The sequence below is a fragment of the Arthrobacter sp. TMN-49 genome, assembly GCF_054511095.1.
In genome coordinates this window covers 1-57,040 of record NZ_JBTNDH010000007.1, presented here as the reverse complement: position 1 = coordinate 57,040, position 57,040 = coordinate 1, and the positions used below count along the sequence as shown (strand labels likewise).

Sequence of the window (57,040 nt, the reverse complement as noted above, 5' to 3'; positions counted from 1 at the left end):
ATGGCGTTGATGAAACGGTCAATCTCACCCAAGTCCTCGGACTCGGTGGGCTCCACCATCAGCGTGCCAGCCACCGGGAAGGACATGGTCGGGGCGTGGAAGCCGTAGTCGATCAGTCGCTTGGCCACATCGTCAACTGTGACACCGGAATCTGCTGTGATGCCGCGCAGGTCCAGGATGCACTCGTGCGCCACCAAATCGTGGGCGCCCGTGTACAGCACCGGGTAGTGGTCGCCCAGGCGGCGGGCAATATAGTTCGCGGACAGGATCGCCGTCTGGGTGGCCAGGCGCAAGCCGTCCGGACCCATCATGCGAATGTAGGCCCAGGAGATGGGCAGGATCGACGCCGAACCGTACGGTGCGCTGGATACCAGACCCACCGAGGAGTCAACACCCAACTCACGGGCCGGCAGGTGCTTGGCCAGGTGTGCGCCCACGGCAACGGGCCCCACGCCGGGACCTCCACCGCCGTGCGGGATGCAGAACGTCTTGTGCAGGTTCAGGTGGGAAACGTCGGCACCAAACTTGCCCGGCTGGGCGAGGCCAACCAGAGCGTTAAGGTTAGCGCCGTCAACGTAAACCTGGCCTCCGGCGTCGTGAATCATGGCGCAGATGGTGCTGATCTCCGTCTCAAACACGCCATGGGTTGACGGGTAGGTGACCATGATGGCCGCCAGATCGTTCTCGTGGATGCTGATCTGGCGTTTGAGGTCATCGATGTCAATGTTGCCGAAACCGTCGGTGGCCACGGGCACAACCTTCAACCCGGCCATGACGGCCGACGCTGCGTTGGTGCCGTGGGCCGAGGTGGGGATCAGCACAATGTCACGGTCCGGGTTGCCGTTTTCCACGTGGTAGGCGCGGATGGCCATGAGGCCGGCGAACTCGCCCTGCGAGCCGGCGTTGGGCTGCACGGAGACGGCGTCATAACCGGTGATCTCGGCCAGCCAGGATTCCAGCTGCGTGGCCATTTCTACGATGCCGACGGTGTCGGAGGCGGGGGCAAACGGGTGCAGATTGGAAAACTCGGGCCAGCTGACGGCCGCCATCTCGGCCGTGGCGTTGAGCTTCATGGTGCACGAGCCCAGCGGGATCATGCCCCGGTCCAGCGCGTAGTCGGCGTCGGAAAGCTTGCGCAGGTAACGCAGCATCTGCGTCTCGGAGTTGTGCGCATGGAACACCTGGTTGCCCAGGTACTCCGTGGCCCGGGCGGGTGTTGGCAGGACGACGCCGGGCGCATCGGCAGTCTGGTCCGGCACCGTGGTGCCGAAAAGGCCCGCCAACGCCGCAATGTCGGCCTCGGTGGTGGTCTCATCCACGGCGATCTGCACGTGGTCGTGGTCAAGCTGGCGGAGCAGGTAGCCGGCCCTGTGGGCGGCGGCAACCAGCTCAGCTGCCGCGTGGCCGCTCGGTGCGGCGATCTTGATCTTGACCGTGTCAAAGAAGTTGGCGTGGACAACAGTGTGGCCGGATGCGGTTGCCAGCTGGGCCACGGCCTGCGCCCTGGTGTTGACGCGGGTGGCGATCTTTCGCAACCCTGCCGGCCCGTGGTAAACGGCGTACATGCCCGCCATGACGGCCAACAAAACCTGTGCTGTACAGATGTTGGAGGTGGCCTTTTCGCGGCGGATGTGCTGCTCACGGGTCTGCAGGGCCAGACGGTAGGCCTGGTTGCCGGCAGCATCCTTGGACACGCCCACCAGACGGCCGGGCAGGGACCGCTCAAGTCCCTTGCGCACAGCCATGTAGCCTGCGTGCGGGCCGCCGAAGCCCATGGGGACGCCGAAACGCTGCGAGGTACCAACAGCCACATCGGCTCCGAGCGCTCCGGGGGATTCCAACAAGGTCAGTGCCAGCAGATCGGCGGCAACAGCCACCACGGCCTTGCGCGCCTTGGCGGCGGCAATGATGGGTGCAATCTCGCGGACCCGGCCCGAATCGCCCGGGTATTGCAGGAGCACGCCAAAGAACTCAACCGCAGGGAGTTCGGCGTCGAAATCGTGAACCAGCAGGGGCAGGCCCATGGCCTTGGCGCGCGTGGTCACCACGGCCAGCGTTTGCGGGAACATATCAGCGTCAACCAGCAAAACGGCGTCGTCCGGGGCGGTGCGGTTGCTGCGGCGCATCAGGGCCACAGCCTCGGCGGCCGCAGTTCCCTCATCCAGCATGGAGGCGTTGGCCGTGAGCATGCCGCTCAAATCCGACACGACTGTTTGGAAATTCAGCAGCGCTTCAAGGCGCCCCTGGGAGATTTCAGGCTGGTAGGGCGTGTAGGCCGTGTACCAGGCGGGACTTTCGAGCACGTTGCGCGCAATGACACCGGGCGTGTGCGTGCCGTAGTAACCCTGGCCAAGGAAGGAGGTGTTGAGCGTGTTTTTACCCGCCAGGGCCCGCAATTCCGCGAGCATGGCCTCCTCGGAGACGGCTGGCTGGAGCTTCATCGGCTCCGTGGTGTAAATAGATTTTGGCAGCGCGGCGGCCGAAAGCTCCTCTAAAGAACCAAATTCAAGGGCTGTCAACATATGATGAATGTGGGGCTGCGCAGTAACCCCAATGTGTCGATCGCTAAAGACGGCCGACACAAGGTGGTTTGTGTTCTGGCGCCCGGGCAAAATATCTGGGGTGTTTGTCAATGGGTTCTCCAAGTCGCGAACGTTCCACAGCTATTGTATGTGTCAGGGCTATTCGCAGCAGCACAAGTTTGAGTAAGCAACGCAAAGGGTAATGGTTCATCCGTGCAAGTAGTGAGTATCAGCAGCCTCAAGGGCGGGGTCGGCAAGACTTCTGTCACGCTCGGTTTGGCGTCGGCGGCATTAGCGGCCGGCATCCCCACCCTGGTGATTGACCTGGATCCGCATGCCGACGCCACCACAGGTCTGGGCGTTGCGGCGCGCGGGCAATTGGACATCGGCCAGCTCATCAAGACCTCCCGCAAGGCAGATCTGGGCGCAAATGTGGTGCCCAGTGGTTGGCTTGCCGCGCATAAGCACGACGGCGTGGCCACACCAACGCTTGACGTCGCCATGGGCTCGGCGTACAGCGGCGTCTACGACCGCCCCGATTTGGGCAAACGCGACCTCCGGCGCCTCGCCACTGTCCTGGCGAACGCTGACCGTGATGGCACGGCGCCGTACCAACTGGTGCTCATCGACTGCCCACCGTCGCTCAACGGCCTCACCCGCATGGCCTGGACAGCGAGCAGTCGCGTGCTCCTGGTGGCCGAGCCGGGCCTATTCTCCGTGGCAGGCACGCAGCGCACCTTGCGCGCCATTGAATTGTTCCGCACGGAATTTGCTCCGGCCCTGGTTCCGGCAGGCATTGTCGCCAACCGGGTCCGGACAGGCTCCAACGAACACGCCTACCGTTTGGGCGAGATGAAGACAATGTTTGGTGAGCTGCTGCTCTCGCCCACCATTCCTGAACAGGCAAATTGGCAACAGATTCAGGGCGCCGCCCACCCGGTCCACCAGTGGCCCGGCGACTCGGCGAGGAACGCCTCGGCACTGTTCGACCGCCTGCTGGACTCGGTGCTGAACCAAAGCGCCACCAGAAGCCGTCTCTACCGCGGCTAACTCCCATCCTCCCCAACTGACCCGCAGAAAACGCCGAAAATCGCGTCTAAAACGCATATTTTCGGCGTTTTCTGCGGTTCAGTTGGGGGCGGGGCCGGAAACTGTGGATAACTTAAACGGCGGCCGGGAAATATTGCGATGCTTGAACCATGTTCCATCCAGAAGGCTTTCCGCCAGAGTTGCTCGCCGGGCCGTTCAGTGTCCAACTGGCCAAGGCTCATGGTGTTGGCCCGGGCAGGCTCAAACACGCCGCCGTCATCAGACTCAGTCGGGGCATCAAGTCCATCACCGTCCAGGACTCGCCCCTAGCGCTGCTCACCGCACCCTACACGCAGGTCACAGGATACTCAGCAGCATCACACGCCACAGCGTTCATCATCTGGGAGCTCCCCGGTTTCCTGCCCGGCAGTGATGACAGCCAGATTCATATTTCCCGCCAAGCCCCTCACGACGAGCCTCGGCGCGCCGGCGTCCATGGTCACACCACCACCTTCCGCGACGACGAGGTGCTCTGCATTGAGGGCCTGTGGATCACCTCCCGGGTGCGCACCTGGCTGGATTGCTCACGGCGCATGTCCATTGAGGAACTGGTGGTTGTCGCGGACCATCTGCTCCGCATCCCCCGTGCCGAATTCGAGGATCGCAGCGAACCCTACGCCACTGTGGCCGAACTCCGGCAGATGGTGGAACGCCACAAGGGCACGCCCGGAATTCAGAAGGCCCGCCAGGCGTTGGCGTTGGCCCGTGTCGGCTCAGATTCGGCGCCGGAATCCAGACTGCGTATCGCCTTGGCGGCTGCGGGGCTGCCGGAGCCACTGATCAATGAGCCGGTGGCCCTGGCACATGGAAAGTCACGCACCCCTGACGCCCAGTTCCCCGAGTATTGCGTGGCCGTGGAGTACGACGGCGGCACCCACAGCGAGTCCGGGCAAGTCGGCCGCGACATTCGGCGCCAAGAGGACTTCCACGAAGCCGGGTGGATTGAGGTGCGCATCGGCAAGGAGCACATGCGTGACGATGCCAAGGCAGCAGTCCGCAGAGTCCGTGATGCGCTCTACAGCCGCGGCTGGCGTCCCAAACCAATCTGACCCGCAGAAAACGCCGTAAAATCGCGGATTTCCGCGATTTTACGGCGTTTTCTGCGGGTCAGTTGGAAAAGAAGCTAGGAGATTTTGCGGCTGGCTCGGCGCTTGCTGAGCTCGTCGTCGGCGTAGCCCTGCACGGGCGCATGCTCGCTGGGGAGGGCTGCGAGACTGCCTTCAACCTCACGCCACACACGGCCCACGGCAATGCCAAACACGCCCTGGCCGCCTTGGACAAGGTCAATGACCTCATCGGCGGAGGTGCACTCATACACCGATGCGCCGTCGCTCATCAACGTGATTTGGGCCAGGTCTTCGACGCCGCGCTCACGCAGGTGTTCAACCGCCGTACGAATCTGTTGCAGGGAGACGCCGGTGTCCAGCAGGCGCTTCACTACCTTGAGTACCAGGATGTCGCGGAAACCGTAGAGGCGCTGTGACCCAGAACCGGCGGCGCCACGCACGGCAGGTTCAACGAGTCCGGTACGGGCCCAGTAGTCAAGCTGCCGGTAGGTGATCCCGGCAGCCTTGCATGCTGTGGGGCCGCGGTAGCCTGCATGCTCGTCAAGAACTGGCAGATCTTCGGTGAACAGCAAGCCCTGCGCACCCGCCCTTGTGGCAGGGCTGGGGACAACGGCTGCCGTCAGCTCGCCGGCGTCACTCGTGGGACTCACGTTGATCCTCCTGTTTACAGTCCCCGAATGGATGGGTTGCCCGCCGTCGGCACAACACAAAGCACCCGGAATGAGACTTAAGGACTCTAACTTCCAGTGTGCCCGCACCAGCCGCGGCTTGCAATGGGGAACTCTATACTTTGACGTTAGAACGCTGTGGGAGCAAGGTCAAAGACGTTTGCACAACAATTTTTCCGTGTCGAAAGTTTCAGCCTCAGCTTTAAGGTTAGAGGTGCCGAGTGTTCCCCCTAGAACACGGGTATTATTGGCCGAAATCCTCGGGCTCAACATCGTTGAGGAATTCGCGAAACTGAAGAAGCTCACGTTCCTTGGCTTCATCGTCCACCTCCACCGATGCCGTCCCGTCCTCATCATGATCCCCAATGACGACACCGGCTTCATCGATCAGGCTCTCCACGGCCCAGATGGCGCATTGGGACCGTTGAGCGATGGCGATGGCGTCAGAAGCCCGTGAGCTGACGGTTGTACCGTCGTCAAAGACCAGCTCGGCGTAGAAGACGCCGTCCTCAACCTTGGTCAGATTGACCCGGACAATGCTGTGGCCCAAGGCCAGGACAACACCGCACAACAGGTCATGGGTCAGGGGCCGCGGCGGCACCACGCCCTGTTCGGCCATCGCGATGGCCGTGGCTTCGGCGGCACCAATCCAGATCGGGATGTGCCGTTCACCCAGCAGTTCGCGCAGCAGTACTAGGGGCTGATTTGAGGGCATTTCGATCCGCACCCCCACAATGGTGACCTCAATCATGGCGTCTCCATGTCTGCGATGCGGGCATGCACCAGGGCACTGTGCAGGCTCAAGCACAGCTCGGCGATTTCGCGCGCAGTTTCGGCCGCCCTAAGCGCAGACGTGCTGTCCTTGCGTGAGGATAAGGGCGCAACAGCGCGCTCCACCAAACCAAACTCCCTATCCGCTGCTGCCTGAAACGGGCGCAAATGCCGAGGCTCCAAGCCGTGGGCGGCCAATGCTGTGCACGCCTGGGCCACTTTAAGTGCGTGGTCATCAAAGGTGCCCTGGTGAGATTCCAGCAGCCCGTAGCTGAGCATGGTCTCGAACAGCTGCTCGCTGGCACCGGACTCCTTGAGCAGTTCCTCGGGACTAAACCGGCGCGATCTGCTCTTGAGCTCACGCGCCAGGTCCTCGGAAACCATGCGCGGCGTCACCGAGACACCGGGCGGAAGGTTTTGTGGTGTCAGGCCCGCATCCAAGTCATCGAGGTAGTCGCGGATAACCTTCAACGGCAGGTAGTGGTCGCGTTGGAGACCCAACACAAAACGCAGGCGTTCGACGTCGGATTCACGGAACTGCCTGTACCCGGCGGGGGTGCGCTGCGGGGTGATCAAACCCTTTTCCTCGTAAAAACGAATTTTCGATGCCGTCACCGACGGAAAGTCAGTGCACAGCAGCGCCAGAACATCGCCAATATTGAAAACGGCCGCAGCACCAGACCGCCGGTTGGTGGATTGCACATCCACCAACCGGCGTCCAGCACCTGCGCTCAAACTACCCACGTCGCCCCTAGGAGTCGGTTTCGCTGGCGCTGAAGTAGTACGTCAAGCGGAACTTGCCGATCTGGACTTCATTGCCGGTGCGCAGGCGGACAGCGTCAACCCTGTCGCCGTTGACGTAGGTGCCGTTGAGGCTGCCCGCGTCGCGAACTTCAAATCCGCCGTCGCACTTCATGAAATTCACGTGCCGGCGCGAAACCGTCACATCATCCAAAAAGATGTCAGCGTCGGGATGACGGCCTGCCGTGGTGACAGCACTGTCCAGCAGGAATCGGGCCCCTGCGTTGGGTCCCACATGCGCAATGAGCAGCGCAGAACCGGCGGGAAGCGAGTTCACAGCATTTTGCTCATCAGCTGCCAGCACCGGAACCGATGACGGCGCCGTCTGCACAGTGGGGAGCGCAATTGAGGTGGTGTCCGTGGCACCAGGCTGGTCCTGGGAGTCCGCCTGACTCGTCACCCCGGCGTCTTTACTCCTGTCAACCATTGGTACTCCTCCTTGCAGAAAATGATGGTGAGGATTCAGTTGAGTCCCCAGATACTACTAACGTATGAGCCGCCGCTGGGAATGGCCTGAACAGCGTCCCCCTGCACCATTTACGGTGCATGTTGCGCCGGACAAACGATCCTTATCCTCCTAGCCTACCTTTTCTTGGTACTGCGCCGCGCTGAGCAAAGTGCCATAGCTGGCGGCGTCGGAAAGGGTAATCTCGAGCAACCAGCCAGTGCCGTAGGGATCGGAGTTGATGAGCGCCGGATCTGTATCCAGGGCTTCGTTGCGGGCGCTGACAACACCGCTCAACGGCGCATAGATGTCACTGACGCTCTTGGTGGACTCGACCTCACCCACCACTGTGTCGGCGCTGACGTCGGTGCCGCTGTCGGGCACCTGGACGTAGACGACGTCGCCGAGCGCGTCCTGGGCGAAATCGGTGATGCCAACGCGCACAACACCGTCCGCTGAGGGTGCCGACACCCATTCGTGCTCTGCTGTGTAGGACAAGTCTGCGGGAATGTTGCTCATGGTGCGCACCTTTCAGGGTTCATCGCTGCCGGGCGAAGAATGCGAAGTATCAAAAAACGAGGAGATCACGGTCCGGGAGCTAGACTTTCTTTCCATAAACCGTAACCAGTCTTTAGTGTGTCAGCACTATTGACAAGTCGAAGGTACTTTCTAGCAATTATGGCTCGTATTTCATCCGCAGGTGGCAACAACTCTGCGATGATTTAGATATGACGGATTCCGCAGCACCGATTCCCGCCGGCGCCCCACAGGCTCCCCGGAACGTCCTCGGCGAGAAGACAGCCAAGTCACGGATGCCCCGGTGGTTGTCCCTGACCATTCTTGGCCTGGTCGCAGCCGCCGTGTTGGTGGTTGCCTATCTCATCGCCTCAGTCACCGTTCCCTTGTTGTGGGCAAACTCCATCAAGGACCAGGTGGGCGGCCAACTGGGCAACACCATTCCGCTGGGCATGTTTTACGGTTTCACGTTCACCTTCATCCCTGTTCTGGTCATGTGGCAGGCGCACCACAAGAAGATGAACATGTTGGTCAGAGTCTGCCTGGTGGCGCTGGGACTACTGCTCACAGTGCCGAATTTGCTCACCCTGGCGGTGCTCTACGGCACCACGGGAACGGCCGCCGATGCCCGGGCCATCTGGTCCAACGACGCCAACTGGTTCGGCACCTGGAGTCAGCTCTTCATGGTGATTGGTGTCCTCAGCGGCATCGTTGTGATCATCCTGGGCCGGATCTGGTTGAGCCGCGGCAAGAAAATCCGTCAGATTAAAGCTGACCAGAAATTGGTGCTCGACAACGAGCAGGCCCAAGCACGCACAGCCAAAGAGGAAGAGCGGGCGGCTGAAAAAGCCGCGAAAACCGCCGCCCGCGCCAACCGACGCCACCACTCCGGCACGGCCAGCTCGGACAGTGGCGCCGCAGCCAGCACTCCCCCGGAAACCCCGCAGGCCTAAATGATTCAGTCGGTCCAGTGCGTGCTGGCCGGGGTGTACCCGGGTCAGTCGCCAGCAGTGGTGGCGGAGGCTGCCCAGTTGGCCGCCGCGTTGGGATATCAGCTCGTGTGCGCCTACTCCAACCCGGCCAGATATACGGCCAGCGAGGCCGCGGACGGCAGCGTGGTCTCAGTCCCGGTTGACCCGGATTTTGCTGACGACGCCGATGAGCTCTTCCCCGCGCAGCTTGCGGCGGCCCTGGCGGCACAGCTGTCCGGGATGCAGCTGTCCTGGCGGACCCTGCTGTTGGCGGGCGACCCGGCGCAGTCGTTGGCCCGCTGTGCCAGCACCCTGGCCGCCAGCCTGATCGTGGTGGGCACGCACGGCGACACCCACACCCCGCTGCGGCACGTTTTCAGCCATTCGGTCGCCGCCAAGCTCGCCCGCCAACAACACCGACCAGTCCTGGTGATACCCACCCACCACGGGTCACCGGAGCACACGTGAGCGTTCCGTTCCTGCGCCCGCAATCCTTGGGCTGGGTGGCGCTCGGGGGCACGTTCGGAGCTGGGGCACGCGAGGCTCTGATCTTGGGGATGCCCGACGCCGGTCACGTGCCGTGGGCAATTGTGCTGGCGAACATTGTGGGTGCGTTCTTGTTGGGTCTGCTGTATGCCGTCATGGCTACCACGCCCGCCGGGGCACCGCGTGGCCGACGGCTGCGGTTGCTGCTCGGCACAGGCTTTTGCGGCGGCTTCACCACGTACAGCACGTTGGCGTTGGGTGTTGTGGTGTTGGCCGGCTCCGGAGCGCTGTTGTGGGCCGTCGCCTATGCTCTTGGCACAGTTTTGTTCGGGGCCCTGGCCACCTGGGCCGGGACGGCAGTGGGCACCCTTGCCAGCTCACCAGCTGACGGACGCCCGTTGAGTTCTGGCGGCGGGCGGCCATGACGCCACTGGTTTTTCTGGCCATTGCTGTTGCCGGCGGGGTGGGCGCCGCGGCCCGCTTTGCGGTGGATGGATTCATTGGGCACAAGCTGCGAACAGCTTTCCCTTGGGCAACGTTCATCATCAACGTTTCCGGTTCTCTGGCTCTGGGGCTGCTGGCCGCGCTGGCGGCAGGGGTCCTGGTCGCGCCGGTGTGGTCGTTGATCCTGGGTGCTGGATTTTTGGGCGGCTACACGACTTTCAGCGCCGCCAGTTATGAAACGCTCCGGCTATTACAAGACAGGCGTTATCTTGCCTCGTTGGCCAACGCCATGGGAACCCTTGTATTCAGCGTGGGTGCCGCCGCACTGGGGTACTGGCTGGGGACCCTGATTTAGGGCTGCGGGCGTTCTTTCTGATCGTCGACGGACCACCTCATGTGCAAGAGCGGGAACGGCAAGCCCTGGGCGTCTGTTTCCGACCGCCCCTGAGGCTTAAAACCGCGCCGGATGTAGAATACCGCTGCCCGCGGATTCTGTTCATTGACATCCAACGTTAGGGTGGAAAATCGCTCCTTGGCCCACTCGATGAGCATGCTGCCAATTCCCATGGAGCGTACCTCGTCGGCCACGAAAAGCATGGCAATTTGCCGTGCCTGCATGCCGATGAACCCCACAATGCAGCCGTTGATTTCAGCCACTTGCACACTGAGATGTGGCAGATACTCATCACGGACCACCGGCTCCAGCCGATCAATCACGTCCAGGGGCAGGAAGTGATGGGTTGCCTCCACGGAATCACGCCACACATTGGCGAGTTCTTCAAGATCTTCGTGGCCACGACTCTCGCGCAGGGTCACAACGGGTGCAGTTTTCATGGTTCCCGCGATCATCCCCTGGGTTGGTCTTGAGGGCGACTTGTTCGGCGTCCGCCGCTGAGCAATTCTCACCCTACAGTCAGGCGGCACTGGATGAGTTCGATGAGATCAAACCGTTATTGGGGTGGCGTCACCGCACCGAAGCACGCCCGGGCCATTCACACATTTTGGCCGCCAACCCTTCTTCCAAGTGCCTGCGCCGGGCAACAAAAAACCGCTCCAACGCCAGTGGTTGCTGGTGTTGGAGCGGTTATCGTCGTGCACCCCTCGGGACTTGAACCCGAAACCCATTGATTAAGAGTCAATTGCTCTGCCAATTGAGCTAGAGGTGCAGATACCACCCTCGATATGAACTCCCGTGGGAGAACTTATTAAGGCGACCCGCACAGCATCGGCGAGATACTGTACGGGCCTAACCGCCGCTAACTCTGAGAAGAGCGCCTTGGCTACGTAGAACAATACCTGTCAATACCGGGATGATTCGCATCGACATGGGCAAGTGAGCGCAACATCACGTTGGCCAGCAAATCCCGTCGCCTTGAGGGGCCTGAAGCAGGCCACCGTCAGCCGGATCGGAAACACAAGGCTGAGATGATGCGCGGGCCATTCTCCCCCACCGGAACAGTTTCATGCGGCACCAGCCCGCCCAAAAGCACGATGCTTTGGCCCGGTTCGGCCTTCACCATGCCCACACCTCCCTGCGGGTCCCCCCGCACAATGTTGAGGTCCGCGCCCCGGTACCCGGGATGGACCAGCAGGGCCCCGGCAGGATCACCCGGCGGCGAATCATCGCGCAGCACAGTAATCAGCGTTACGTCGCAGGCGTCGATGTCCAAGTGCAGGCCCAGGTAGTCACCGGGGCGCACATAGTAGCTGTAGCTGCCCCGGCCGCCGGTGGGCGAAACCGGGGCACCGCACAGCGTGGACAAATAGTCGGACAGCCACAAGGCGGCGTACAAGGCATCCTGCACGGGACCCCCGCCGGAGGTGAAGAGCTGACGCGGAGGTGCTCCCCCACGCCCTCTCGCCCCGTCGCCGTCGAGCACTCGCTGATCGTCCGCACCGGGATACAGTCCCATGGCCTCGGCGAGCAGCTCGGCGGTTCGTCCCACCCCGGGAAGGCCGTCGACAATGGTGACTCCCCCGCCCCGGGCTAGCGGACCGAGGGCCAGACGTTCCGCGGCCGGCTCCACCCCTTGCGTGTTCACCCATCGCCGCCCATCAATTCAGCGGGCGGCTCGAACACCACTGCGCGCACCAGTGCCCGTGCATGGGCCGGCAGTCCATCCAACGGAAGTTCGGCACCATCGCCTGCCGACCACACCCCATCGGCGGACTGGACAGGGGTGACACCGAAGTACCGTTGAAAAACGCTGGCCCCAGCTTCTATGGAAAAGGAAATACCCACGGGCTGATGGACAGTGAACCCGGCCGTGGCCAGCACTGTTTGGACGGTTGCAATGGCAGCGGGCTCGGGCAGGTGACGAGCCAGTGTCGCGGCTGTCAGTTCGGTGTCTCGGGGCGGGCCGGCTGGTGATTGCAGAACCACCAGCGCGACCAGCTCCCCGTTTTTTGCCATGGTTCAGAGCTCCGGAGGCTCGGGTGATTCGATGATGAAGCGCTCGATCTCCGCGATGTCCTGCCCTGTCAAGGGCATCCCGTCCGCTGCGGTCCAGCCATCGTCGTCGTGTCCGATGATCGGAGGTACCGGCCCGATGGGCACAATCGGTGGCCGGAACGGGACCACCGGCACGATCGGTGGCCGGAACGGGACCACCGGGGGCTTGAAGGGCAGCAGCGGGACCACCGGGGGTCTGAAGGGGATCACTGGGGCTTGGACGGGTCGGATCGGCCGGACCGGCCTGATGATGCTGCACCGCAACTTGGCGATGAGCACGGCCCGGTGCGCGTCAACGAGGCCATTTCCGGTGGCAGTATCGGGTCCCACAACGGCCACGTTGCCGAAGTTCGGATGGTTGGTTCCGGCTGTCACGTCCCTTGCCGTCGTCATCAGAATGTCCCGAATGTCCGCCGGATTCAGCCTGCCGCACGCTTGCCGGATGAGGGCACACACACCTGCGATCTGTGGCGCCGCAGCCGAGGTGCCGCTGAACGCGCCCCACCCGTCGTTGGTGGCCGTCTGGTCGCCGTTGGGGTGCGTCCCACCGCCGTTTCCGACGTCGATGGCGCATCCTTCGGGGATGGGCAGCATGATGTACATCGCCCGAGGAAGCATGCCAACAAGACCCGACACGTCGGGTACACGCCGCCCGAGGTAGATGTTCGACATGAACCCGCTCGTGTAGTTTGAGGCACGCAGTGCCCCGTTGCGTTCCCGGTTGACGCCGCCGACGGAAATCACGTCCGGGTGCTGCCCCGGGAAGCCCCAGCCGCCGTTGCCGGCAGAAAACACCACGGTGATTCCGCCGGAGACGGCGGCAGCGACAGCCGCCGCCAGCGCCTGGTTGGCTGCGCTTAACGGGCCGTTCTGCTGGTCCGATCCCCAACTGTTGGTAATGATGTCAGGGCCCAGAGCCACGGCAGCGTTGAAGGCCGCGGTGACGTTGACGAGCGCGCCCGTAGCTGTCGCTGTCTTGACGGGGAGCAAGGTGACGTCGGGCGCCGTGGCGAAAATGTTGGCCGACTCGCCGGTCCCGTGCCCGTTCTCGTCCACCGTCGGGTCAGCCGTGCCCGGGCCCAGCGTTGTTGGTTGCACCAGGTAGCCATGCTCGGTGAAGAACGGATGCGTTTGAAATCCGGTGTCGACCATCGCCACCGTGACGCCCTTGCCGGTAATCCCGGCGCGATGCGGGTGTTCGGCGTTCAGCCCCAACGAAACATCGTCCGGAACATTCAGGTGAAAATAGTTGACAGTTGGCGGCAGCGAGTCCGCGGTGTGAAGGTAGTACGGTTCCTCGATGGCGATGCCGTCCACCACGCCTTCGAAGGCTGTGCCCGTCGGATCGATCAGACCGGAGATGTCAGTGTCGGCGTTGTCGATGAAGGTAGCCAGGCCTTCGACTCCGCCAGCCTTGTGGACGGGCCGCTCCTGGGTGTAAAGGTGGGCCCCGAACGCTGAGTCAAACAATTTGCGCGAGCCACTGAAATTGACCATCAGATTGGTGGCTTGGAGGACTTCGAAACCCGCATCGCTGAGCGCTGCCACGGCTCGCTGGACGGCTTCATCAGATGAGACGTGCAGCCCGAGCGTGTCCACAGTCGGCACCAATCCAGGAGTGAACATCGAGACGCCGCCCACGGACTGCGGCGACGCCATGGCGAAGATGCGGTCGGGGAAGCCGGTGTCCTTCGGCGGTGCGGCCGCCCGTCCGTTGCCCTTTCCCACGCCGTGCGCGTCGCCAGCGCTACGGGCTTTTTTGCCTGTTGACTTACTAACCATGACTTTCCCCTTTGAATCGTTCTCACGTGTTATTCGATGATCGATGTCAGTGGCTCTTGGCGAGGCTGCCTTCCAGCCAGGCTGTGACGCGTTCCTGGTTGCCCGAATAGTAGTGGCACACCGTCCACCCGGCCGTATCTGGGTCGGTGGCGGTGAACTCCCCATTTTGGGCAACGTCGGCCGGGCTGAAATCTGCCGTGCGCAGCGCGGGCAGCGCCCCCAACGCCAGCCAGGTGGCAACCTCCTCAAGAATCCATTGGTTGTCCGACGGGAAAGGAAGTGCCCGAGCCAGTTGGCTGGCGCTGGCCAGCCGGTGGGCTTCCTCGACGCCGTCGAGCGTGCCAAAGCCGGTGTCCCGCCTGGCTCCTTGGTGCAGCGACAGCCACAGCAGCAACTGCCAGGCACATTCAACGAACCAGCCCTCCACCAGGGACAGTTCCGCCCAGATGCGGTGGTTCATCAGGACGACGCCGGTGTTGAATGGCGGCACCCCGGCCACGCCCAGGGCGCTACTGAGGCGGTGCAGCGCTGGCTCGTCAAGGAATGACGCATCGGGGCCGTGGTAGCTGCGCGAGCTGTGGACCTCCTCCCGGGCGACGATGTCCGGTGCTTGGTAGGCCTCGAACAGCTGATTGACGTCGGCCCGGAAGACGGTGTCGCAGTCGCAGTACAGCACCTGCTGTCCGGGGATGTGCGCGAGCCAGGTGTTGTTCAGGAATTTGTGCAGCGTAGGGTACCGGGCCAGAACAGGCCAGCCCCGGGGGCACAAATCCGCGAGCCGGTGCGCGTAGTCGCCCTGCAGTTGGAGCCAGGCACGGTGTTCGGTACAGATCTCAACGATCTGCCGGGTAGCCGTTCCGTAGAGGAAGACGACGACGGCGATGCTCCGGTTGTGACGGCGAAGACTGGCCACGCTGCGCTCGAGTTGCCGCACCAACGATTCCGGGTTGTCGCCGTCGACCACTGAGAGCGAATAACAAACCAGACGCTCAGCCTCGTCCATCAGGTCCTCCAGAAACCCATTCAACGGTGTCACCTTCCAGCGATGGTGACACCACTGCTGTACTGACAAGCATCCTCGGCATCTTCCGTACCCGTCAAGAATCAATTTCACGCCAGCAGCTTCGTGACGGCGGACCGCTTTCGAGCATGCGCGGATCCGGGTTAATCCGTTGCGCAGCGGTCATCGTCATTCACCAATTTTCGTGACATTATCAATCAAACTTGCTCAACTGCTGCACCACACTTGGACGCAAGGAGACTCCGTGAGCACAACAGAGCACCAAGGCCTAAGAATCTCTCTTGTCCCGGTTTTGGTGGGGTTTATTGCCGGCGCTCCGGCCGGTGCCCTCATGAAAGCTGCCGAGGTGGCGACTCGATACTCCTCAAGGGTGTTGTCCACGTCGCTTGAAGGGCGGGCCATCGTGTCATCGAGCACGCTGCTCGCCGGATGGCAGCCCGCAGAACACATCTCGGAAGACGACTTCGATACCGCGTGCATCATAACTCTTGAGCTGCTGGAGGACTGGGGCCCGCTCACGGCCGAGCAGCTGACTCGATTCGCTACAGCGGAGAACATCGCCACGAAGTGATTTCTACTATCGTGCAAGAAGTCATCGACGATCCGGAATTTCGTCAACGAACGGGGTTTGACCTTAGCCTTCAAATCGCCCAAAAAGTTGATTCTCTCGCGAATCGCCACCACGAAACGCCCCTCTCACCGCTAACAGCCGCCCAGCTGGCCGGGCTCGGCGTCACACGCGGTACCTTCTCGATCGCATTGACAATTCCGCGGCAGGTAGACAACCCCACCTTTCGCCGTCGTCAATCAACGGTTACGCCGGACACCTCAGCAATGGCCGGTGGGGAAGCCTTGTCGATACCGCGTTGCTGGCGTTGGTCGCGTATCAACGCCAGCAACGCGGCGGCAGCTATGACCTCATGGAAATGCGCCACCATGATCCGCTACCCCATGAAAGCCTCAGATCACGCATACGCAAGACTAGTTTCAACGTGTTCTCGGGGGTGTCCGGCGAGAGCGGAACTGACGACGAATTACTACGCGGTGAGGCGCAAATGGCGATCCGATGGCTGACGGGCTAGGTCAGCTCGCCACAATACAATAGTTGCTTTCCCATTCTGGGTGGATGGGGGTCGGGCAAGACTGCCCTGGCCTATGAGCTCGCCGGACTGGCCCATGAAGGTGGAGCATTCCTGCTCGCCCCGCAACCCGTCGGCGGGCAAGATCTGAGCACAGCCCTTCTGGCAGAAGCCGCGGACTGCTTCCACAGGCCGTTTTCCTCCATGGAAGAGCTCAGCGAAGTACTCTCACGATCCGAGCAATGGGCTGTTGTGCTCCTTGATGACGCCGACGAATCCGCATTGCTTGACCCAACATTCATTCGACAATTGCAGGAGAGAATTGCTGCCGACACCGCCTTTGACACGCTGCGCTGGATTGTCACCGTTGACGTGGCGACTACGACGCTGTCATGGACCCGCACTGGCCGCGGTTTTGGCTCGAATGCGGATGCGGCGTTCAGGACCGGATTCCTTCGGACAACTCGTTTCTGGGTGGCTGGCTTGATCTTGATCGAGTCAATATCGAGGAAACCACCGGCCATCTGCTGCTGGTCCGTGGCCTGCCGCCTCAAGCGCGCCATACGGCTGAAGCATTTCGCCTCGGACGCAACAACGAAAACAACAATTCTTGGAAGCTGTTGTGTCAGCCCCTTGCCGCCCGGACCTTCCTGGAGTGCATCGGCGACGAGCGGAAGTTGGAGACATTCGACCAGGCCGCGTTTGTTGATGCGTATTGGCGGACTGCCGTGGCCGAGATCGCACCAACACCGGGCCTCAAGCAGCAACTTGACGAGGTGATCGTTGCACTCACTGTGACTTTTGCGCTGGAACACGGGCACGGCATGAAGACCGGCGAACTCCAACGAGAAGTCCTTGGTGCGCAGCCACCAATTCCATCCGTCAATAGTTTTCATGAGCTCATCGACCCCATGGCGGGGGTGGATTTCTCCGACGCACTGGCGCCGAACTCGTTGCCGGTGCCGAGACTCTATAGGCTCGCCGCATCGTGGATGAGATTCAAGGCGAGGCCTGGCTGAGCGAGGAAACGATCCTAAAAGAGCTCCGTGAGTGGCTCGCTCCCACGGACGGACCCTCCGAATCATTGCGGGACGCTGTGGTGCAGGAACGGATTGTCCTGCTCAGCAACAGGCAGGAGCTGCAATGGATGTCGAATCGAATTCTGGCACACCACATTAATCCCGGCGGGCGAAACTCAGCCATCTGGGGAAGCGCCCTCCTGCAACCGACGGAATCGCAGGTCAGCCTTGTTCACGCGGTCATGTCTGAAGTACCCGCCGGAGATGGGCCTCACGACGGCTGTTTGTTTTTGCGGTGGTGCTTACACGCGCCGTGGAGGTTAGGAGCCCTCAGGAACTGCTCGACGCCATCGCCCCGCGGTACGATTCACTCGCCAAGGGCGGTCTGGGAAGCTACCTGGCCGTGGTCCTCCGGAAGGCAATCAACAGGACAGCGCTGAGCGAATGCAGTCAACAGATCGAGACTCTTACCAAGGTTGATGGCGCCGAGATCGCTGGTATTGGAGCCGAGGTCGCCGACGCTTTCATCAGCAGCGCAACGAGGCAGTCGGAAACCCCGGAGGTCCTCCGCTCCGTCTCAACGTACCTCAGCCGACAGAGCCCAAACACCCTTGACGCGGGACTTCTTGAACGCGACGAAAGCTTGTTCCTGCGGGCCTTGATCATTGCCACGGTCCACGCCGCCGTGGACAAGGGCGTGGCCGCGGGCAACGAAGAGCTGGTCGCGAGTATGTGGATGAGTACCAGCCTCGGCACGCCGACCCTGCAAGTGGCGATACGCTCCGAAGCCCACGGGAAAGCTGATGTGGTTGTTTCCGAACTCTTCCGTCAGTCCCTGGACCGCCTTAGCAGTCGGCGTGCTGACTTCCCGAAACGAACCCGAGAAAAATGGCTCATGCCACTGCTCCGAGCCAACGGCGCCCTGTGAGGGCCGACACGTTACTGGTTAGTAACAAAAGGCTCTGCAGATGTGGCCGACCTTGGTACGCTGTCGTCCATGAGCCAATACCAGCCTCCCCTTGCCGATCTCGCCTTCGCCCTCGAACACGTTGTGGGATACCCGGACATCGCCAATCTGCCCGGCTTCGAGCATGCGGATCTGGATACTGTCATGGAGCTTCTGGAGCAATGCGGGGAGTTCATGGCCGAGGTGGTGGCCCCCACCAACCAGATTGGCGACGTCGAGGGTTCACGTTTGCTGCCCGACGGCTCGGTGGTGACCCCTCACGGATTCAAAGACGTTTACAAGCAGTATGTGGAGGCCGGCTGGGGTTCGGTGCCGTTGCCGGAGGAATTCGGCGGCGGTGGATTCCCGCGGACTGTGGGCCTGGTGATCCAGGAGCTCATGACCAGCGCAAACATGGCCTTCTCGCTCTGCCCGCTGCTGACCCAGGGCGCCATTGAAGCCCTGCTGCACTACGGGGACGACGATCTCAAGCAGCTCTACTTGCCCAAGATGATCAGCGGCGAATGGACCGGGACCATGAACCTCACCGAGCCCCAGGCCGGGTCCGACGTCGGGGCGCTCACCACGCGCGCCGTGCCCCGGCCGGACGGCAGCTACGCCATTACCGGGCAAAAAATATTCATCACCTACGGTGACCACGACATGGCCGAACAGATTGTCCACCTGGTGCTGGCCCGCACACCCGGCGCCCCTGCCGGAACCCGCGGCATCTCCTGCTTCATTGTGCCCAAGTTCCTAATCAACGACGACGGTTCGCTGGGTGAGCGCAACTCCGTGCAGACAGTGTCGCTCGAACACAAGATGGGTATCCACGCCTCCCCCACCTGCGTCTTGTCCTACGAGGAAGCCACCGGCTACCTCATCGGTGAAGAGAACCTGGGCATGCGCATCATGTTTGTGATGATGAACAGTGCCCGATTGGGGGTTGGCGTGCAGGGTCTGGCCGTCGCCGAACGGGCTTATCAGCAATCGCTCACGTATGCGCAGGAACGCAAGCAGGGGGTGGCGATCGGCGCAACAGGGTCCAGCTCAGCCATCATCGAGTTCCCCGATGTGCGGCGCATGTTGCTGACTCAGCGCGCCTACTTGGCCTCGCTGAGGTACCTGATGCTGCTCGATGCCAGCTACGTCGATCGGAGCACCCATGATCCTGACCCGGCCGTTCGTGCCCGGGCTGCCGAGATCGTGGGAATACTGACCCCCATTTGCAAGTCATTCGGCACAGACCTCGGGAACGAACTAACCTCACTTGCCCTGCAAATCCAAGGCGGCATGGGCTTCATCGAGGAAACCGGGGCCGCCCAGCATGTGCGCGATGTGCGGATCGCTGCCATCTATGAGGGCACCAACGGCATCCAGGCCGCGGACCTTGTGGGGCGCAAACTCGGCATCCGCGGCGGTGCTTCGATTCTGGACTTCCTCGCCTCCATGCGTGACATCGAGGCCGACCTTGCCCAGGCTGGCGAGGATTTCACCAGCATCGGGCAAGAGCTCAGCAAGCAGTTCGACGCCCTGGCAGAAGCCACCCGCTGGATGCTGCGCACCGGTGCGGCCGACCCCAACGCAGCACTTTCCGGTTCGACGCCGTTCCTGCGGATGTGGGGGCTGTGCACCGGCGGGTGGATGCTGGCCCGGGCGGCCGTTGCAGCCGCCGCGACGGACGACACCGAATTGGCGCACAGCCAGCTGGTGTTGGCGCGGTTCTACGCAGAGCAGTTGCTGCCCCAGTCCGCCAGCCTGTTGGGAGCCGTCACGGCGGGTCCCGGTGACCTTTTCGCCCTCGACGCACACCAGCTGTCGGGCGCGTCCGCCCGTCGCGTGCGACGCTAGGGCGACGCCCTGGCGGCTGGTCCTGTGCGAAGTGTTTGCAGCCGCCTAGGGTGTGATGGCCCGCAAATTGTCCATGCTCACTGTCAGCGGGGCGTTGTTGGCGGTGCTGGAGAGGTACGTGGCCAGCCCCAATCCGCCGGTCCCTTGCAAGGCGGCTGTGGCATCGGTGATGCTGCGTTGCCAGTTGGTTGGCTCAGCAGAGCCCAATTCCCACACCTTGGCACCGTTCGCGGCAGTTCTGACCAATGACAGTGCCACGGAGCCGTTGGTCGCCAAAGAAAGTTTGGCACGGTACTCCCCCGCCCCGGCAATTCTGCGCCCAATGCCGCTCAGATAAATGTTCGAACCGGTGGCTGCTTTGTCCGTTGCCAGTTCCAGATAGAGCTCGGTGTTTGAGGATGCCACACTCCCGAGATAGCTGTTGAGTCCGCCGCCCGCGGCGGGGATGCGGACCCGACCCGTCCCAGCAGCGACTGAGTAGTTGGCGGCACTGCCCGTTGTGGTCCAGGTCCCGCCAGTGGCCGCCGCACCGAGCCCGTTGGTGACAGTCCGCTCGAAAATATCCTGCGCCAACAATCCGACCACCGGATCGGTCACGCTCACATTGTGAACCACGGTTCCAGTGCTGCCAGCATCGTCGGTAACGGTAAGCGTCACCGGATACGTCCCCGGGGCCAAATATGTCCTACTGGCCGGCTGGTTGGTGCTGGTCGTTGAGTCGCCAAAGTCCCATGCATAGCTGACGATGCTGCCGCCTGGATCATTCGAACCAGCGCCGTTAAAGGTGCAGGCAAGGGCAACGCAGGAACTCGTAAACGCTGCTGTCGGCGGCACATTGGCCCCCGTCGGGGCGATGCTGAAACCATCCTGGAACGTGCCACTCGTGGCAATAAATCCGGCGCTCATGGTGGTGGCCGTGAATCTCAGGTCCAACAGGCCATGGCTGGGGGCGGCGTTGAGCCCAGACGACGCAGCAAGGTAGGGCGCCTCGGGGTCGGCGGCATTGACATCACGCAAGGTGACTCCCCCGGTGCCGACTGTGGTGAAGACGGTGCCGGCACCTTTGCCCAGTGAGTTGTCCACATCTGCGACGCAAGCAGCGGTGTAAACATCGGAAACAAGGCCTGTGCAAGTGCCGGAGGTGGCTAGCTGCTTGGTCCGCTGATACACGTGTTCGTGTCCATTGAGCACCAGGTGAACATTCTTGCTCAGCAACAGGTTGGCGATCGGTGCGCCGGAGGCACAAACATACTGCCCCACGGACAAGCAGGGAGTATGCATCCCCACCACCACCCAGGGGATCGACGCTGAGCGGGCCCCGTCTATGGCCGCCGCTGTCCAGTTGTAGTGGGGACTGCCCCGCGGAGTAGTCCCAGGTGCCACCGGAGAAGGGGATGCCCGGCGCGATCATGACAAACCGAACCAAGGGGTTTTGGCACGGCACATCCACGTAGTATTGCCGCCCGTAGGATCCAACCACACCCGGCAGCTGGTTGGGCAGGCACGCCGCAATGTCGTTGATGTTCCCGTTCTGCCCGTTGCTCTCATGATTACCTGAAATGAGTTCAAAGGGGAACCCAGCCCCGGTCCGTGACGTGACGAAATCGCACCACGCCTGCTCCGCCCCCGTCTCCCCGTACGTCAGGTCACCCAAGGCAAGGTGCAAGTCCGGGTCGATGGTGCCAACACGGGAAAGTACCCCGGCCGCTGCGGCACTGCTGGAATAGTCACCGGCCGCTGTGACATGCAGTTCTCCGGGTGTGGCAGGAATGGGCGCCGCCAACACTTGGGCAGGCTGAACCCCCACAGCGCCCACTAGGGTGCCCACCAAGGGACTCAGGGATGGCCCGGCCCCAAAACGAGAACCACGCTGGCCAGCACTGCCGTCACAATTCGACCCTTGCTCATCACGCACTCCCAAGAACATAGTTCTGGATACAGTATCCGGGGCCGCGTCCTGAAGAAGGCAAAGGCACCGAATCCCCCCACAGGCACATGGACTGTCACAGTGTGAGACCGCACTAGCGTATGAGGTCATGCTAGTCCGCGACCCATGAGCTGCACAGGCCCTAGCGAGGACTTAAAAATGGCTGATGCAAGGAGAGTGCATGGCAGCTGAGGTGAACGGTACGCTGTGCCCGGTCTCGCGCGCCTCGCCGGACGGCTGATCAGCTACGCGCCACGGGCTGGCGCAGAATGGTTTTGAGTTTCTCGGGCGCTGCACGGCGAGGGTCGCCGAGATAAATTTCGTGATGTTGGCCGTTGAACGCCAGACCGTGCTCGGGCATGTACTGATCGTGCAAACGGGCCAAGGTGGGGGCCTCGTCGTCGTACGAGCCACGATGAAGAATCTGCACGCACAGCCCTTCGTGCAAGTCCAGGACACGCAACCGGGCCAGTCCGGGCAGTTCCTTCTTGGCCGCAACTTTTTCCACCGTCGCGGCGATAAGCTCCGGGGTGATCCAGTCGGGCTGGCTGATCATCATGGTCCAATCCCACGTGTCTTTGTCCCCCGTTGTGAACGCCGCCATGTCCGCAGCCCACCACAGCCCCTCCAGGGGTGGCACCACAAAATCCCTGTCCAACACCTTCTTGCTCTCGAACTTCACGCCATACGCGCACGAGTAGAGGGCCTCAACGGCTTCAACGTACTGCGTGGCCGTGCCAGGGTTCCCGTGCCCGTCCACGGCAAGGTAGCGAACCGGCGGTACCTCAACCATCGAGAAGTCCTTGGAGCCGGGCGAATAAAGCTCTTTGTGTGCTTTCTTGACGTCAAACTTCTCCATCGCATGCATCCTTTTCTCCGGGACTGACCAGCTCTACCGCAAGGTCTATGCTGTCCAGTCTAGGATCATGCCACGCGCTGGCGCCATGGCTATTCGGCCAAGGACTCCGATACGGACATTCGATGGTGGTGCACCACCATCGAATGTCCGTATCGGCCCCCGCGGCGCCTTAGACGCCAAAAAACCCGCCATTCCCTAGCAAGAAGCTAAGGAACAGCGGGTTTGTGTCGGTCGGGCTGACAAGATTTGAACTTGCGACCCCTTGACCCCCAGTCAAGTGCGCTACCAAGCTGCGCTACAGCCCGAAAAGTTCAACGCTTGGAAGGTATCTTCCGTGGCTGAACCACCTGAAAAAGTTTACATCATAAAAACCATGACCCAAACCAATTCAGATGTGAGCCGCGCTACTTTTTGCGGCTGCGCTTTTCACGTACGCGCATGCTGACCTCGATGGGCGTGCCCTCAAAGCCAAACGTCTCACGGAGACGGCGGGTGATGAAGCGGCGGTACCCGGGATCCAGGAATCCTGTCGTGAACAAAACGAACTTCGGCGGGCGGCTGGAGGCCTGTGTGCCGAACAAGATGCGCGGCTGCTTGCCACCACGGACCGGGTGGGGATGTTCGGATACCAGCTCGCCCAGGAACGCGTTCAAGCGGCCCGTGGGGATGCGGCGGTCCCAGTTCTCCAACGCCAAGTCCAGTGCCGGCACAAGCTTCTCCTTGTGCCAACCCGTCTTCGCCGAAATGTTCACCCGCGGCGCCCACTCAACGTGTGCCAGATCCTGCTCGATTTCACGTTCCAGGTACTTGCGGCGCTCATCGTCCAACAGGTCCCACTTGTTGAAGGCGAGCACCAAGGCACGGCCCGATTCAATGGCCAGCTGCAAGATGCGAACATCCTGCTCACTGAGCACCTCATCAACTGCCAACAGCACCACGGCAACTTCGGCCTTCTCCAGGGCACCCTGGGTGCGCAAGGATGCGTAGAAGTCGGCGCCCTGTGCCATGTGCTGACGACGGCGGATACCTGCGGTGTCCACGAAACGCCAGGTCCGGTTCCCCAGTTCAATGAGCTCATCGACGGGGTCGCGGGTGGTGCCGGCAACATTGTCAACAACAACGCGCTCGGTGCCTGCCAGCTTGTTCAGCAGCGAGGACTTGCCCACGTTGGGACGGCCGATCAAGGCCACCCGGCGCGGTCCACCCGTGCGCTCAACACCGGCGACGGCGGAGAACTCCGGCAGCACGTCCATGACGCGGTCCAGCATGTCTGCAACACCGCGGCCGTGAACAGCCGACACCGGGAGCGGCTCGCCCAAACCAAGGCCCCACAGTGAGGCGGCGTCGGCTTCCTGCACCAGGTCATCAACCTTGTTGCCCACCAGGATCACCGGCTTCTTGGACCGGCGCAGCATCTGCACAATGGCCTCGTCAGAGGCGGTGATGCCCACCACGGAATCAACCACCAGCAGGACGGCGTCGGCCATCTCGACAGCAATTTCGGCCTGCTCAGCCACGCGCAGGTCAATGCCGCGGGCCTTGCTTTCCCAACCACCGGTGTCAACAAGGGTGAAGTTGCGCCCGTTCCAGGTGGCCGGGTACTGGACGCGGTCGCGGGTGACGCCGGGGGTGTCCTCCACCACGGCTTCGCGGCGGCCCAGAATACGGTTGACCAGGGTGGATTTGCCGACATTGGGTCGGCCCACAATGGCCAGTACGGGGTCCTGGCGGTGGGCGTCCTCGGCCGTTCCGTCGTCGAACTCGCCGGAGAGCAGCTTGGCGTCTTCGTCGTCGAGTTCGTAGTTGGCTAGGCCCGCCAGCAGGCCGGCAGCGCGGGCCTCGGCATCCTCGTCGGTGATTTCGGCAAGCCGCTCAGCAATGTGGTCAGCTCCCGTGGGCTCGTAGTCCCGGTGACTAAACTCACCCTCATCGGGGCGCGTGGCAGACTGTGAGTCGCTCATGGTTACTGTCCTTCTTGCTTAAGAGGTGTGTCTTCATCCGCAGGTAAATCCTGGCCTGTGACCGCTATGGCGGCAGCAATATGCGCTGCCAGCCGTAGCCGGATCGCATCGGTTGCTCTGTCCATTGAAACACGCCCGGAAACTCCAGGCTCACGTTCAATGGTCATCGCTTCTCCGAAGACCACCTGCAGATGCCGGCGGGGTGCCGGAATCTTGTCTCGATGTTCGTTGCCAACCCGGGTTCCCAGGATGGCTACAGGGACGACGACGGCACTTGTGTTAAGTGCCAGCCAGGCCACCCCGCTGTTCATGCTGGCGGCATTCCCGGTACCTCGGGTGCCTTCGGGCAAAATGCCCACGCAGTCGTTGCGGTCAAGAACAGCTTTTGCATACTGCAGTGCTGCCCTGTCCCCTACCCTGTTGACGGGAATCTGGCCTGAGGCGTGCAATACCCTGCCCAGGACTCCCTTAAACATGTCGTGGCGGACCATGACATGCATGTAACGATTTGCCGCACCCACCATGACGGGACCGTCAAGGTAGCTCAGGTGGTTGGCGGCGAACACTACGGGCCCCTCAGGGGGAATGTTGTTCCGGCCGTGCACAGTGGTTCTGTAAATCCCGTGATCCAACAACCTGCCCAGCGGCCGGCTCCACCTGGTCTTCCAGCGCGGCGGTGCAGCGCTCAAGGTGCGCAACTTTTTTGCGTCCCCGCTCATGCAGCGGGACCCTCATTCACAGCCGATCGCACCACATTGATAACCGCCGTGACGGTTTCTTCGAAGTTAAGCTCCGAGGAATCCACCGTGTAAACGCCGTCCGCTGCACGCTGGAAATCAACCACTGTGGAATCCTTGGCGTCACGGGCCAACACTTGTTGGGTCAACTGCTCAGGGGTCTGGGTGCCACCGAGCTGAAGTCCCCGGCGCCGCATACGGGCTTCCTCACTGGCTGTCAGGATCAGCCGGGCGTGGGCCTGGGGCGCCACAACAGTGGTGATGTCCCGCCCCTCCACCACTATGCGATGCCCGCACTGGGCAATGATGGCCTGCTGGCGGCGCACCAATTCCTTGCGCGCCCCCAGGTTGGTGGCCACCGTGCTGACGTTTTTGGAGATTTCGGGCTCGCGGATGGGCTCGGTGACGGTGACGCCGTTGACCTTGACGAATTCGCCCTCGGGTGTGAGGTTTTGTTCTAAGGTGATGCTGCGGGCGGCGGCCTCCACGGCTGCGGCATTGTTCAAGTCAATGCGGCCGTTGAGGCAATGCCACGTCAGCGCCCGGTACATGGCACCGGTGTCCAGAAACGCCAAACCCAGGCGCTTCGCAACAGCCTTGCTGACACTTGATTTGCCGGATCCGGACGGGCCGTCAATGGCAATCACCAAAGGGTGGCCAAGGCGCAGTTGCATGGTGGCCGCTACAGAGTTACTCATTGAATGACCTTCCAACCACGATTCGTTAAGTCCTGAACCAAACTCACGCGCTTGGACGGCAGTACGGAAAGCTCCACCATACCCACCTGCAGTCCGGCGGAGTGGTCCAGTCGAAGATCCTCCACGTTGACGCCGATCTCACCGATCTCCGTCAGAAGCCGCGCAATAGCTCCGGGCTTGTCATCCACCAGCACAGTGAGCCAGGAGTAGTGCTGGGGCGGGCCGCCGTGCTTGCCAGGGATCCTGCTCTGGCCTGCGTTGCCTTCAGCCATGAGCTGCGCCAGATCCAGGCGCGCACCGGGGGCTGTGGGTGCGCTGAGGGTGTTGATCAGCCTGTCCAAATCGAGCCGGACACCTTCCATGATCGCCAGCAGCCTGGGGGCGTTGGCCCCCAAAATCTGTACCCACAAGGAGGGGTCGCTGGCGGCAATGCGGGTGACATCGCGCAAACCATTGCCAGCCAGTGACAGGGCATGCGGCGGCGTCTCCGCCAATCTGCTGGCGACCAGCGAGGACATGATCTGGGGCAGGTGTGAGACCAGTGCCACAGCCTCATCATGCTCCTCGGGAGAGAAACGGAACACCACGGCAGCTAAGTCAATGGCCAGTGAATGGGCCACCTTGATGGCGTGGGCGCTGCTGTCCTGGGACGGGCACAGCACCCACGGCATCGAGTTGAACAGTTCCCCGCGGGCAGCCACCGGCCCGGAACGTTCCCGCCCGGCCATGGGGTGGGTACCCACGTAGCGGGGCAGCAGGCTCGGATCGTCCTCCACAAGGGTGCGGAGTTCGGCCAGCACAGCAAATTTGATGCTGGCAATGTCCACCACGACGGCGGACGGGTACCTTCGCAGGGCTGCGGCCACCACCGTGGCGCTCACGTCCGGCGGCGCAGCCACCACCACCAGCTCGGGGCTCAGTGGCTCGGCGTCGTCAAAGGCACGCCCGGCGCCAATGTCGACAGCCACTGCCTGCGCTGACGGCGAGGGGTCGCTCAGCACGACGTCCACGCCGCGGGCACGCAGCCCGAGGCCAATGCTGGCTCCCAGCAGTCCACTGCCAAGAACCAGCACGGGCCCCAATAAGTGCGAAGGATTCATGGGATTGTTTACATTCCCACGTCTGAGAGCAGGTAACCCACCTCGTGGCGGCCCAAAACGCGGACGCTTCCCTGGCGCTGGTCGCCCAAGGCGATGGGGCCGAACTTGACACGCACCAGGCGCTCCACGGGGTAGCCCACGGCGTCAAACATGCGTCGAACAATGCGGTTCTTGCCGGAGTGCAAAACAACCTCAGCCAAGACGTGGCCGGGGGTGGAGTCCACCAGGCGGAAGGAATCCACGCGCTGCCAGCCGTCCTCGAGCTCCACGCCGTCCTTGAGCTGGGCGCCAACACCCTGTGCCATCGGTCCCTTCACCTGGACCAAGTAGGTCTTGGGGATGCCGTACTTGGGGTGGCTCAAACGGTTGGCAAGTTCGCCGTCGTTCGTCAGCAGCAACAGGCCCTCGGTGGCTGTATCCAAACGCCCCACGTGGAAGAGGCGCTCGGCAGTCTGGCGCTTCTTGAGGAAGTCGCTGATGCAGGGGCGGCCTTCGGGATCATCCATGGTGGAGACAACGCCCTTGGGCTTGTTGAACACCATGTACACCATCTGGTCATTGGTCTGGATGGTCATGCCGTCAACGGTGATGTCAACGGTTGCCGGATCCACGCGCAGGCCCAGCTGGTTCACCGTGACGCCGTCAACCTGGACGCGGCCCTCAAGAATCATGTCCTCGCACAGACGGCGCGAGGCCACACCTGCCATGGCCATGACCTTCTGCAGGCGCACACCATCGGCATTGTGAATGTCAACGTCGTCGGTAGTGGACAGCGGGCGGCGGTTTTGCTCGGTGGGCCGGTTCTTGCTCGAGGTGACTGTGCGGCCGTACTGCTCGTTCTTGAACGGTCGTGCGCCGGTCTGGCTTGGCTTGCGTGCGCCGGGCTTACTGGCGGCCGACTTGGGCCCGCCCAGCTTGGAGCCGCCGGAGCGGAAGCCGCCCTCGCTGGCCGCCTTGGCCGCGTTGGCTGCCCGGTCGTTGTTGTAGCCAGCGGCGCGCAGGGCACCGGGCTTGATGCCGCCATCGCTGGAGCTGCCGGACTTGTTGTAGCCACCGGAGCGGTAGCCGCCCTCGCTGGAGCCACCGGAACGGTAGCCACCTTCGCTGGAGCCACCGGACTTGTACCCGCCGCCGGACTTAAAGCCGCCCGACTTCGGGGCGCCGGACTTGTTGCCACCTGATTTCGGGGCGCCGGATTTGAAGCCACCTGACTTGGGGGCGCCGGAGCGCGGATTACCTCCACGCGGCTGGTTCTGCCCGGAAGAGCTTCCGGAGCGGTGCGACGGTGTCGGTGTCATGGGGTTGTCCTTAAAGTACTAAATGTTGTGGTCAAGCTAAAAATGTGAATCGTCAATTTCATGAAGGTTTTCCAGACCGGGCAGGTGCTGTGCAATTTGCGGCAACTCGTCCACGCTACCCATCCCCAGCCGTTCTAAAAAGTACGCCGTGGTGCGGTACAGGAATGCCCCGGACACCGGATCGGTGCCCACTTCCTCAATCAGTCCGCGCTGCGCCAGCGTCCTCACCACCGAGTCCACGTTCACGCCTCGAATGGCGGAAACACGGGCCCGTGAAACTGGTTGGCGGTAAGCAATCACCGCCAATGTTTCCAAGGCCGCCTGCGTGAGCCGGGCCGTCTGGCCGTCCACAACAAACTGTGACACGATATCGGCGTAAGCGGCTCGTGAATAAACACGCCAGCCTCCGGCAAGTTGCCGAAGTTCAAAGCCGCGAACCGGTACGGTGTCACCCTTCCTAGTATAGCCGTCGTACTCCCTTGCCAGTTCGTGTAATTGCTCACGTATGGCAGCAGCGGGCAAACCCACCACCGAAGCCAACGCCTCCTCGGTGACGGGCTCGTCCACCACCATGAGCACGGCCTCCAAGGCAGCCCGCACGCCGTCAGCTGTTTCAAGCAGTTCGGCCGCCTCAACAGGCTCGGCCGGGACAGCGTTGCTGGTACGAGAATCATCGCTCATAGTGCAGCCTCCGCGTGCAGGTGTTCCTTAGTGTTGGTGGTTGGCTCGGCTAGCTGCGGACCCTCATCGTCAAAGTCACTGTCGGTGGCAAGACTGTGCTGCACACCTGCGCTCCAACGGACCAGAAGTTCACCCAGCGGCGCGACTTGTTCAAAGGTGACCACCTGGTCCCTGAACAGTTCCAGCAGGGCCAAGAACCGGGCAATCACCACCATCGATGAGGATGCGTCCGCACTCAATGTGGCAAAGGACAGCGGGGCACCAAGCCAGGTGGCTGCGCCGGGATCCTCCTCCGGCGGCATGCCTGCTGTGAGCATGAGGGTGATGATGGCTGCTTGCTCGCGCACGCTGACGGGCTGCACGTGCAAATGCGCCAAGCCGACTTCGGTGATGGGCGCTTGTTTGGGCTCCATGGCCCTGGCCGCCATTTGCGCGAACTGTTCCGGCGTGTGCCGCCACACCAGCTCCGGCAACAGCGCCGCAAAATGTGGTTCCAGCCCCACCTGGCGGGGGAAGCGCTGGGCTTCACGGTCAAGTTCGGCACCCAAGCGGGCAGCAACTTCCTTGAACGCCTTGTACTGCAAGAGTCTCGCGAACAAGAGGTCACGGGCCTCCAAAAGGGCCAGGTCGTCGTCGTTCTCCACCTCGCCTGCGGGAAGGAGTCGGGCAGCCTTCAGGTCCAGCAGGGTTGCGGCCAGGACCAGGAACTCGCTGGCTTCATCCAACGCCCACTCTTGCCCCAGATCCGCCAGGGCCTTCAGATAGCTGATGAATTCGTCCGTGACGGTGGCGATGGCGACGTCGGTGATGGCCATTTCGTGTTTGGCAATCAGCCCAAGGAGCAGGTCAAAGGGACCGGTGAAATTATCCAACCGGACTTCAAAACGTTGGGGGTGGCTGCCCTGCGTGCCTGCCGCGATCCCCGCGGCCTGTGGTGATGAGAGCAAGTTAGGGCGAACCACCGCGGGCTATCAGCTCTTTCGCCAGGCGGCGGTAGGAGTCGGCGCCTTGATGATTGGCGGCGTAGGAGGTGATGGGCTCGGCAGCAACGGAGGCGTCGGCGAACTTGATGGTGCGCTTGATGACCGTTTCAAACACCTTGTCGCCAAAGGCTTCCACCAGACGGGCCAGCACTTCACGCCCGTGCAAGGTCCGCGCGTCGTACATGGTGGCCAGGACGCCGTCGACCTGCAGACCCGGATTCAAACGGTCCTGAACCTTGTCAATGGTTTCCACCAGCAACGCCACCGCGCGCAGGGCAAAGAATTCACAGATCAACGGAATGATCACGCCATGGGCGGCCGTCAACGCGTTGACTGTCAGCAGGCCAAGGGAGGGCTGGCAGTCGATCAGGACAACATCGTAGTCGTCCTCAACCTTGCGCAAGGCACTGGCCAGCACCTGTTCGCGGGCCACCTCGTTGACCAGCTGAACTTCGGCGGCCGAGAGGTCAATGTTGGCCGGGAGAATGTCAATGTTCTCAACGTCGGTATGGATGATGGCGTCACGAATGTCCACCTTCCGATCCATCAGCACGTTGTAGACGGTGATGTCGAGTTCGTGCGGGTTGGTGCCCAGACCGGCAGAAAGGGCGCCCTGCGGGTCAAAGTCAACCAGGAGCACCTTGCGGCCGGCTTCTGCCAGGGCGGCACCTAAGTTGATGGTCGACGTCGTTTTGCCCACGCCACCTTTTTGGTTGACCATGGCAATGATGCGCGCCGGGCCGTGGGAGGTAAGGACCGGGGGCTCGGGGAATTCCGTCAGGGGACGTCCGGTTGGGCCCAGAACGTCCTCACCCACGAGTGCCGTTGCACCCTGCTCGTTGCTCACCTGTCAGTCCACACTTTCGCTGCCTTGTCCATACATCACTTCCAGTGACTAGGTTACCGGGTTCGGCGGGTAAGTTTTGGACATTTAGCCGTCATGGGTTTTGAGCCTTGACCCTCAAGTTGAAGCTGAATGTTGGTGGCGGGGCCTGAAGCCTATACTTCGAAGTGATGAGCAAAGCACCCAACTCCTCCCCCGACCATCCCGCACAAGCCACGAGGGCGCCGGCTAATTTGGCGCGACGGTCCGATGTGGTGCGTGCCGAGAAGCTGCAGGCCGGCTACAGCGGCACGCCCGTGTGTGGAGTTGTCAGCTTCAGCGTCCACTCGCATCAATCCTTAGCACTGGTGGGCCCCAATGGTGCCGGCAAGTCAACTGTTGTTAAAACAGTGGTGGGCCAGCTGGAGGCGCTCTCCGGTGTCACCCTGATCAACGGTGCCGAGGTTGATGACAGGACTCTTGACTTCCGCCGTGAAGTGGCTGTCGTGTTTGATGACGACGCCTTCTTCCCGTCCCTCACGGTGGAGGAGCATCTTGCGATTGTCTCCGCCGGGCACGGGGTCGAAGACGTGGAGGACGTCATTGCCGCCGAGCTGGAGTTTTTTGGCCTCGCCGAACTGGCCACCTCGCGGCCCTACAACCTGTCCTCCGGGCAACGCCGCCGCATGCTGCTGGCCGGAGCCTTTGTGCGGCCCCGCTCCCTCCTGGTCTTGGACGAGCCCGAGCAACGCCTGGACACCGCCATGCGGCACAGGCTGGCCACCAGGTTGCGGGCCGAAGTCGACGCCGGCCTGGCCTTGCTGGTGGTCACCCACGATCCGGTGTTCCTCACCACTGTGGCCACCAAGGCCCTCTTCATTGCCGACACGATTCATGTCATGACGCCGCAGCGGGCGGCCACGGCCATCGCCTCCGAGAACCCTTACGCAGAGTAGTCGCCCCATGAGCATGCAAACACGTGAGCGCTTCAGCGCCAAGGAAATCCGCCAGTACACGTTCAGGGCCGGGCTGAGCCGTACCCAGGGCGGGCTGATGGAGCTCGTCTCCGAGGTGTACACCTCCCTCCTGGGCGGGTTGACGCTGTTGGCCATGGCCGGGGCGCTCATTGTTGCCTTGCGCCACAGCTTGGGGGTGGGCACTGAATCGGCGTTGGCCGCCACTGCTGTGGCGCCGGGCTTCCACTCGGTGACGTTGCTGCAGGCGAGTGCCACCGTGCTGTTGACCTTGGCTGCGGCCCTGTTGAGCGTTGAAATGACCATGGGCCCTGTCGCCATGACCTTGCCGCAAACCGCGTGGTGGCTGGGGCTTCCCGTCCGGCGCCGCGGTTTCATTCAGCCGGGGTTTTTAAAGTCCCTGGTGTGGCCTGCCATTGCCGCCGTCGTGGTGGTGGTGCCGTTGGCACTGGGCATGGCCTCGGAACCTGATCCGGGCCGGATTGGCCTGGCGGCGCTGTGCGGCGTGGGCTTGGCATGGGTGTTGTACGGCGTGGCCGGGTGGTGCCAAATCACGAATTCCGGGGCGTGGCTCAAGACAGTCATGGGGGCGGTTGCTTTGGTGGCACCCCTGACATTGATCGCCACGGCGCTGTTCAACAATGTGGCCGGCTCCCTAGCCGTGACGGGCGCGCAGACCGCCTGGATGGCGTACCTGCCCACCAGCTGGCCGTTGCTGGTGGCCGACGGCGCACTCTGGCCGCTGCTGCTGGTGGCCCTTGCGCTGGGGTTGTTAGCCGTGGTCTATGCCCATCTTGAGCGGATCACCACCGCTCAGCTTAAGGCCAGTGCAGCCGCCGGCGCCTATGCCGCCAGTTCCCTGCTGTCCATGGATGCCACGGAGCTTTCACGCTCGCTGAGCACGGGCCCCGCTGTGAGCCGCATCAAGCTGCGGCTCAAGCTGATCTTCCGGAACGGCTCCGTGGGTTCGCGGAGCGTCAAAACGCTTCTGAGCACTCATGCCACCATGGCCTTGCGCGCCCCCAATACCTTGTTGCGGTTGCTGGTCTTGGCAGCCATCCCGGCCTCGCTGGCTGCCATTGAGTTCTTGGGTAATTCCATCCTGATTGCCGTGGTGCTCTTCTTGTGCGCTTACCTTGCCGCCTCGACCCTTGGCTCCACAGCACGCTTTGCCGCGGGCAATCCAGCCGTTGACGCGCTCATGCCACTGCCGGCGAAGACTGTGCGCCGGGTGCACTATGTGATTCCTGCCGTGGCCATGACGCTGTGGGCGCCCTTGTGTTTTGGATTGTTGTTGGCGCTTGGCGTGGGATCACCGACCCTGCTCGGGTTGGCCGTGCTGGCTGGCCCGGGGCTGGGCGCTGCCACCTTGCGGGCCTCGTTCAGGCCGGCACCGGATTGGAACATGCCAGCTATCGCCGCACCCTCCGGCCCCATTCCCACCGGCGCCATCCGGTCCTTTTTGTCGGGCCCGGATCTGACCCTCATTGTGTTGTTGCCGGTTCTGATCTGCCTCATCTCCGGCGGCGTGCCTGCCGTTGCTTTCCCGGCCCAGTTGACGTTGACGTTCCTTGCCTTCATGTGGGGTACCCACGTCCGCAAGCCCAAGTCAGCCAAGGCTGGCGTTCTGGCGGGTATGCCCGCCGGAGCATCAGCCAAGTAGCCAATACTGGAGACGCTGCGGCACCCCGGGCCGGCAGCGGATTTCCGGGAATGGCGCGCACCGCTTACGATAACTGAGGCGTGGCCTGCGCCACAATTGTGCCGCGCATTCGTGCGCATCCCGATCCTTCCTACCTGAGGACCTCCAATGAAGCTGCTGAAATCAATCCCCCTACTCGGCTGGATTGTCATAGCCATCGTGCTGGGCATTCTGACCGGGCCGGTGATGCCCGTGTGGCTCGGCGGGTTGTTTCTGACCTACAACTCGATCTTTTCGGGGTTCCTGGGGTTCATTGTGCCGCTGATCATTCTGGGGCTCGTCGCACCGGCAATCGCGGAGCTCGGCAAGGGTGCCGGGAAGTGGCTTGGAATCACCGCCGTGATCGCGTACGGCTCCACGATCCTTGCCGGACTGCTCGCGTACTTCGTCAGCCGGTGGCTGTTCACCCCGTCGCTGGCTGGCGGCGGCCTCGACGCGCTCGGCGACGCCTCCGGATCCGGCTTCACCCCGTACCTGACGGTAGTGGGCGCCGCAGGCGACTCAGCGACTGAAATTGTGCTTGAACCGGTGATCGGCGTCATGAGCGCACTCGTGCTCGCGTTTGTGGTCGGCATTGGCCTCACAGCGTTCCACAGCAAAGTGCTCTTCCGCGCAACCGTGGAGTTCCGCACGATCATCGAGTCCGTGATCCGGCGAGTCCTGGTGCCCGCGCTGCCGCTGTTCATCTTCGGCATTTTCTTGGACCTCTCGGCGAGCGGTTCCGCCATGACTGTCGTCACGAAGTTCATGCTCGTGGCCCTGGTGTCCTTTGGGCTGACGTTCCTGGTGCTGCTCCTTCAGTACTCGGTGGCGGGCGCCATGGGCGGGATCAACCCGTTCAAGGCACTGTGGAACATGCGCGACGCCTACTTCACGGCGCTTGGTACCTCGTCGTCAGCGGCGACGATTCCGGTGACACTCGCCTCAACCAAGAAGAACGGCGTCGCCGACTCGGTGGCAGGTTTCGTGGTGCCGTTGTGCGCCACGATCCACTTGTCGGGCTCGATGGTCAAGATCACCTGCTTCTCGATCGCGGTGTTGCTGCTCACCGGCGGTGACATCACTTTCGGGGCCTACCTGCCGTTCATCCTGATGCTCGGCGTCATGATGATCGCCGCCCCGGGCGTTCCCGGCGGTGCGATCGCAGCGGCCGCGGGCCTGCTCACGCAGATGCTCGGCTTCGGCGAACTCGAGGTGGGGCTCATGTTTGCCGCGTACATCGCACTCGACAGCTTCGGCACGGCCACGAACGTGACAGGTGATGGTGCGATCGCCCTGATCATGAACAAGCTCACGCGCGGCCACCTCGGCACGCAGGCTCAGGATCCCTCCGACGAGGTTGTGGAGGCAGCAGAGGGCAGCGAGACAGAACCACATACCCTCGCCCACTAACACGCCCCACTAACACGCCCCGTCCCCGCTCCCCAGGGCCCCCGAGAGTACAGTTGGTGCCGATGTTGCCACGGAACATCGGCATCAACTGTACTCTCGATTGGGCGGCGTGAGGCTAGTTGCGACCGGTCAGGATCGGGAGCAGTGCCTCGATGACGGCCGGGTCCTCGATGGTGGAGGGCACCGTGTAGTCGTCGCCGTCGGCAATTTGGCGCATGGTCTTGCGCAGGATCTTCCCGGAGCGGGTCTTGGGCAGGGCGTCAACCACCACGGCATGCTTAAAGTCAGCCACCGGCCCGATTTCACGCCGCACCAGCGCCACCAATTCACGTTCCAACACACCAGCATCCATGGTAACGCCGGCCTTGAGCACCACGAACCCGATAGCCTTTTGCCCCTTCAGGGCATCAACCACACCAATCACGGCGCATTCAGCCACGGCCGGGTGCGTGCCCACCACCTGTTCCATGGCCCCGGTGGAGAGCCTGTGCCCGGCCACGTTGATGATGTCGTCGGTGCGGCCCATGACGAAAACGTAGCCATCAGCGTCCCGGTAGCCCGAATCGCCCGTGGAGTAGAAGCCCGGAAAGACGCCAAGGTAGGAATCCACATAGCGTTGCTCGTTGCCCCACAAGGTGGTGAGCGTGCCCGGCGGCAGCGGCAAGGCGAGCACAATGTTGCCCTCCTCCCCGGCGTCGACCTCCTCGCCCAGACCGTCCACAATGCGCAGATCGTAGCCAGGCATGGGCACCGAGGGCGAGCCGGCCTTGATGGGCAGCCGCCCCATCCCCTGCGGGCTGCCCACAATGGCCCACCCAGTTTCTGTCTGCCACCAGTGATCCACCACCGGAACACCGAGCACCCGCGACGCCCAATGAAAAGTGTCGGTGTCCAAACGCTCACCGGCCGTGAACAGTGTTTCCAGGTGCCCCAGGTGGTACTTCGCCAACAGTGCCGCGTCCGGGTCCATCTTGCGGATGGCGCGCAGTGCCGTGGGTGCAGTAAAGAGGGCCTTCACCCCGTGTTGCTCGATGACCCGCCAAAACGCGCCGGCATCCGGAGTGCCCACGGGTTTGCCCTCGTACATGAGCGTGGTGGCGCCGGCCAGCAGCGGCCCGTAGACAATGTAGGAGTGCCCCACCACCCAGCCCACGTCCGAGGCCGTCCACCAGACATCACCGGCGTGGATGTTGTAGAGCTTGTCCATGGTCCACAGCAGGGCGACGGCGTGCCCGCCGTTGTCGCGGACCACCCCCTTGGGCGCGCCCGTCGTGCCGGAGGTGTACAGCACATAGAGCGGGTCCGTTGACTTCACGGTTACGGGCCCGGCAGGCTCCGCCGTGGCCATGGCAGCGTCCCAATCAACGGCGTTGAGCCCCAACACGGCAGGGTCCGTGGCAAAACCCTCGCGGCGCTTGACCACCACCGGCACGTGCGGCATCTCCGCCTTGGCCAGCGCCTCATGGATGGTGGGCAGATATTCAATGTACTTGTTGGGCTCCAAACCACCGGATGAGGTGACAACCACCTTCGGTGCCGCGTCGCGCAGCCGCACAGCCAGTTCACTGGCGGCAAATCCGCCAAACACCACCGAATGGATGGCGCCCAGCCGGGCCGTGGCCAGCATGGCGATGGCGGCCTCGGGGATCATGGGCAGATAAATGAGTACCCTGTCCCCCTTGCCCACGCCGTTGGCACGCAAAACACCGGCAAACATGGCAACGGCCGCCGTGAGCTCGCGGTACGTGTACGTAGTAACTTCCCCGCGCATGGCCGAATCATGAATCAACGCCACTTGCTCGCCGCGCCCGGCGGCAACGTGCCTGTCCAGTGCGTTGTAGGAGGTATTCATTTCCCCGTCGGGGAACCAGCGGCTGAGGGGCGCGTCGATGTCGCTGTGTGCGAGGCTTGGCGCCTTGTCCCAGTCCACCGCTTGGGCCGCAGCCAGCCAGAACCCTTCGGGATCGCTGATGCTGCGCCTGAATTCGTCGCTGTAGTCCGTGCTGTGCGCTGACATGCGGTACTCCATCCACGTTGATGTGATTAGTGCCATAGTAGCGCCGACAAACGGGCAAAAACAATCACCTGTGTATACATTCAGCGAAATTGACGCGCTATTTTTAGCAAATGCTGCCAATTTGGCAACTCTTTGTATACACTGGAGGGGTTAGCTTGTTTGACCAGCTCCACCCGCCTCGTCCCCCAAGGAGTCCCATGCGTGCCAGCGAGAAGGCCTATGCCGCGTTGCGCAGTGACATCATCCACTGGCGCCTCACCCCCGGGACAGTGCTGGCCGAAGTGGAACTCTCAGAACGCTTGGGCGTCTCACGCACCCCCATCCGTGAAGCGTTGGCCAGGCTAAGTGCCGAGGGCCTGACCGAACCCCAAAGCGGGCGCGGGGTGGTGGTCAGCGAGATTTCTCTTGACCACCTGGATGAGCTCTTCGAACTGCGCTCCGCCCTGGAGTGCCGGGCTGCCGAACTGGCCGCCCAACGCTGCGATCCGGCGGTTTTTCACGCACTGCATCAGCAACTTCTCAACGCCGGGGAACTCATCACCTCCGATGACCCCACCCGGGGTGACTATTACCAGCTGGCGGGCGAGCTGGACAGCGCCATTGATGCCGCCGTCGGAAATCACTATCTCAACCAGGCCATGAAGAACTTGCGTGTCCACCTGGTCCGGGTCAGGCGCTTGGGCAAGGACAATCCGGCAAGGCTCAGCGATGCGGCCCGTGAGCATGCTGCCATAGCCCTGGCCATTGCGCACGGGAACGTGGCGGTTGCCAGCGCAGCCACCACCGTCCATCTGGACAACAGTCTGCGCCATCTTCTCAGTACCGCCACCTAAAGAACTTTTGAACAATAATTTTCCGCCCCTGCGAAAGGAACATCATGGTAGTTGAGCATAAAGTCCGCGTGTACAAGAGCGACGAGAACCTGGCCCGCGAGGACCAGCTGGCGTTCAAGATCGCCACAGTTGCCGCCGATCCGGTAGCCGTAACGGCCGAGGTGACCGACATGATCATCAACCGCGTCATCGACAACGCCTCCGTGGCTATCGCCTCGCTCAATCGCGGCCCCATTGTTGCCGCCCGTGCACAGGCACTGACCCACGCCCCGTCCACCGGCGGCTCCGGCGCATCCGTTTTCGGCATTACCGAGAAGGTCTCGCCCGAATGGGCGGCCTGGGCCAACGGTGTTGCCGTGCGCGAGCTGGACTACCACGACACCTTCCTGGCTGCCGAGTACTCCCACCCGGGCGATAACATCCCGCCGATCCTCGCCGTCGCCCAGCACACGGGCGCCTCGGGTGCTGATCTGATCCGTGGCATCGCCACCGGCTACGAGATCCAGGTTGACCTGGTGAAGGCCATCTGCCTCCATAAGCACAAGATTGACCATGTTGCCCACCTCGGCCCGTCGGCGGCCGCCGGCATCGGCACCTTGCTGAACCTTGAAGTGGAGACCATCTTCCAGGCCGTGGGCCAGGGCCTGCACACCACCACGGCCACCCGCCAGTCCCGCAAGGGCGAGATCTCCACCTGGAAGGCGCACGCCCCCGCTTTCGCCGGCAAGATGGCCGTTGAGGCAGCTGACCGTGCCATGCGCGGACAGACCTCACCGGTGCCGATCTACGAAGGCGAGGACGGCGTCATCGCGTGGCTGTTGGACGGCCCCGACGCCGCCTACACAGTGCCGCTGCCGGCCGCCGGCGAGGCCAAGCGCGCCATCATGGATACGTACACCAAGGAACACTCCGCCGAGTACCAGGCGCAGGCGTGGATCGACCTTGCCCGCAAGCTGCACGGCGAACACCCAGAGGCCACCGACCCGGCCAACGTGGCGAGCGTGCTGATCAAGACCAGCCACCACACCCACTACGTGATCGGCTCCGGCGCCAACGATCCCCAGAAGTACGATCCCACCGCCTCACGCGAAACCCTCGACCACTCCATTCCGTACATCTTCACGGTGGCTCTTCAAGACGGCGCGTGGCACCACGTTGACTCCTACTCCCCCGAGCGGGCCGGCCGCCCCGACACGGTTGAGCTGTGGCACAAGGTCACCACGGAAGAGGATGCCGAGTGGACGCGCCGCTACCACTCCCTGCACATCGCCGAGAAGGCCTTCGGTGGCACAGTGGAAATCACTCTCAACGACGGCACGGTCATCACCGACTCCATCGCCGTGGCCGACGCCCACCCGCTCGGCGCCCGGCCGTTTGCCCGCGAGCAGTACATCAACAAGTTCCGCACCCTGGCCACGGGCCTTGTCGAGGAAGCAGAAATCAACCGCTTCATCGCGGCAGCGCAGAATCTGCCCCACCTGGCCGCCGGCGAACTAGACCAACTCAACATCGCTGCAGCTCCCGGCGTCGTGGATCTCGCAGCCGCACCCAAGGGACTCTTCTAACATGCTGTACTCCAAGAAAACTCCCGAGCAGAAGCGCCGGGATCTACGCGCCATGCTCGTGCCGGGCGCAGCAGTGCAGTTCCCGGGAGCCTTCAACCCGCTCTCGGCCCGCCTCATCGAGGAAAAGAAGTTCGACGGCGTGTACATCTCCGGTGCTGTGCTCGCCAACGACCTGGGTTTCCCCGACATTGGCATGACCACGCTCACCGAGGTGGCTGCCCGCGGCGGGCAGATCGCGCGCATGACGGATCTGCCGTGCCTGATCGACGCGGACACGGGATTTGGTGAGCCCATGAACGTGGCCCGCACCATCCAGGAACTCGAGAGCGCCGGACTGGCTGGCTGCCACATCGAGGACCAGTTCAACCCCAAGCGGTGCGGCCATCTGGACGGGAAGAACATGGTGGATTTGGATACTGCCGTCAAGCGGATTGCTGCCGCCGCCGATGCCCGCCGGGATGAGAACTTCCTGATCATGGCCCGCACCGATATCCGGGCCGTGGACGGCTTGCAGGCGGCCATCGAGCGGGCCAAGGCGCTAGTTGATGCCGGAGCCGATGCCATCTTCCCCGAGGCCATGAAAAGCGTCGCCGAATTTGAGGCTGTTTGCCATGCTGTGGACGTGCCCGTGTTGGCGAACATGACCGAATTTGGCAAGAGTGAGCTGTTCACCCGGGATGACTTGGCCAACGCCGGGGTCGCCATGATCATCTATCCGGTCACGTTGCTGCGCAGCGCCATGGGGGCTGCCGAGCGTGTTTTGGACGCCATTGCTGCCCACGGCAGCCAGGAAGCCGCCGTGCCGGACATGCTGACCCGGGCCCGACTCTATGAATTGGTTGACTACGAGGCGTATAACCGGTTTGATACAGGCATCTTTAACTTCTCCGTGCCAAGCTTGGACATCACCGGCAACAATTCGACTCTGTAGGACCAGCCCGCATTAAATCAAGGGAGCATCAACTGTGAGTGAACAAGAAGTACGCAAGGGCCTTGCCGGCGTGGTTGCTGACTACACGGCCGTCTCCAAGGTCAATCCTGACACGAATTCGTTGCTGTACCGCGGCTACCCCGTTCAGGAGTTGGCCGCGAACGCGTCGTTTGAGGCCGTGGCCTTGCTGTTGTGGACCGGTGAGATGCCCTCGGCGGCCGAGCTGAGCGCTTTTGAGGCTTTTGAGCGGTCACACCGTTCCCTCGACGCCAATGTCAAGGCTGCGATTGACTTGCTGCCCCGCAACTGCCACCCCATGGATGTTGGCCGCACGGCTGTCTCGGTCATGGGCGCCAACCATCCCCTCGCCCATGACTCCTCGCCCGATGCCGAACTGGAGAAGGCCAAGTCCCTCTTCGCCCAGTTCCCGGCAGTGGTCGCCTACGATCAGCGCCGCCGTCGTGGTGTGGGTGTGGTGGAACCTCGGGAGGATCTGAACTACTCGGAAAACTTCTTATGGATGACCTTTGGCGAGGAAGCTGCCCCGGATGTGGCGGACGCTTTCCGGATATCGATGGTGCTGTATGCCGAGCATTCCTTCAACGCCTCCACATTCACGGCCCGGGTCATCACCTCAACGCTTTCGGATCTGCATTCGGCCGTGACAGGTGCCATCGGCGCGCTGAAGGGCCCGCTGCATGGTGGCGCCAATGAGGCAGTCATGCACACCTTTGACGAGATTGGCATCCGCGCCGACGAGCCTCGGGAGGATGCTGCCGCCCGCGCCAAGGCGTGGATGGAGGATGCGCTGGCCGCCAAGAAGAAGGTCATGGGTTTTGGGCACCGTGTCTACAAGCACGGCGATTCCCGGGTGCCCACCATGAAGGCTGCACTGGAGCGCATGATCGCCCACTATGACCGCCCGGAAATGATGGGCCTTTATGACGGGCTGGAGCAGGCCATGGACGAGGCAAAGGCCATCAAGCCCAACCTGGACTATCCGGCGGGGCCCACGTATCACCTGATGGGCTTTGCCACTGACATGTTCACGCCGATCTTCATTGCCTCCCGCATCACCGGCTGGACCGCTCACATCATGGAACAGCGGGCCAGTAACGCCCTGATCCGCCCGCTGAGCGCGTACAACGGCGTGCCCGAACGTCACCTGGCGTAGTTTGCGCCGAGCCGCCGCCCGTCCCCCTCTTCCGAGCCGGGCGGCGGTTCCTTGCCGGGCTGAACCGCCCCCACCCTTGCACATTCTGTGTCGCAGCTCACGTGTTTGCAGGTACTGTGAAGTAGACGCACGGCAGATCACAGCGGTTCGGTAAGGAGCATCGTGGAAAAATCATCATTGACGGCACTGGCCCGGGAACTTCTGGGAGCCGCCAAGACCAAAAACAGCGGCCGCAGTTCCCGGACAGTTTACGGCGGGCATGCGCGTGTCCTGCGCCAAACAGTGGTTGCCCTGACCGCGGGGACCAGCCTGGATGAGCACGACAGCCCGGGAGAGGCCACGGTTCAGGTACTCAGCGGCCGCATAGCCCTGGTTTCCGGTGATGTCACCTGGGAAGGCTCCCCCGGGGACCACTTGGTGGTGCCCATCGCACGCCACAGCGTGGAGGCTCTGGAAGACTCAACGTTCCTGCTGACGGTAGCCAAACCGTAGCCTCCTCCTAGGATCTGTGTCGCACTTGTTGCCTGGGACCCGCAGCTCCCGCGAGACGCCACCGCGCCCGGCAGTGTGGGTACTGGAAGCCACTGTCTCATTGTCATCGTTGAGGACAATGCGCCAATGACCCCTGCCGCCGGACAGGAACGCCGGCAGCCAGTGGATGGCGTCGGCCCACATCTGCGCTTCGGGCAACTCCCCCACCGGATACCACAGGGGTGCAATTTCATCGCTCTCGTACGCCTCGCCGGAGAAGGTCTCGCTCAGGAAGACAGTGGTGAACATGTCCCACTCGGGCCGGGCCGGAAAGATAAAATCCACCGTGCCGGCCGGGATCAAATTGGCTTCAACCACCACGATGGACGTTTCTTCGGCCACCTCACGGCAGATGGCCTGCCTCGCACTCTCCCCCGCTTCGACATGCCCGCCAATGCCAACAACCTTGCCCGTCCCGAAGCCTGTTTTTTTCTTCCCCAGCAGCACCTGCCGAGCGCCTTGGTGGCTACGGATCAGGAAACACAGGGTTACGGGTGCGCTCATGAAGCCAGCCTAGAGCACCGGGGAGTCGTGGCGAAGGGAACTTCCCCTCCCTGACGGTTTGGCACGCCGCCAGTGCGCTGGCAGATCGAGCTTTTCGGCCCGGCACTATTGTCGGTGGCATGCCACGGGGGCCCATGAAATGTCATAGGTCCCCGTGGCACACCACCGGCGGAAAACCGCCGTCGAGCATCAGTTTCTAGACGAACTGCCAGACCAGGGCTGCCATGCCGAAGCCCACAATGGAGAGCAGAGTCTCCAGCACCGTCCAGGTCTTCAGGGTGTCCTTGACGGACATGTTGAAGTACTTGGAGATGATCCAGAAGCCGCCGTCGTTCACGTGGCTGGCAACGATGGAACCGGAGGCGATCGCCATAACAATCAACGCGAGTTGCGGTTGCGAATAGCCGGCGGCGAGAACGCTGGGGGCCAGGATCCCGCCGGTGGTCACGATCGCTACAGTGGCCGAACCCTGGGCAATACGCATGCCGGCGGCGATGACGTACGCGGAGAGCAGCAGCGGCTGGTCCGCCGTCGCCAGGGAGTCAGCCACAGCCTGGCCAACACCTGTAGCACCCAAGACGGCACCGAAGAATGCACCGGCGCCCACCACCAGCAAGATCATGCCGACAGGACGCAGCGAGGAGGAGGACAGCTCGGAGAGCTCTTCAACTGTCATGCCGCGGCGCGTACCCAGCAGCCACATGGCCAGCAGCACGGCCACTGTCAGGGCGATCGCCGGGTTGCCCAGGAATTGCAGGGTGGTGCGCAGGCCGCCGTCGGGCAGCAGGACGTTGCCGAAGGTGCCACCCAGGATCAAAATCATGGGCGAACCAATGGACAGCAGCACAGTGCCCAGCGCCGGGTCGCCCAAAGCTTTGGCTTCCTCGGATTCCTCAATAACACTGTCCTCGGGCACGGCCACCATGACGCGCTTGCCAATCCAGGTGCCCCAGAGAATGCCGGAGGCAAACCAGGCCGGGATGTCGCAGGCCAGGCCAGGCCCATGATGATGATCCAGCCCAGTTCCACGTGGAAAAGTCCGGCAGCGGCCACGGGCCCGGGGTGCGGGGGGCAGGAATGCGTGGGTGACGGACAAGCCAGCCACCAGCGGCATGGCGTACAGCACCAGCGACTTGCCACCACGGAGGGCGGCCACGTAGACCAGCGGCGCCAACACGAAAATGCCAATGTCGAAGAACACGGGAATACCGAGCACAAAGCCTGTGATACCCATGGCCAGCGGCGTCCCCTTGTGGCCAAAGACCTTGACCAGGCGGCTCATCAGAACCTCTGCACCACCCGAGCGTTCCAAAATGGCACCCAACACGGTACCCAGACCAATGATGGCCGTGATGTGACCAAGGATGCCGGCGAAACCCTTTTCAATGATCGAGTCACTGCTCTTGGTGGCGGAGCCGACCAGATCCTGCACGGACACGCCGCCGGCCAGCGCCACGAGGACACCGACCACCAGCAGGGCAATAAACGGTTCAAGCTTGACCTTGATAAACAAGACCAGCAGGATGGCGATGCCCACGCCGGCCAGGAGCAAGAGCCCCCACCGTATCGTGGTGCAGCCAGTTAATAGACTCTGTCATGAGGGCACTTTCGAAAGAAGATGGTTAGCGAAAAATGCCGGTAAACGCGCTGGCGCGGGCGGTGATATCCGCCCAGGTGCCGGCGGCGACGACGGCGGGCGGCACCACTGCCGTTCCGCAACAGACGGCGACGGCGCCTGCGGCCAGGTAGTCGTTGGCATTGGCGGCCTCGATGCCACCGGAGGGCAGCAACTTCACCCCCGGGTAGGGACCTTGGAGGTCCCTGAGGTATCCCGGGCCCATGGCGCGGGCCGGGAAAATCTTGACGACGGCGGAGCCCAGGTCAAGCGCCATGGCCACCTCGGTGGGGGTCAAGGCGCCCAAGGCGAAGGGAATCCCGGCCGCGGCAACAACCTTGGCAACCTCGGGACGAATCCCGGGTGTCACCAGAAACTAACCCGCAGAAAACGCCGAAAAACGGCTCAAAATCGCGTTTTTTCGGCGTTTTCTGCGGGTCAGTTGCAAAAGAGGCTAGCCGAGCGCCCTCGGGTGCGCCGCGGCGTACACCTCACGCAGCGTCTCGGCCGTGACGAGCGTGTACACCTGTGTGGTCGTGACCGAGGCGTGGCCCAGGAGTTCTTGCACCACGCGGACGTCGGCACCACCTTCGAGCAGGTGAGTGGCGAAGGAATGCCGCAGCGTGTGCGGGGAGACGACTGCCTGGACCTGTGCCTTGTTGGCTGCCGCCTTGAGTATTGTCCACACGCTCTGGCGGCTGATCCGGCCGCCCCTGGCGTTGAGGAAAAGCGCCGGTGTCCCGGCCCCCTTGAGCACCAGAGCTGGGCGCCCACGCACCAGATACGCCTCCAGGGCGCGCAACGCAAAGGAACCAATGGGCACTATGCGCTCCTTGGAGCCCTTACCGAAGAGCCGCACCAGTGACGGCCCCTCATCGAGGGTCTCGGGCAGCACCAGGTCATCAACATCGAGCCCCACGGCCTCACTAATACGCGCCCCGGTGGAGTACAGGAATTCCAGCATGGCCGCATCGCGCAAGCCTGCGGGTGAGTCCGAACCGGCGGCTTCCAAGATTCGTGTGACGTCGTACACGCTAATGGCCTTGGGCAATCGCTGCCCGGCTTGGGGCGGGTGGACGTCAGCTGCGGGGTCCGCGGCGCTCATGCCTTCCAGGGCCCAGAACTTGTGCAGGCCGCGCACAGCCACCACAGTTCTCGCCACCGAGCGCAAGCCCAGGGCTGAGCCGCCGTCTGCACCGTCGGAGAGTCCCTGGGCGAACTCGCTGACATGATGGCGGGTGATCTGACCCAGCTCGGTCACCCCGGCGGCGGCGAGGAACTCCTCGTAACGGCGCAGATCCCTGGAATATGCCTGCAAAGTATTGGGCGCCAAACCGCGTTCAACACCCACGTGGAGCAAATAATCTTGAATGTTCCTGCCCAGCACCGAGGAAGCTGCAGGAGATGTCACCGTTGGCGCTGAGCCGGGTGCTCGGGCCATGCCGAGCCGGCCGGGCGCAAGGCGGAAAAGCCGTCGCGTTGAGCCTGTGCGGCAGCCAAAATGCCGACGACGGCGGACGGGTTGTGAATGCGCCCCTCCAACACGGCCGTGGCCGCAACGTCCAAGTCAACCCAGCGGAACGTGATTTCGGCTTCTTCCTCGGTGCGCACGTGGCGGTCAGCCTCGGGCACCTCCGAAAGGTCGCGTGCCAAATAGATTCGGATCGCCTCACTGGAGGAACCGGGAGAGTTAAAGAAATCCGTCAGAACATGCCATTGGGCCGCCACCAGATCGGCTTCTTCAGCCAATTCCCGGGCAGCACCCACCACGTAGTCCTCGCCTTCAACATCCAAAAGCCCGGCCGGGATCTCCCACAGGACCATTTGAACGGGGTGCCTGTACTGGCTCAGCAGCAGGACTTGGTTGTGCTCGTTGAGCACCACAACTGCCACTGCCCCGGGATGGGCAATGTAGTCGCGCGTGAGTGGTTTAGCTCCGGGTGTGAGGCTGAACGTGTCTGAGACCACGTCCCAGATGCGGCCCTGGTACACCGTCGAGGAGGACTGTAAGGGTCGGTAGCTGATCGCATCAGCTACCGGCTCCCCCGCTGGGTGCGCAGTGTCCGTCCACGACGGTGTACCGGGGGTTGTCACTAGACTTCCAACAACCGCGTAGCGTTCTGGCGATCCAGGGCAGCTGCCACCAAACCGGCAAAGAGCGGGTGCGGCCGGGTGGGGCGCGAGCTCAATTCCGGGTGCGCCTGGGTGGACACGTAGTACGGATGTATCTCACGGGGCAGTTCAACAAACTCCACCAGCTTGCCGTCCGGTGAGGTTCCGGAGAACACCAACCCGGCGTCAGCAATCTGGCCACGGTACTTGTTGTTGACCTCGTAGCGGTGGCGGTGACGTTCGGAAACGTCGGTGGTGCCGTAGGTCTGGGCCACGACGGAACCCTCGGCCAACACTGCCGGATAGAGGCCCAGACGCATGGTGCCGCCCAGATCGCCCTTGCCGTCAACAATGTCCAACTGCTCTTCCATGGTGGCAATGACAGGGTACGTGGGGTTGGCATCGAACTCGGAGGACGATGCGCCTTCCAAACCAACAACGTTTCGGGCGTACTCGATGACCATCGACTGCAAGCCAAGGCAAAGACCCAGCGTGGGGAGCTTGTTTTCGCGGGCAAACTTCAGCGCACCAAGCTTGCCCTCCAAACCACGGATGCCGAAACCGCCGGGGACACAGATCGCGTCTACGTCGCCCAGTGCCGTGCGGGCACCGGCTTCAGTTGCGCAATCATCGGAGGGAACCCAACGGATCTTGACCTTGGTGCTGTTGGCGAACCCGCCAGCACGCAGGGCCTCGGTGACCGAGAGGTACGCATCAGGGAGGTCAATGTACTTGCCCACCAGGGCGATCTCGATGTGGTGCAGCGGGTTGTGGACGGCTTCTAGCAGCCTGTCCCACTTGGTCCAGTCGACGTCCTTGAACGGCAAGTCCAAGGCCCGCACAATGTAGGAATCCAGGCCCTGCGCGTGAAGTGTCTTGGGGATGTCGTAAATGCTGGGCGCGTCCGGGCAGCCAATGACTGCCTCAACGTCAACATCGCAGGCGCGGCCAATCTTGGTGTGCATGGCCTCGGGCAGGAGACGGTCCGAGCGCAGGATGAGAGCGTCGGGCTGAATACCCAAGGAGCGCAGCGCGGCAACTGAGTGCTGCGTTGGCTTGGTCTTCAGTTCCTGGGACGGGCCAATGTAAGGCACCAAGGAAACATGGGCGAAGAACACGTTGTTGCGGCCAATGTCCTGGCGCACCTGACGTGCCGACTCCAGGAATGGCTGGGATTCGATGTCGCCAACAGTGCCACCAATTTCGGTGATGATGACGTCGGGGGCGCTCTTGCCCTCGGCAGGCAAGCGCATACGACGTTTGATCTCGTCGGTGATATGCGGGATGACCTGAACGGTGTCACCTAAGTATTCGCCGCGGCGTTCCTTGGCAATCACTGTCGAGTACACCTGACCGGTGGTGACATTGGCTGAGCCTTCAAGATTTTCATCAAGGAAGCGCTCGTAGTGGCCAATGTCCAGGTCAGTTTCGGCGCCGTCGTCAGTAACGAAGACTTCACCGTGCTGGAAGGGATTCATTGTGCCAGGATCCACATTGAGGTAGGGATCTAGTTTTTGCATGGTCACCGAGAGGCCGCGTGCACGGAGCAGGTGGCCGAGGCTTGAAGCCGTCAACCCCTTACCCAGCGAGGACGCTACGCCGCCGGTGACGAAGATGTGTTTGGTCGTCTTGGACTGACCACTGAACCGGGAATTTGATCGTTGCACCACGGAATTTGAGCCTATCATCTAATGAGCCAATAATCGTTCGCGGACGGTACTTAAGTTGAGTACAGGGGCCCCTTGTCTTAGGCTGCGGGGCGCGCCGCCTGCGCCAACAACTCCTTCGCATGGGCCTGTGCTGTCGCTGAGTCCTCCTGCCCGGCAAGCATTCGGGCCAACTCCACAACCCGTTCCTCGTACGTCAAAAGCCGCACATTACTGGTGGTAATTCCTGATGAGTTTTTGCTCACAGAACTCTTGGTGACCAGGATGTGTTGGTCGGCAAACGCCGCCACCTGGGGCAGATGGGTGACCACCAAAACCTGTACATGTTCGGCCAGCATGGCCAGCCTGCGCCCAATTTCCACAGCCGCCTTGCCACCTACTCCCGAATCAACCTCGTCAAAGACGAACGTCGGCACCGGGTCCACAGCGGCCAACACCACCTCAAGGGCCAGCATCACACGGGACAGCTCTCCGCCGGAGGCGCCCTTGCCCAGCGGGCGCGGCAAGGCACCTGCGTGGGGGGCCAAAAGGAAGGCGATGTCATCCTCACCGTGGAGGCTGCGTTCGGCCCGGCTAATCTCGATGACCAGCTTGGCGTCCGGCATGGCCAACGCCTTCAGTTCGGCGCTGACGGCCTTGGCCAGCTTCAGTGCGGCCGAACTGCGCAAGGCGGTAACGTCGGCTGCCAGGACGCCCAGCTCCGCCAAGGCGGCTGCTTCCTGCGCCTCGAGGGATTCGATCCTGCCGGAATCATCGCTCAGCTCCGCCAGCCGAACCCGTGCGGCGTCGGCCCAGGCCAGGACTTCATCAATGCTCGGGGCATATTTGCGCACCAAAACGGCCAGTGCGCCGCGGCGGTCCTCCACCTCGGACAGCCGCCCTGGCCCGTCCGTGTCCAAGGAGGTTGCGTAGCTGGCCAAGTCCCGGGCAATGTCGGCGAGCAAGTAGCCCACCTCGGACAGCCGCTTGGCGGTTTGGGTTAGTTCTTCATCGCTCTGCGCAACGGACTCCACCAGGCGCTTGGCCGTGTCCACCAGGGCGCCGGCATCGACACCGTCGCCGTAGTCGGCAGCGCTCAGTGCCTCGTGGGCGCCCAGCGTGGCTTTGCGCAGTTCCTCAACATTCCCCAGTTTCACGGCCTGGGCCTTCAGGAGCTCATCCTCCGCCGGCAGCGGTTCAACAGCATCAATCTCGGCCAGGGCTGTTGCCAGGGACTCAGCCTCGCGCAGGCGTTCCCGGCTGGCCGCGCGCAGCTGCGCCAGTTCGCTCTGGGTTTCGCGCCACCGCTCGAAAACCAACTTATAGTTGCCCAATTTGGCCGTAAATCCCTTGTTGGCTTCAGCGGCAAATTTGTCCAAGGCCACGCGCTGCGCCGACGGGTTCTTCAACCGGATTTGATCCGACTGCCCGTGCACGGCAACAAGGGCTTCCCCCAGCTCGTTCAACACGCCGATGGGGGCGCTGCGCCCGCCAACATGGGCCCGGCTGCGCCCGTCGGCACTGACTGTACGAGCCAGAATCAGTTGCGCACCACCGTCAAACTCGTCGATGTCGGCGCCTGCCTCGACGGCACGCAGCAGCGCCGGATGGCCTGCCGGCAGGGTCAACGTGGCTTCGGCGGAGGCGCTCTTTGCCCCGTTGCGCACGGCCCCGGCATCTGCCCGGTTTCCCAGCAGAAGTCCGACGGCGGTCACCACCATGGTCTTGCCGGCGCCGGTCTCGCCACTGACGACGCTCAGGCCCGGGCCCAGCGGAAGCGTTGATTCGGAAATGACGCCGAGGTCACGGATGCGGATTTCTTCAATCATTTACTCTCCTCCCCGTAGAAGCCCTGGGTGCCGGAGTACTGGCTCTCCTGCGGCGGGATCCTCAGGTCGGGGAGCTGCGGAATGGGCCCGGTGCGTGGACCTTCCAGGGACGTTTTGGGGCGAAGGGTGTTGATGATCGGCAGCTGGGTGGTGGTTGGCTGAGCCTCCTCGGCGGAGGGGCCGCGCCACCCTTGAACGGGCAGCTCAAACTTGCGCACCAGACGTTCGGAGAAGGTGGATTGCTGCGTCCTGGCCAGTTTGACCGGCTTGGTGGAACGGGTGACCTCGATGCGGGCACCGGGCAACAGGTCCACTGTGCGCCTGCCATCACACCATATGACGCCGTAGGCGCCGTTGCGTGTGAGGACTTCAACAGCCAGGGTGGAGGTGGGCGCCACCACCAGCGGCTTGGCAAAGAGTGCGTGAGCGCTGATGGGGACCATGAGCAGGGCTTCAACCCCGGGCCACACCACCGGCCCGCCGGCGGAAAACGCATAGGCCGTGGATCCTGTGGGGGTGGCCATGACAACCCCGTCGCAGCCAAAGGACGTCAGCGGCCGGCCATCCACCTCAGTGACAACTTCAATCATGCGTTCGCGGTTGCCTTTTTCCAGGGCAACTTCATTCAGGGCCCAGGTGTGCGCCACCACCTTGCCGGCGACCTTGACGAGAACATCCAGGCACATGCGTTCCTCAACGGAGTATTTGCGCTGCACCACCGCCGCAACGGTTTGGATGAGCTCTTCGCGTTCGCTCTCGGCCAGGAACCCCACATGGCCCAGGTTGACGCCCAGCAGGGGCAGGTCGAAGTCGCGGACAATCTCTGCGGCCCGCAGAATTGTTCCGTCGCCGCCCAGAACCATGACAAGTTCAATGTCGGCCAGGGTGACATCCCTGTCCAAGATTTCCATTTTGACGCTGGATACCCCCAAGTACCCTGTCATGTCCGCCAGCTCTTCGGCGTACATGACGGGAACAATACTGTTTGCATGAAGTTCCACGCACGCCTCCAGGGCTGCCAGCATCGACTCTTCACGGCCAGTATGGGCCAGAATCAAGACTCGCCGTGTCATGTGCTGTTTCCTCATCACGTTGTAGCAGGAGAACTTATTACTCGATTACCTGTTGCCGGCCCCAAATGCAGCGGGCCAGAGTTGGGCCAGCAGCGTCTCCACTGCCAGCTCTTGTTCTTCGATCTTAGGCGCAGGCCCCGACACTTCGCGGCTCGCAAGCAGAAAATACTCAACATTTCCATCTTGGCCAGGCAGCGGGCTGGTTCCAATGCCTTGCAAACGCAGCCCATTGGCGACGGCGGCCGAGGCAACCAGGGCCACCGCCCGGCGTCGTTCATTCTCACTGCTGACAACACCGGTGCGGGCCAAACGGTCCTTGCCCACCTCGAATTGGGGCTTGACCATGAGCAGCAGCTCGCCGCCCTCCTTGGTGGCCAAGGTCAAGGGGCCCATGACCTTCGTCAGGGAAATGAAGGAAAGGTCACACACTGTCAGGTCCGCTGCCCCGCCCATGTCCTCGGGGTGCATGTAGCGAATATTCAGGCCCTCGTAGACTTCCACGCGCGGATCGTTGCGCAGCGAATCCACCAGTTGACCGTGCCCCACATCCACGGCAGCAACCGCGGCTGCGCCGTTGCGAAGCAAAACGTCGGTGAATCCACCCGTTGACGCGCCCGCGTCAAAACAGCGTTTCCCGGCAATGCTCACGTGCGGGAAATGCGCCAGGGCACCGGCAAGCTTGTGGCCGGCACGGGAAACATAGTCGACTTCGGTGCCCTGGGCAATTTCCAGCAGCATCTGCGCCGTAACAGTGTGTGCGGCTTTTACCGCAGTCACACCGTCAACGGTGACCCGGCCGGCCTTAATGAGAGTTGCCGCCACCGTCCGTGAACGGGCCAGGCCGCGGTTCACCAACTCTTGGTCCAGACGGGTCATGAGGATGCTCCTTTAAGCGCAGCTGCAGGGTCCGCGTTGAGTTCACTTTCCAAAGCTGCCAAGACGGTAGCGTACAGCTCCTTGTGCTCCCCCACCGGACGTTGTCCAGCCTGGGCAGCCAACCCCACGAGGGCATCAACGGCGGCATCGCCTGTCGGTTGGGACGCCCCGTTGGCTACGGCATTCATGGGAGGAACGTGTGCCAGGTGATGACGGGTGTGGTGGCCGCATCAGACTGGGGAACTGCTGCCCACCAGGCAGCACAGGCGGCCCGCCACGCATCCGGATCATCGGAGCGCCCGGCAATGTGGACGGTGTCCGCCGTTTCGCCAGCGTTGCCCTTCACGACTGTCGCGGCAGCGGCACCACAGGTCACTTTTGCGCCGTCGAACGCAATGTCCGGGTAGGCGGTGTACAGCTGCGCCAGCGTGGGAATGATGAACATGGGCCGTTGAGCCGTACTGGCACGCAGCGCGGTCTCGCCCGAATCCACACCTGTGAGGACAAGCGCCGTGGCCATACCGGCGTTGTTGCCGCCTAGAATGTCGGTGTCCAGCCTGTCCCCCACCACCAGTGGCGCCTTCGCGCCTAGCCGGTTGGCTGCCGTGTGGAAGAGCGGAGCCTCGGGTTTTCCTGCCACCAAGGGATCATGGCCGACGGCGGCACGCACCGCCGCGACCAACGTCCCGTTGCCGGGGGCGATGCCACGGTCACGGGGAATGGTCATGTCAGTGTTAGTGGCGATCCAGACGGCGCCGGCGTTGATGGCGTAACTGGCCTCGGCCAAATCAGCCCAACCCAGTTCCGGATCAAAGCCCTGAATGACGACGTCAGGAGAATCGGCGGCGCCCGCCACAATCACCATGCCAAGGGCCTGCACCTCTTGCGCCAGGGCGGTGCTGCCGGTGACCAGAACCTTCGTTCCGGCCGGAAACTTTTGGGCCAGGAGGGCGGCGCCAGCTTGCGCCGAGCTCACCACTTGATCGTCGTCGGCAGGGGCGCCAAGCGAGCGCAAATGCGCAGCGACCTGCGCCGGCGTACGTGAAGCATTATTAGTCACGTACGCCAGCTTTACGTTGAGCGCCGCAAGGCCGCACAACGCGTCAATGGCGCCGGGAATGGCGGCCGGACCGGCGTAAACCACGCCGTCCAGATCCGCCAAAACCGCGTCATATTCAGTGAGCAAATTCTTAGCGCTCACTGTTGGGGAGCTCGCCGGAATCCTCGCCTTCGGCGGATGCACCGTAGGCTGAATCGTCGTCGGACTCGGCTGTTGCACTGTCCTCGTCGGCACTGTCTGCATCTGAATCAGCATCGTCGGATTCGAAGTAGGCCGGCTCGGCGTCGTCCACGTTCGGCTCGTCCTGTCCTGCCGCGTCGGCATCGGTGAAGGTGAGCTCGGCAGCTGCCAACGTTCCGGCGTCGTTGGCTACAGGTGCCGTGGCCGGAGCCATGACATCGGAAACGCGCACGCGAACGCGCGGCGAGTCCAACGGGATATCTTCGTCATCGCCCAGGTCCATGATGATCTGGTCGGTGCTGTCGTCGATACCCAAGGCTTCCTCGGCCACCAGGGCCTGACGCTCCCATGTCTTGGCCTCATCCTTACGACCAGCTGCGCGCAACACCATGCCGTAGGCACGGAACAGGCGCGGGCTGAAGGAGAACGCGCGGTTGATGTCCAGCTGCGGGATCTCCAGGGCTGACAGTGCAGCATCAAGTTCGCCAAGATCGCCACGGGCGCCGGATTCAACGATGGCCAATTCCACCTTGCCGGCGGTGTCCAACGTTGCTGCGTCCTCGGACTTGATCAAGTCCAGTGCACGGTCCGGGCGGCCCAGACCGCGTTCGCAGTCTGCCATCATCGGCAGGTGATCATTGGAGCCGCTGATGCGGCGGTAGGTGCGCAATTCACGCAAGGCTTCGTCGTACTTGCCCGCTGCATAGGCCGTCATGGCCACTGCTTCACGAACACACGCCAAACGGCCACCACGACGGCTCGCTGCCAGTGCGTGCTCGAAAGCCAGCTCAGGTTCGAAGTCGATCAAACGCCCGGCCATGACCAAGTGCTTGGAAACCCATTCGTTGTTGCGGGCGTCCAGGATCCGCAGCTGGGCGCGGGTAACCTTGTCCAGCTCCTCACCTGTGACATCGCTGTCGATGTGCGGTGAACGGTCGCGGTCCGGGCGGTTGGAGCTACGCAGATCGCCGGCGTTGCGCTCCGGTGCCGTGCGGGGTCCGCGGTCTTCGCGTGCGCCGTGGCTGGGGCGGTCACCTGAGGGGCGGTCGTTGCTACGCGCCGGACGGTCACCGTAGGAGGGACGGTCGCCTGAAGGACGGTCGTTGCTGCGTGCCGGACGGTCACCGTAGGGACGGTCGCCGCCTGATCGTGCCGGACGGTCGTCACGGTTGCCGTAGGAGGGACGGTCGCCCGAAGGACGTCCACCCTGGCCACCGCGGTCATCGCGGCTACCGTATGAGGGACGGTCGTTGCTGCGTGCCGGACGGTCACCGTAGGAGGGACGGTCACCGTAGGAGGGACGGTCCCCTGAAGGACGGTCGCTGCTGCGTGCCGGGCGATCGCCGTAGGGACGGTCGCCGCCTGATCGTGCCGGACGGTCGTCACGGTTACCGTAGGAGGGACGGTCGCCTGAAGGACGCCCACCCTGGCCACCGCGGTCATCGCGGTTACCGTAGGAGGGACGGTCGTTGCTGCGTGCGGGGCGGTCCCCGTAGGAGGGACGGTCGCCCGAGGGGCGTCCACCCTGGCCACCGCGGTCATCACGGTTACCGTATGAAGGGCGGTCGTTGCTGCGTGCGGGGCGGTCACCGTAGGAGGGACGGTCACCTGAGGGGCGCCCACCCTGGCCACCGCGGTCATCACGGTTGCCGTAGGAGGGACGGTCGCCTGAAGGACGCCCACCCTGGCCACCGCGGTTGTCACGGTCACCGAACGGCTTGCGATCTTCACGACGCCCGTTCACCATGGGACGGTCAGCGCTTCGGTTGTCGCGGTCACCGTAGGAGGGACGGTCGCCTGAAGGACGTCCACCCTGGCCACCGCGGTCATCACGGCTACCGTAAGAGGGACGGTCGCCCGAGGGGCGTCCACCCTGACCGCCGCGGTTGTCACGGTCGCCGTATGCGGGGCGATCGTTGCTGCGCGCCGGACGATCACCGTAGGGACGCGCCGGTTGGCGGTCATTTGTAGCCGGACGGTCCCCGTAAGGCCGGCCGTTGCTACCATTGTTCTCGCGTCCGCGAGAGTTACTGTCGCTCTTTCCTTCGTAATGCTCAGCCATGCCGACTCCTAAACCTTCGAGCGCACTAACTGGCACAGTAACAGCCGCTCTTCACTCTTGATGATCTTTGAAAAAATCTCTGGACCTATTGGTCCATCTACTAGTCTAGTCGAGCTTGACGGCCCCACCCATGAATCTGGCGTATCTGGACAAGATGAGTGGCCAATCACAGACAAACACGCCGTCGGAGGCCGAATCCTGCCCAGAAACTTGCTGGTAATCGATCCTGACTCGTGTCATGCCCCCATCAACTGACTCAAACCGGATTTCAATCTCTGAACTGCCGAACTGTTCCTGACCCAAAGTCCATTGCAACTTGATGAACCCAGGCGACTCCCACTCCTCAACATCCGCCCACACAATTTCTTCGCCGTCGTCAGCTTCCTCGACCAAGTGGTCGCGCAGAATAGCAACATGGCTGCCGTCACCAAAGACACTCTGCTCACCAACGGGCCACCAAAGGTGCACCGCATCTGTAAATCCATCAAATGCTTGGTCGCCGGGAACATCTATGACAACTGACTGTTCAAACGTTTCTGCGGCCCGAGGTGACACATAGTCGGGTTCGTGTGCGTGGGAAAATAGATTTGGCATTCACTAACCTTACGTCGCTGGCGCACGTATCGCATGACCCGTCCCGGCAGGAGAATTCCGCAGACCCTCTGGAACAATTTCCCCACGACACGCGTCAATGAGCCTTGGGATCGCTCCGCCTGTGACAAAAAGGCGCCCGTTAATTGGGCTCTCCATAATCCAGGTTGTAGCAGCGGCCTGAAGCTTCCGGTCTCAAGTAGCGATCTGGCGATGTAGTTGGTGGGGTTGCGGAACCCGAGGGCGGTGCCGCGAAGGTGTTCGAGTCGTCCGTCGATCACCACGGTTGGGCCGTTGCCGGTGCCCGGACGGTCGGTCGGTCGAAGTAGGCCAGTGCGTCGACGGCGCGCTTCTACAGCGTTCGGACCAGCGTGATCACCTCGCTCAGCGCAGAAGGGGAACGCCTGCGACTTCACACGCCCGCTACACCCTCGCCTGTGAAGAACTGCTATATTGTGCATTCCAAAGCAAAGGAGCGCCCCGTGGGCAAGGTGGTCATGAACAGCACGGTGCCGGTGGACGGCTTCGTCGCGGACGAGAACGACCAGCCCGGACCGCTGTTCGACTGGTTGACCAGCGGTGACGTCCCGTTGGACGAGAGCGGCGAGTTGAAGGTTTCGCAGACCTCCTACGACTACACCCGGCCGTACTGGGACCAGATCGGGGTGACAATCGTCGGCCGCCACGTCTTCGACTTGACGGACGGCTGGGACGGGACGCCTCCGGGAGGGATCGACCACATCGTCGTCGTGACGCACCGGCCCAAGCCCGAAGGTTGGGACCCCGAGGCGCCGTTTCACTTCGTAGACGGCGTCGAGGCAGCCGTGGCCAAGGCGCAGGAGCTCGCGGGTGACCGCATCGTCGAGGTCGCCGCTGGCGACGTCGGTGGTCAGGCGCTTGCCGCGGGCCTGGTTGACGAGGTACGCATGGACGTCGTACCCGTCGTGTTCGGGTCCGGCAAACGCTACTTCGGGTCGGTCCACGCACAGCACCTGTTGGAGGATCCCGACGTGGTGATTCAGGGCAACCGCGTGCTTCACCTGCGCTATCAGGTGCGCCGTTGACCGATCTGAGCGGCTACGCGAAGAAGTCCATTGCGAACGGTGACACAAGATCGGGCCTCCGGCTGCGTTTGCCCATCGCTACCCCGGGGCCCTCGCGCCAGCCGACATCCAGCCGGCGATTACACCCACGAACCACGAAGAGCCGTTAAATGGTTGTGGCCACCCTTTGGGGGTGGCCGTGGTTGTTTGGTTGTTAATGTAAGGGAGGCCCCACACCTGGGGTGTGGGGCCTCTACCTGTTTACGTGTTGTCCGGCGGTGTCCTACTCTCCCACATCCTCACGAATGCAGTACCATCGGCGCTGTGGGTCTT

General features: G+C 62.7%; 55 protein-coding genes, 2 tRNA genes and 1 pseudogene (1 of these 58 cut by a window edge). 19 read left to right on the top strand and 39 right to left on the bottom strand.

Annotation, left to right across the window (positions count from 1 at the left end):
• Window positions 1-2,582: the 5' portion of an aminomethyl-transferring glycine dehydrogenase gene (gene gcvP, locus ACX80E_RS04930; protein ID WP_459300835.1), read on the bottom strand. The gene continues 265 nt to the left of window position 1, outside the view; only the first 2,582 of its 2,847 coding nucleotides appear in the window; it begins with the start codon at window positions 2,580-2,582; its stop codon lies beyond the left edge, outside the window.
• A gap of 153 nt (window positions 2,583-2,735) precedes the next feature.
• Here gcvP and ACX80E_RS04925 point away from each other — a divergent pair, with 153 nt between their 5' ends.
• On the top strand, window positions 2,736-3,572 hold the full coding sequence (locus ACX80E_RS04925) for a ParA family protein (protein WP_459300791.1): 837 nt from the start codon (window positions 2,736-2,738) through the stop codon (window positions 3,570-3,572).
• A 149-nt stretch (window positions 3,573-3,721) separates the two neighbouring features.
• Entirely contained in the window at window positions 3,722-4,660 is a 939-nt protein-coding gene (locus ACX80E_RS04920) for a hypothetical protein (protein WP_459300790.1), read from the top strand.
• A gap of 74 nt (window positions 4,661-4,734) precedes the next feature.
• On the opposite strand, the gene ACX80E_RS04915 is transcribed toward ACX80E_RS04920, so the two are convergent.
• The 5 genes from ACX80E_RS04915 to gcvH all read right to left on the bottom strand — a co-directional run bounded on the left by ACX80E_RS04915 (window position 4,735) and on the right by gcvH (window position 7,882).
• Window positions 4,735-5,328, bottom strand: a complete 594-nt coding sequence (locus tag ACX80E_RS04915) for a MerR family transcriptional regulator (protein ID WP_459300789.1) — start codon at window positions 5,326-5,328, stop codon at window positions 4,735-4,737.
• Between the two features lie 262 nt (window positions 5,329-5,590).
• Window positions 5,591-6,097 carry a bifunctional nuclease family protein gene (locus tag ACX80E_RS04910; RefSeq protein WP_459300788.1) on the bottom strand — a complete coding sequence of 169 codons (507 nt, stop codon included), beginning with the start codon at window positions 6,095-6,097 and terminating at the stop codon, window positions 5,591-5,593.
• Window positions 6,094-6,819 (bottom strand): transcriptional regulator FtsR, encoded by a 726-nt coding sequence (gene ftsR / locus ACX80E_RS04905; RefSeq protein WP_459300834.1) that lies wholly within the window; start codon window positions 6,817-6,819, stop codon window positions 6,094-6,096. Before ftsR ends, ACX80E_RS04910 begins: the two co-directional genes overlap by 4 nt.
• A 49-nt stretch (window positions 6,820-6,868) precedes the next feature.
• Window positions 6,869-7,345, bottom strand: coding sequence for an FHA domain-containing protein (locus tag ACX80E_RS04900; RefSeq protein WP_459300787.1), 477 nt, complete (start codon window positions 7,343-7,345; stop codon window positions 6,869-6,871).
• Window positions 7,346-7,495: 150 nt separating this feature from the next.
• Window positions 7,496-7,882 (bottom strand): glycine cleavage system protein GcvH, encoded by a 387-nt coding sequence (gene gcvH / locus ACX80E_RS04895; protein ID WP_459300786.1) that lies wholly within the window; start codon window positions 7,880-7,882, stop codon window positions 7,496-7,498.
• A gap of 209 nt (window positions 7,883-8,091) precedes the next feature.
• Between gcvH and ACX80E_RS04890 the strand changes: the two genes are divergently transcribed.
• The 4 genes from ACX80E_RS04890 to crcB are packed head-to-tail and all read left to right on the top strand — an operon-like array spanning window position 8,092 to window position 10,135.
• Window positions 8,092-8,832 carry a hypothetical protein gene (locus ACX80E_RS04890; RefSeq protein ID WP_459300785.1) on the top strand — a complete coding sequence of 247 codons (741 nt, stop codon included), beginning with the start codon at window positions 8,092-8,094 and terminating at the stop codon, window positions 8,830-8,832.
• Complete coding sequence (locus ACX80E_RS04885) at window positions 8,833-9,318, top strand: universal stress protein (protein ID WP_459300784.1); 486 nt, start codon at window positions 8,833-8,835, stop codon at window positions 9,316-9,318.
• The gene (locus ACX80E_RS04880; protein WP_459300783.1) at window positions 9,315-9,761 is read left to right on the top strand and encodes a fluoride efflux transporter FluC; all 447 of its coding nucleotides are present in this window, start codon (window positions 9,315-9,317) and stop codon (window positions 9,759-9,761) included. The genes ACX80E_RS04885 and ACX80E_RS04880 overlap by 4 nt, the downstream gene beginning before the upstream one ends.
• A complete protein-coding gene (gene crcB / locus ACX80E_RS04875; RefSeq protein WP_459300782.1) occupies window positions 9,758-10,135 on the top strand; it encodes a fluoride efflux transporter CrcB in 378 nt (125 codons plus the stop codon). Before ACX80E_RS04880 ends, crcB begins: the two co-directional genes overlap by 4 nt.
• On the opposite strand, the gene ACX80E_RS04870 is transcribed toward crcB, so the two are convergent.
• The 6 genes from ACX80E_RS04870 to ACX80E_RS04845 form a co-directional block, all read right to left on the bottom strand.
• Entirely contained in the window at window positions 10,132-10,614 is a 483-nt protein-coding gene (locus ACX80E_RS04870; RefSeq protein ID WP_459300781.1) for a GNAT family N-acetyltransferase, read from the bottom strand. The two genes, crcB and ACX80E_RS04870, sit on opposite strands and share 4 nt — an antisense overlap.
• Window positions 10,615-10,873: 259 nt before the next feature.
• A tRNA-Lys gene (locus tag ACX80E_RS04865) sits at window positions 10,874-10,946 on the bottom strand.
• Between the two features lie 231 nt (window positions 10,947-11,177).
• Entirely contained in the window at window positions 11,178-11,822 is a 645-nt protein-coding gene (locus ACX80E_RS04860) for a hypothetical protein (protein WP_459300780.1), read from the bottom strand.
• A complete protein-coding gene (locus ACX80E_RS04855; protein ID WP_459300779.1) occupies window positions 11,819-12,193 on the bottom strand; it encodes a hypothetical protein in 375 nt (124 codons plus the stop codon). The genes ACX80E_RS04860 and ACX80E_RS04855 overlap by 4 nt, the downstream gene beginning before the upstream one ends.
• A 3-nt stretch (window positions 12,194-12,196) precedes the next feature.
• Entirely contained in the window at window positions 12,197-14,014 is a 1,818-nt protein-coding gene (locus ACX80E_RS04850) for a S8 family serine peptidase (RefSeq protein ID WP_459300778.1), read from the bottom strand.
• Window positions 14,015-14,060: 46 nt separating this feature from the next.
• Window positions 14,061-15,041: a hypothetical protein gene (locus tag ACX80E_RS04845; RefSeq protein WP_459300777.1), complete on the bottom strand. Its 981-nt coding sequence runs from the start codon at window positions 15,039-15,041 to the stop codon at window positions 14,061-14,063.
• A gap of 238 nt (window positions 15,042-15,279) precedes the next feature.
• Here ACX80E_RS04845 and ACX80E_RS04840 point away from each other — a divergent pair, with 238 nt between their 5' ends.
• The gene (locus ACX80E_RS04840) at window positions 15,280-15,606 is read left to right on the top strand and encodes a hypothetical protein (protein ID WP_459300776.1); all 327 of its coding nucleotides are present in this window, start codon (window positions 15,280-15,282) and stop codon (window positions 15,604-15,606) included.
• Window positions 15,607-15,838: 232 nt separating this feature from the next.
• Here the strand turns inward: ACX80E_RS04840 and ACX80E_RS04835 are convergent, their stop codons facing one another.
• Entirely contained in the window at window positions 15,839-15,973 is a 135-nt protein-coding gene (locus ACX80E_RS04835; RefSeq protein WP_459300775.1) for a hypothetical protein, read from the bottom strand.
• Between the two features lie 533 nt (window positions 15,974-16,506).
• Between ACX80E_RS04835 and ACX80E_RS04830 the strand changes: the two genes are divergently transcribed.
• From ACX80E_RS04830 to ACX80E_RS04820, 3 genes are all read left to right on the top strand, one after another.
• Window positions 16,507-17,133 (top strand): hypothetical protein, encoded by a 627-nt coding sequence (locus ACX80E_RS04830; protein ID WP_459300774.1) that lies wholly within the window; start codon window positions 16,507-16,509, stop codon window positions 17,131-17,133.
• Window positions 17,134-17,428: 295 nt separating this feature from the next.
• The gene (locus tag ACX80E_RS04825; RefSeq protein WP_459300773.1) at window positions 17,429-18,061 is read left to right on the top strand and encodes a hypothetical protein; all 633 of its coding nucleotides are present in this window, start codon (window positions 17,429-17,431) and stop codon (window positions 18,059-18,061) included.
• Between the two features lie 69 nt (window positions 18,062-18,130).
• Window positions 18,131-19,930 (top strand): acyl-CoA dehydrogenase, encoded by a 1,800-nt coding sequence (locus tag ACX80E_RS04820; protein WP_459300772.1) that lies wholly within the window; start codon window positions 18,131-18,133, stop codon window positions 19,928-19,930.
• 45 nt (window positions 19,931-19,975) lie between these two features.
• On the opposite strand, the gene ACX80E_RS04815 is transcribed toward ACX80E_RS04820, so the two are convergent.
• The 11 genes from ACX80E_RS04815 to ACX80E_RS04765 all read right to left on the bottom strand — a co-directional run bounded on the left by ACX80E_RS04815 (window position 19,976) and on the right by ACX80E_RS04765 (window position 31,021).
• Window positions 19,976-21,211 (bottom strand): PKD domain-containing protein, encoded by a 1,236-nt coding sequence (locus ACX80E_RS04815; protein WP_459300771.1) that lies wholly within the window; start codon window positions 21,209-21,211, stop codon window positions 19,976-19,978.
• Between the two features lie 887 nt (window positions 21,212-22,098).
• On the bottom strand, window positions 22,099-22,716 hold the full coding sequence (locus ACX80E_RS04810) for a GyrI-like domain-containing protein (protein ID WP_459300770.1): 618 nt from the start codon (window positions 22,714-22,716) through the stop codon (window positions 22,099-22,101).
• Window positions 22,717-22,947: 231 nt separating this feature from the next.
• Window positions 22,948-23,021 (bottom strand) — tRNA-Pro (locus ACX80E_RS04805).
• A gap of 99 nt (window positions 23,022-23,120) precedes the next feature.
• On the bottom strand, window positions 23,121-24,677 hold the full coding sequence (gene der / locus ACX80E_RS04800) for a ribosome biogenesis GTPase Der (protein WP_459300769.1): 1,557 nt from the start codon (window positions 24,675-24,677) through the stop codon (window positions 23,121-23,123).
• Window positions 24,678-24,679: 2 nt separating this feature from the next.
• Complete coding sequence (locus ACX80E_RS04795) at window positions 24,680-25,396, bottom strand: lysophospholipid acyltransferase family protein (protein ID WP_459300768.1); 717 nt, start codon at window positions 25,394-25,396, stop codon at window positions 24,680-24,682.
• Window positions 25,393-26,112, bottom strand: a complete 720-nt coding sequence (gene cmk, locus ACX80E_RS04790) for a (d)CMP kinase (protein ID WP_459300767.1) — start codon at window positions 26,110-26,112, stop codon at window positions 25,393-25,395. Before cmk ends, ACX80E_RS04795 begins: the two co-directional genes overlap by 4 nt.
• A complete protein-coding gene (locus tag ACX80E_RS04785) occupies window positions 26,109-27,212 on the bottom strand; it encodes a prephenate dehydrogenase (protein WP_459300766.1) in 1,104 nt (367 codons plus the stop codon). The genes cmk and ACX80E_RS04785 overlap by 4 nt, the downstream gene beginning before the upstream one ends.
• A gap of 8 nt (window positions 27,213-27,220) precedes the next feature.
• On the bottom strand, window positions 27,221-28,510 hold the full coding sequence (locus ACX80E_RS04780) for a pseudouridine synthase (RefSeq protein ID WP_459300765.1): 1,290 nt from the start codon (window positions 28,508-28,510) through the stop codon (window positions 27,221-27,223).
• Between the two features lie 36 nt (window positions 28,511-28,546).
• A complete protein-coding gene (scpB, locus tag ACX80E_RS04775) occupies window positions 28,547-29,191 on the bottom strand; it encodes an SMC-Scp complex subunit ScpB (RefSeq protein WP_459300764.1) in 645 nt (214 codons plus the stop codon).
• Window positions 29,188-30,111, bottom strand: coding sequence for a segregation and condensation protein A (locus ACX80E_RS04770; protein WP_459300833.1), 924 nt, complete (start codon window positions 30,109-30,111; stop codon window positions 29,188-29,190). The genes scpB and ACX80E_RS04770 overlap by 4 nt, the downstream gene beginning before the upstream one ends.
• A 28-nt stretch (window positions 30,112-30,139) precedes the next feature.
• Window positions 30,140-31,021, bottom strand: a complete 882-nt coding sequence (locus ACX80E_RS04765; protein ID WP_103466289.1) for a ParA family protein — start codon at window positions 31,019-31,021, stop codon at window positions 30,140-30,142.
• Between the two features lie 167 nt (window positions 31,022-31,188).
• Here ACX80E_RS04765 and ACX80E_RS04760 point away from each other — a divergent pair, with 167 nt between their 5' ends.
• The 3 genes from ACX80E_RS04760 (at window position 31,189) to ACX80E_RS04750 (ending at window position 35,065) form a co-directional block, all read left to right on the top strand.
• A complete protein-coding gene (locus ACX80E_RS04760) occupies window positions 31,189-31,953 on the top strand; it encodes an ABC transporter ATP-binding protein (RefSeq protein ID WP_459300763.1) in 765 nt (254 codons plus the stop codon).
• A 7-nt stretch (window positions 31,954-31,960) separates the two neighbouring features.
• On the top strand, window positions 31,961-33,634 hold the full coding sequence (locus ACX80E_RS04755; RefSeq protein ID WP_459300762.1) for a DUF6297 family protein: 1,674 nt from the start codon (window positions 31,961-31,963) through the stop codon (window positions 33,632-33,634).
• A 147-nt stretch (window positions 33,635-33,781) separates the two neighbouring features.
• Window positions 33,782-35,065, top strand: a complete 1,284-nt coding sequence (locus ACX80E_RS04750) for a dicarboxylate/amino acid:cation symporter (RefSeq protein WP_459300761.1) — start codon at window positions 33,782-33,784, stop codon at window positions 35,063-35,065.
• A gap of 115 nt (window positions 35,066-35,180) precedes the next feature.
• Here ACX80E_RS04750 and ACX80E_RS04745 read toward each other — a convergent pair whose 3' ends face one another.
• Entirely contained in the window at window positions 35,181-37,082 is a 1,902-nt protein-coding gene (locus ACX80E_RS04745) for an AMP-binding protein (protein ID WP_459300760.1), read from the bottom strand.
• Between the two features lie 197 nt (window positions 37,083-37,279).
• Between ACX80E_RS04745 and ACX80E_RS04740 the strand changes: the two genes are divergently transcribed.
• The 5 genes from ACX80E_RS04740 (at window position 37,280) to ACX80E_RS04720 (ending at window position 42,077) form a co-directional block, all read left to right on the top strand.
• On the top strand, window positions 37,280-37,915 hold the full coding sequence (locus tag ACX80E_RS04740; protein ID WP_459300759.1) for a GntR family transcriptional regulator: 636 nt from the start codon (window positions 37,280-37,282) through the stop codon (window positions 37,913-37,915).
• A gap of 44 nt (window positions 37,916-37,959) precedes the next feature.
• A complete protein-coding gene (locus ACX80E_RS04735; protein ID WP_459300758.1) occupies window positions 37,960-39,480 on the top strand; it encodes an MmgE/PrpD family protein in 1,521 nt (506 codons plus the stop codon).
• A 1-nt stretch (window position 39,481) separates the two neighbouring features.
• Entirely contained in the window at window positions 39,482-40,411 is a 930-nt protein-coding gene (gene prpB, locus ACX80E_RS04730; RefSeq protein WP_459300757.1) for a methylisocitrate lyase, read from the top strand.
• 34 nt (window positions 40,412-40,445) lie between these two features.
• Window positions 40,446-41,585, top strand: a complete 1,140-nt coding sequence (locus tag ACX80E_RS04725) for a bifunctional 2-methylcitrate synthase/citrate synthase (protein WP_459300756.1) — start codon at window positions 40,446-40,448, stop codon at window positions 41,583-41,585.
• A 162-nt stretch (window positions 41,586-41,747) separates the two neighbouring features.
• A complete protein-coding gene (locus ACX80E_RS04720) occupies window positions 41,748-42,077 on the top strand; it encodes a cupin domain-containing protein (protein ID WP_459300755.1) in 330 nt (109 codons plus the stop codon).
• On the opposite strand, the gene ACX80E_RS04715 is transcribed toward ACX80E_RS04720, so the two are convergent.
• The 14 genes and pseudogenes from ACX80E_RS04715 to ACX80E_RS04650 form a co-directional block, all read right to left on the bottom strand.
• Complete coding sequence (locus ACX80E_RS04715) at window positions 42,045-42,620, bottom strand: 8-oxo-dGTP diphosphatase (RefSeq protein ID WP_459300754.1); 576 nt, start codon at window positions 42,618-42,620, stop codon at window positions 42,045-42,047. The two genes, ACX80E_RS04720 and ACX80E_RS04715, sit on opposite strands and share 33 nt — an antisense overlap.
• A 196-nt stretch (window positions 42,621-42,816) precedes the next feature.
• On the bottom strand, window positions 42,817-44,172 hold the full coding sequence (locus ACX80E_RS04710) for a GntP family permease (RefSeq protein WP_459300753.1): 1,356 nt from the start codon (window positions 44,170-44,172) through the stop codon (window positions 42,817-42,819).
• Between the two features lie 70 nt (window positions 44,173-44,242).
• Entirely contained in the window at window positions 44,243-44,605 is a 363-nt protein-coding gene (locus tag ACX80E_RS04705; protein WP_459300752.1) for a bifunctional 4-hydroxy-2-oxoglutarate aldolase/2-dehydro-3-deoxy-phosphogluconate aldolase, read from the bottom strand.
• An 84-nt stretch (window positions 44,606-44,689) separates the two neighbouring features.
• Window positions 44,690-45,676: a site-specific tyrosine recombinase XerD gene (xerD, locus tag ACX80E_RS04700; protein ID WP_459300751.1), complete on the bottom strand. Its 987-nt coding sequence runs from the start codon at window positions 45,674-45,676 to the stop codon at window positions 44,690-44,692.
• A complete protein-coding gene (locus ACX80E_RS04695) occupies window positions 45,643-46,329 on the bottom strand; it encodes an NUDIX domain-containing protein (RefSeq protein WP_459300750.1) in 687 nt (228 codons plus the stop codon). Before ACX80E_RS04695 ends, xerD begins: the two co-directional genes overlap by 34 nt.
• A complete protein-coding gene (locus ACX80E_RS04690; protein WP_459300749.1) occupies window positions 46,329-48,035 on the bottom strand; it encodes a CTP synthase in 1,707 nt (568 codons plus the stop codon). The genes ACX80E_RS04695 and ACX80E_RS04690 overlap by 1 nt, the downstream gene beginning before the upstream one ends.
• 59 nt (window positions 48,036-48,094) lie before the next feature.
• Entirely contained in the window at window positions 48,095-49,822 is a 1,728-nt protein-coding gene (gene recN / locus ACX80E_RS04685) for a DNA repair protein RecN (protein ID WP_459300748.1), read from the bottom strand.
• On the bottom strand, window positions 49,819-50,895 hold the full coding sequence (locus tag ACX80E_RS04680; RefSeq protein WP_459300747.1) for an NAD kinase: 1,077 nt from the start codon (window positions 50,893-50,895) through the stop codon (window positions 49,819-49,821). Before ACX80E_RS04680 ends, recN begins: the two co-directional genes overlap by 4 nt.
• 45 nt (window positions 50,896-50,940) lie before the next feature.
• Complete coding sequence (locus ACX80E_RS04675) at window positions 50,941-51,771, bottom strand: TlyA family RNA methyltransferase (protein WP_459300746.1); 831 nt, start codon at window positions 51,769-51,771, stop codon at window positions 50,941-50,943.
• The gene (locus ACX80E_RS04670; RefSeq protein WP_459300745.1) at window positions 51,768-51,959 is read right to left on the bottom strand and encodes a hypothetical protein; all 192 of its coding nucleotides are present in this window, start codon (window positions 51,957-51,959) and stop codon (window positions 51,768-51,770) included. The genes ACX80E_RS04675 and ACX80E_RS04670 overlap by 4 nt, the downstream gene beginning before the upstream one ends.
• Window positions 51,956-52,972 carry an HAD-IIA family hydrolase gene (locus ACX80E_RS04665; RefSeq protein WP_459300744.1) on the bottom strand — a complete coding sequence of 339 codons (1,017 nt, stop codon included), beginning with the start codon at window positions 52,970-52,972 and terminating at the stop codon, window positions 51,956-51,958. Before ACX80E_RS04665 ends, ACX80E_RS04670 begins: the two co-directional genes overlap by 4 nt.
• A complete protein-coding gene (locus ACX80E_RS04660) occupies window positions 52,962-55,073 on the bottom strand; it encodes a tetratricopeptide repeat protein (RefSeq protein WP_459300743.1) in 2,112 nt (703 codons plus the stop codon). The genes ACX80E_RS04665 and ACX80E_RS04660 overlap by 11 nt, the downstream gene beginning before the upstream one ends.
• Before the next feature lie 105 nt (window positions 55,074-55,178).
• Window positions 55,179-55,667 carry an SRPBCC domain-containing protein gene (locus tag ACX80E_RS04655; protein ID WP_459300742.1) on the bottom strand — a complete coding sequence of 163 codons (489 nt, stop codon included), beginning with the start codon at window positions 55,665-55,667 and terminating at the stop codon, window positions 55,179-55,181.
• Window positions 55,668-55,828: 161 nt separating this feature from the next.
• Window positions 55,829-56,061, bottom strand: a pseudogene (locus tag ACX80E_RS04650) (transposase); the annotation flags it as partial.
• An 85-nt stretch (window positions 56,062-56,146) separates the two neighbouring features.
• Between ACX80E_RS04650 and ACX80E_RS04645 the strand changes: the two are divergent.
• Window positions 56,147-56,728: a dihydrofolate reductase family protein gene (locus ACX80E_RS04645; protein ID WP_459300741.1), complete on the top strand. Its 582-nt coding sequence runs from the start codon at window positions 56,147-56,149 to the stop codon at window positions 56,726-56,728.
• The last annotated feature ends 312 nt before the right edge of the window (window positions 56,729-57,040 follow it).

Bases quoted from the DNA above. Each gene is read 5' to 3' on its own strand.
- ACX80E_RS04920 (WP_459300790.1), top strand. From the start codon at position 3,722: ATGTTCCATCCAGAAGGCTTTCCGCCAGAGTTGCTCGCCGGGCCGTTC.
- ACX80E_RS04910 (WP_459300788.1), bottom strand. From the start codon at position 6,097: ATGATTGAGGTCACCATTGTGGGGGTGCGGATCGAAATGCCCTCAAAT.
- ACX80E_RS04900 (WP_459300787.1), bottom strand. From the start codon at position 7,345: ATGGTTGACAGGAGTAAAGACGCCGGGGTGACGAGTCAGGCGGACTCC.
- gcvH (WP_459300786.1), bottom strand. From the start codon at position 7,882: ATGAGCAACATTCCCGCAGACTTGTCCTACACAGCAGAGCACGAATGG.
- ACX80E_RS04890 (WP_459300785.1), top strand. From the start codon at position 8,092: ATGACGGATTCCGCAGCACCGATTCCCGCCGGCGCCCCACAGGCTCCC.
- ACX80E_RS04885 (WP_459300784.1), top strand. From the start codon at position 8,833: ATGATTCAGTCGGTCCAGTGCGTGCTGGCCGGGGTGTACCCGGGTCAG.
- crcB (WP_459300782.1), top strand. From the start codon at position 9,758: ATGACGCCACTGGTTTTTCTGGCCATTGCTGTTGCCGGCGGGGTGGGC.
- ACX80E_RS04870 (WP_459300781.1), bottom strand. From the start codon at position 10,614: ATGAAAACTGCACCCGTTGTGACCCTGCGCGAGAGTCGTGGCCACGAA.
- ACX80E_RS04855 (WP_459300779.1), bottom strand. From the start codon at position 12,193: ATGGCAAAAAACGGGGAGCTGGTCGCGCTGGTGGTTCTGCAATCACCA.
- ACX80E_RS04850 (WP_459300778.1), bottom strand. From the start codon at position 14,014: ATGGTTAGTAAGTCAACAGGCAAAAAAGCCCGTAGCGCTGGCGACGCG.
- ACX80E_RS04835 (WP_459300775.1), bottom strand. From the start codon at position 15,973: ATGGTGGCGCATTTCCATGAGGTCATAGCTGCCGCCGCGTTGCTGGCG.
- ACX80E_RS04830 (WP_459300774.1), top strand. From the start codon at position 16,507: ATGGACCCGCACTGGCCGCGGTTTTGGCTCGAATGCGGATGCGGCGTT.
- ACX80E_RS04820 (WP_459300772.1), top strand. From the start codon at position 18,131: ATGAGCCAATACCAGCCTCCCCTTGCCGATCTCGCCTTCGCCCTCGAA.
- ACX80E_RS04815 (WP_459300771.1), bottom strand. From the start codon at position 21,211: ATGCATACTCCCTGCTTGTCCGTGGGGCAGTATGTTTGTGCCTCCGGC.
- ACX80E_RS04810 (WP_459300770.1), bottom strand. From the start codon at position 22,716: ATGGAGAAGTTTGACGTCAAGAAAGCACACAAAGAGCTTTATTCGCCC.
- der (WP_459300769.1), bottom strand. From the start codon at position 24,677: ATGAGCGACTCACAGTCTGCCACGCGCCCCGATGAGGGTGAGTTTAGT.
- ACX80E_RS04795 (WP_459300768.1), bottom strand. From the start codon at position 25,396: ATGAGCGGGGACGCAAAAAAGTTGCGCACCTTGAGCGCTGCACCGCCG.
- cmk (WP_459300767.1), bottom strand. From the start codon at position 26,112: ATGAGTAACTCTGTAGCGGCCACCATGCAACTGCGCCTTGGCCACCCT.
- ACX80E_RS04785 (WP_459300766.1), bottom strand. From the start codon at position 27,212: ATGAATCCTTCGCACTTATTGGGGCCCGTGCTGGTTCTTGGCAGTGGA.
- ACX80E_RS04780 (WP_459300765.1), bottom strand. From the start codon at position 28,510: ATGACACCGACACCGTCGCACCGCTCCGGAAGCTCTTCCGGGCAGAAC.
- scpB (WP_459300764.1), bottom strand. From the start codon at position 29,191: ATGAGCGATGATTCTCGTACCAGCAACGCTGTCCCGGCCGAGCCTGTT.
- ACX80E_RS04760 (WP_459300763.1), top strand. From the start codon at position 31,189: ATGAGCAAAGCACCCAACTCCTCCCCCGACCATCCCGCACAAGCCACG.
- ACX80E_RS04755 (WP_459300762.1), top strand. From the start codon at position 31,961: ATGAGCATGCAAACACGTGAGCGCTTCAGCGCCAAGGAAATCCGCCAG.
- ACX80E_RS04750 (WP_459300761.1), top strand. From the start codon at position 33,782: ATGAAGCTGCTGAAATCAATCCCCCTACTCGGCTGGATTGTCATAGCC.
- ACX80E_RS04745 (WP_459300760.1), bottom strand. From the start codon at position 37,082: ATGTCAGCGCACAGCACGGACTACAGCGACGAATTCAGGCGCAGCATC.
- ACX80E_RS04740 (WP_459300759.1), top strand. From the start codon at position 37,280: ATGCGTGCCAGCGAGAAGGCCTATGCCGCGTTGCGCAGTGACATCATC.
- ACX80E_RS04735 (WP_459300758.1), top strand. From the start codon at position 37,960: ATGGTAGTTGAGCATAAAGTCCGCGTGTACAAGAGCGACGAGAACCTG.
- prpB (WP_459300757.1), top strand. From the start codon at position 39,482: ATGCTGTACTCCAAGAAAACTCCCGAGCAGAAGCGCCGGGATCTACGC.
- ACX80E_RS04715 (WP_459300754.1), bottom strand. From the start codon at position 42,620: ATGAGCGCACCCGTAACCCTGTGTTTCCTGATCCGTAGCCACCAAGGC.
- xerD (WP_459300751.1), bottom strand. From the start codon at position 45,676: ATGGCCCGAGCACCCGGCTCAGCGCCAACGGTGACATCTCCTGCAGCT.
- ACX80E_RS04690 (WP_459300749.1), bottom strand. From the start codon at position 48,035: ATGATAGGCTCAAATTCCGTGGTGCAACGATCAAATTCCCGGTTCAGT.
- recN (WP_459300748.1), bottom strand. From the start codon at position 49,822: ATGATTGAAGAAATCCGCATCCGTGACCTCGGCGTCATTTCCGAATCA.
- ACX80E_RS04680 (WP_459300747.1), bottom strand. From the start codon at position 50,895: ATGACACGGCGAGTCTTGATTCTGGCCCATACTGGCCGTGAAGAGTCG.
- ACX80E_RS04675 (WP_459300746.1), bottom strand. From the start codon at position 51,771: ATGACCCGTCTGGACCAAGAGTTGGTGAACCGCGGCCTGGCCCGTTCA.
- ACX80E_RS04670 (WP_459300745.1), bottom strand. From the start codon at position 51,959: ATGAATGCCGTAGCCAACGGGGCGTCCCAACCGACAGGCGATGCCGCC.
- ACX80E_RS04660 (WP_459300743.1), bottom strand. From the start codon at position 55,073: ATGGCTGAGCATTACGAAGGAAAGAGCGACAGTAACTCTCGCGGACGC.
- ACX80E_RS04655 (WP_459300742.1), bottom strand. From the start codon at position 55,667: ATGCCAAATCTATTTTCCCACGCACACGAACCCGACTATGTGTCACCT.